Genomic DNA, 57,671 nt, shown 5'->3' with positions numbered 1-57,671 from the left:
TTTGGAGGATGCCGACACTTTTTCCGGCTGCCGATGTTCCCGATATCGTAAAGAGCATTCGCAAAGAGGCGGTGTTTGTTGGTCTCAATCTCCGGAGCCCAGGGCAATAATCTGCTCGCCGAGATCTTTGATGCACCTATGTCGCCCCCGCCGATCACCATCTTCTTGTGATGGATGGCATATTCGCCGATTACCATCAAAACCGCGGTGGACGGTGAGGAACTGAAACCCGGACATGCCGTCGTAAGGCTGGGACGTGGTCCTCGGGAGAACATGGCGCGCCCCGCTTTGGATCCCCTTTTCCGCTCCGTGGGGATTTCCTTCGGATCACGCACCATAGCGGTCGTTTTGACAGGAATGCTCAACGACGGAGCTGCCGGTCTTGCCGACGTCAAACGGTGCGGTGGCATAACGGTCTTTCAAAACCCTGCTGATGCGGTTGCCGCCGACATGCCTTTGGGTGCGCTGCAAACCAGCGACGTCGACTATAGATCTCCGCTGTCGGGCATGGCGGAGCTTTTGGTCAGGCTATCTCGCGAGGAGGCAGGGCCCGTCATTGGGATTCCAGAAGACATCAGAAGTGAAGTTGCTATTGCACTTGGCAGGCGGTCTGATCCCGAAATTATCTCGCACTTTTCGGACCCGGTTGCTCTATCGTGTCCGGCGTGCGGTGGTGTTCTCAACGAGATCAGGCGGACGCCGCCTTTGCGGTTCCGATGTCAGGTCGGGCATGCATATACCGCAGAGGCCCTTGCCAGCAGGCAGGAAGGCGCGGCCGACGAAGCCGTTCGGGTTGCCCTACGGATCATGGAGGAACGAGCAACATTAACCGAGAAGATGGCGGCTGAGGCTCGCAATTCAGGCCATGACGCTGCGGCCGCCTCCTATGAACGACGGGCAATTGAAAGTCGCGCTTATGCCGACGTTCTGCGTGATGCAATTAAGGATTTGTGATTCAGACCTGCTTGGCTAAAGGACGGCGGCCGCGATGACATCAGTGGCATGTCTCGATACTAACAGGGGTAGGAGATCGACTGAAGTCGCTCCAGCGTCGTGAAAATCGAGTTCTGAATTGTGCACGCTAGGTGGGCCGCATGCATGCAGCCCTAATAATATCCTCCCGCCGGAAAGACGGTTAATAGCCATCCTGTTGCGCTGGTTGAGATTCCTCTCCGGACAGGGAGTCGTCTGTGAATTCCTTTCTCGGTTTGGTCCTTGCGTTCAACGCACCCGGTACGTGAGTGTCGGTGATACCGAGCTCAAGCCGGCCTACCAGCGTGACTTCCTGCACTTCGTTGAGACAAACCAGGTGCCTTTATCGAATTTGAAAAATAGGTCGGGCGTGTTGGGCAAGTCGATTCCCTGCGCTTACTGCAGCATTGCGCGAATTGGGAAACACCGGCTGCCTCCCCGTTATATCCCCAAAGGAACCGCATCGATCCGCACGAGTTATCGTCACATGTTATTTGAGGAGAGGATGTCGGATGGAAAACGCTTCCAAAGAAATTGCGGATGAATATCGACGTCTGGGCGGCCAGCGAGTGGCAGTAATGGACGATAACCTCGGCTCGACACGGAAGTGGGATGTTGACCCGCCTGAAGCCGCCAAGTTTTGGCGAGAACGCGTTGAGACCTTATCGGATCGAGAAAGGCGTGACGTTGAATCCTTTCTGCCCTCGCTCAACGATGAGAGCGACGAACCAGGTCCGAACTAGCGGTTCGCGCGAATCGCGCGCATTTGGCTCGCCCCGCCCAGTGCGCGGGGTGCTGCTTTGCCTGGCTCACCCCGGTCGTGTACTCTGCCGCGAAACATGTCTCTCCAAAAAGTCGGAAGGTATCGAGCAACGGTCGAGTCCGCATCACCCTATCCTTCCCATCAATAGGGTTCTCGATCCTAGGAGGCAATTGCGCGCCAGGTGACGAGGGTGTCCGATAAAAGACTTGTCAATTGTAACCACCGACGCGAGATCTCCAAAATCAACTTTTCTCCCCCGGGGGCGTGAGGTGACTTGCTCCCCATCGTAGCTCCACATCGGCCAAAAACATCGAGCCCCTTTTCACGGCTTCCGAATAGAAACGATGACCGTGCTGGCAAGAGGATTTCAGCGCGGAACGGTCTTCAGCAGTCTCTCGAACTTGCCCATGGCGATATCGCCTGTCTGCTGATCTTTAAGCTGCCGCTTTTACCTCGCGCCATGCGGGCGGCAAATTGGGCGCAGGATTTGCCACCTCCATCAACCTGCTGCAATACGTATCCCCGACGGAACATGTACCGCTTGCTTAGGCTACACCGCAAAGCAGTGAGGCGCTAACCCCTCGCCGAGGAGTGGCACCCCGAGCTCCAATTCTCCCATGCTCCATGCCGCGCTCGTTGCCCACGTCTGCGATACTCTTCGTCATCCATGTTAACGTGCACGTTGTCTTATCACTTGATAAAGACCTGAACCACGCAGGCACGCAGGGTTACGTCCATGACGGTGTCCGCAGAGTGGAGGATGTCGCCGCGACCAGTGGGAAGGTTCACGTCGGTCTGGGACAGATTTGCTCTAAGTTGTAGGGTCCGTCCGCCAAGGTTCCAGTCAACGAACAGGCATTGATCCGGCGCTTCGATGACACGCCCCGCGTATCCTTGGGCGTCAGAAAGCAACGGGACGATCCTGTCCTTTCGTAGCCGAAGAAGATAACGGATGAACTCCGCCCAAGCGATCCCGCCTTCCGAAGCAGCCTGGTTCCAGTCGACCTTGCTGCTCAGGTAGGTCAATATGTTGTTGGGGTCAGGAATGTCAGAAATAGATTTGCCGTCGGGGATACCACCGAAGTTTGCCGCCTCCTTCGGTCGGTTTTGGCGTATGGCGTTCGCGATTTCGCCTTTATAGTCCGAAAAGAAGTGGAAGGGCCTCAATGACAGGTGGTCGTCGCCCATGAACAGCATTGGTATTTGGGGCGAGAGCAAAAGGATCTCGATTAAAGCGCGATAAAGCTGCCGATTAATGCCGAGGTGCAAGCGATCCCCCAGCGCTCGGTTGCCCACCTGATCGTGGTTTTGAAGGAAGTGAATGAAGGCGGTGGGCGGGAGCGCCTCCGTGGGCGGAGGATCATTGCTGAGGATCGCTTTGCCAGAGCGCAGATAGCCGGACGACATCACTCTCCTGATCTTATTCCAAGTGTCTTCCTTGAATGGCTCGTAGTAGCCGGTGGCTTCTCCGGTTACCGCTAGATGCACTGAGTGATGGAAGTCATCGTTCCAATCAGCTTTGTAGTAGCGTCCGCCCGGTTTCTCCTCCATGAGATCGGTGCTGTTGGCCGGGTTCTCGGTAATGAGATGGACATGCCGATCAGAGATTTGGTCTCTGACCTCGGTGGCAATCTGCGTGAGGATGTGGACATCACCTCCGTCTTCGATTTGATCGATGGCGTCAAACCTCAAACCGTCCAAACGGAACTCCTGGAGCCAGTAGAGCACGTTCTCGATGAAATAGCTGCGAACCTCCGGTTTCTCGTATGCGATCGCCGCGCCCCACGGTGTCGAAGCGTCCTCCCGGAAGAACCCGGGTGCGTACTGACCGAGATAATTTCCTTCTGTTCCCAGGTGGTTGTAGACGACATCCAAGAAGACCATAAGCCCGTGACCGTGTGCAGTATCGATGTACGCTTTTAGGTCGTCAGGTGTCCCATATTCATTGTGAGGAGCAAATTGCAGAACACCATCGTATCCCCAGCCGCGGGTACCGGGGAAGTGGGCCAGCGGCATGATCTCGACAGCTGTAATTCCCAGGTCCGCTAGGTGCGGAAGCATTGCCATCGCGGACCGAAAGGTGCCTTCCGTCGTAAATGCCCCGACGTGAATTTCGTAAACCACGGTCTCTTCCCACGGTCGACCGATCCAGTCCGGATATTGCCAGCGGTAGCTGTCCGGGGATGTAATTACCGAGGGACCATCCAAATTATCGAGTTGCAGACGCGACGCCGGATCGCCAACCGCCTTTTCGTCGGCCAGAACAAACTGGTAAGCCGAACCCACCTTTGCATTGACTTCGGCAACATGCCATCCATCTTCAGACCGCTGCATCGGCAACTCAGCGTTCTCCAATTTAAGGGCAACGGTGCATTCAGCCGGAGCCCAAAGTTGGAAGCGGGTTTTGCCATTTGGTATGGCTAGGGGACCCCATCGCCGGTACGTTTTGCTCGTCGGATGCATTCTCGCGTTTACATTCATCGTAAGAGCCCCTGCCCGCCGTCCACCCATATTGGCGATCCGGTGATGTGTCTTGATTTTTCCGAAGCTAGAAACGCGATGACGTCAGCGACGTCTTCACCAGTTCCTGGTTTACCACCAGTGATTGGAACTTGACCCGCGGGCCAAATCACCGGGATAGCTGTTTCACTTTCAGCCCTGAGACTAGTGTTGGCATCAATGTTGGTTTCGATCTCGCCTGGGCACACAGCATTGATCCGAATGTGATGGCGCGCCAACTCGAGCGCCAACTGTTGGACCATGGCAACTTGAGCGGCCTTTGTAGCGGTGTAGGCGGTCGCCCCAGGCGTTGTGAAAGTTCTCGTGCCGTTGATGGAGGAGACAACAACAATTGAACCTCCGCCGGACCGCTTGAGGTGCGGTATCGTGGCCCGGATCGTCAAAAAAGTTCCGGTCAGATTGACGGAGATCGTCCGGTTCCATTCCTCGAGTGTCAGATCGTCGATCGGGGCCCATACTCCATTGATTCCCGCATTGGCAACAACGACGTCGAGCCGACCAAAGCGGCCCGCAAGGGTCGCCACCGCCTGATCCATCTGTTCGGCCGAAGAGATGTCAGCCTCAAGGACCAAGGCCTCTCCACCGCGTGTTTCAATTTCCCGGACAGTTTCGCACAGTTCTGTACGACTGCGGCCTAGTACGCCGACGGCATAGCCCTCCCGGGCTAGCGTCAGGGCCGAAGCCCGCCCAATTCCTGAGCCACCGCCTGTCACCAATGCAATTCGTTCATTCATCGAGCCCGAACCCCAAGGATTGTTATAGTCTCTGTCGAGGTGGACCAAAACCTGAAAAGGACGCGAAAGTTCCCGTCGCAAAGACGCGTCGGCATCGACGGCCTACTACTCAATGATTCGATACGCTGGCTATCAAACAGAGCGGAGGGTCCAATCGGCGACGAGCTGTCGTTTGCCCTTGGAAACGACCGACGTATACCAACAGAGAATATTTTTCATGGTCGATGATCGAGTCGAGAAACAGCCTCAGCCACTGGTCCTCTTTACTGACGACCAACAAGTCCGTTTTACCCAACAAGGCGTCCACTGGCGACGGCGGTCACCGCTGGCAAATCCTCTACGGCACTCGGCCGTCGATAAAGCGCCACAGACAGTCGTGCCTGCCTTGGCCATCCGAGGGCTGACTTCGCCTGAGCATGGCGGAAAGCGTTCATCGAACCGGGGCCGTCGCGCCACCTGACTGTGAGTTCCGGACGACGAAAATTGGCTCGTTATCCATGCAGACGGATGCATTTTGTGGCACGAAGTGCCGTTAGTACCCGATAGCGTCGCCGCTTCACGTGCCAGCGGACAAGCCCGACAAGTTACCGGTCGTAAGCCGCAACATTTCAACGGGGTTCTATGACCAAGCTAAGGTAGGTCTCGTCGAATCCGGCAATCTCGCAGAGACGCGGCCAGTCCGTGATCGTCAAAACGCGCGCCTCCCATACGAACGTTTCTTGACGGCGTAGTGCCTGGAGCGTCTTGTTGGCATGGACGAGGGAAATCCCTACAACGTCGGCGAGTTCGGCTTGCGTTAAAGGAAGTTGAAACGACCAGCCGTCCACTCTATCAACCGTCCGGAGGCGAACGTACAGTTCGCAAATGAGGTGGGCGATATGAGCCGTCTTTGATCTCCGACCCATCGATGCGATCCACTCCCGATTAATTGCGGCATCAACAATGGTGTTGAGCCAGAGTAGCCTCGTCAGATGAGGCATCGTTTCGGTGAGCTTTTTAAGATCGGCATGATCAGCGAAGCCAACACGACAGGGCGAAAGCGCCACGATGCCATGATCGAGCTTTCGAAGTAGCAAAGCGTGTAAATCGACGAAGTCTCCTGGCACCTGCAGAGCGGTGAACTGTCGTGATCCATCAGCCATTTGCTTGTAGCGAGCCGAGAGGCCGTCCACCATCAATGTGCTGTAGCTTGGCCGCATCCCCTCCTCAACCAGATCTTCACCAGGAGCGAACGTTCGGCCAACCCTGATGATGTCCCGCAACCGCTGCTTTTCGCTTTGCGAGACCAAATCACGGCTTTCAAGGTTGAGCAGCAGGGCTTCGATCATGATCGTCTCGCGTTATGACCTTTGTGGGCAGAGCAAATAAATCACAATAAAGGCCTGGTTCGCTAGGGTATGCTCCGACCATTTACCAAGCGATGTATTCGCCGCTCGTAAGGTCAAGGATTTTCGAATATTTCGTAGGTGAAAGTCAGGGAACCCACCGATATCGTCCTCCCGTCATGGTCGCGGACTTTTACGGTGATCACGCCACCCCGCTCATTCACGGTGAACTCGTCGCGAGCGATATCGGTAAGGATGCGGGCGACTTCATGCGAGATTTCCGCCGCGGATGCCAAAGTGATCCCGACGTCGTCCGACAGGTCACCATCACCATTGTATAGGTCGAAGTAGAATCGCTCGCCCATTCGATTTCCCGATTGTCTTTATCCTCCACGCAACGTGTAAAACGTTTCGGCGTTCCAATCGAAATTCAACGTTTTCGGCCTGATGTGTAGAATTTAAATGCGCCCCGAAGCGATCGTCATATCTTTGTAAGGATGATGGAGGATCGCAAAATGGACGACAAACGGAGAACCAGCTTCTCGCAAGAGCAACGCCGTCAGGCTTGGGAGACTACAACCGAAGTGGCCAAACGACAGCTCGAAGCCGAGCGGCGTCTTAGAGATGAAAAGACCCGAAAGTTGCGAGCCGCGAGGCTTGAACTTCAACAAACGGCCGAACGCGAGTTTTAAATACAGACTTTTCAAAAGCCGGACGGGTGTCCTTCATCTTATTGATCAACAGTGTGCATAGGTGAGAGTCTCCTGACCTATTCACGACGAAAGATGCCTATCGTCGCGTGGTGCGCACTTCGCGCGACTCCTTGACGAACGAATGCCTCCCGAAAGAGCACGAGCCGGATTCACCTGGAAGGTTCATACGCGGCTCGAACAAGTCGGCGTCCTGACCGTCTATGTCGAACGTTTCGAAGACGGGCACCGATGACTTCAATAACGCTACCACCCCAAACACCTTCGGCGCGTCGCTGGAAAGCTTGGCGCAGATAAGGGATGCAGCACGCAGGGGCGCGGATCTTGGAAGTGAGAAGCTTACAATCTACCGGCTCGAGCCGATCGCAGCGCCCAGCGATCCGCGTTGGGCGAATTCACGGTGGTGATTGTTGCCGCCCGAACGGCTGGCGAGGCGCGCATTGTTGCCGCAAGCCGCGAACTCGACTTCACGGAAGTTGATGCCGCCCCGGCCGAAGACGTGACCACAGCAAATGCGAGCGCCTTCCGCGACGACAAGCTTTACACCGTAATCGAGATCGACCGGGGAAGAACCGACGTCGCCCGCGGCGTACTCGAGGGGAGCATTTCGGCGGATAACTGAGGCCTGTGCTTCGGGCTGGGTCGCGAGCTGCTCCAACAATAAACCCTTGACCACAGTCTCCGTCCCAAATCTTCTCGGCAGGTTCCAACCGATCAAGCAGTGATCGCGGATACCTTCCAATTCGGATGTCGGTGTTACATCCTTAGCTTGGCCGAACCGCCCACCGGGCACTCTGGCGTAATCCAACAAGTTATGCCCCCTGTTGGAATCATGCTTGCCAACGGAACTTCGAGTTTCTCCGTGCGGACGTGTCCATCGGAGGATGCTCTGGAAGCTGCAGCGCCAACTTGGTCGGTCCGGAACTTCCGCACGACCTCGGAGTTTTGTTCGAAATCACAGGAGCTATTGCCATGACATACGTCGCCTCCCCAAGCCATTCGATCGGCGACCCCGCACGTTTGGACGACCTCAAGCAGTGTCTGGACACTGCACGCAAGCACCTGAACGAAACGTCGAGAGATTCCGATGAAGAGAGACGGACCGAACTTATCGCGTCGGCAATCGACGCGGGATGGGAAGAGGATGAAGTTAGATCTTCGGCTACCGACGAAGCTGACGATCACACCATTGATGACGCCTCTCGCAGACCCACGCTTGGGGTCGTCCCCTCGTCCTCGATGTGAGGGAGCCGGATCACATTCAGCCTCGACGCTAGTCTATTGCTGCACGGTGAGGATGCGGCATAAGCCGGTTATTCAATTCGTCGCAAGGACCCTGCCCGGGTGTTGCGAGCCGCACTCAGCCGCGGACCCGCCGATTCTGGTACGTTGCTATAACTATTAAGGCCGCAGTTTCGGTCAATGCCGCCGCCCAGTTTTGGCACAGAGCGCAGCTAGCCGAAACGCAGGCCAATGCAGCCCGCGAAAGCAAGGTTGCTGGAGATCGCCAGCCATAAAACCGAAGGCCGTCCGCATGGCGGCCTTTTCGTAGTTGTGTGAATAACATCAATGAATCAAGACGGCCAAGCGCCCACCGAAATCACCAGTCTGACGATGTAATCGGGCAGCTACACCAGTTCGTGAAGACGCTCACGAATCCTCACCACGTCGCAGGACGCGCCTGTCGCCGACGATCAGAATTCCCTGCGCGGTCCGCGAAGCAATTTGGGCGCGGAGGGATCCGCGCCCTTTCAATCCTCCGACCGAAGTGCTCCAAATCACGTCTGGTCTTTGGCTCTGCTCGCCAGCCTTGACGTGCTGCTCATGCGAACCGCCCTGCTTGCCGGACGAGCTGGTGTCCTTCGTCCGTGAGGCGGCTTTAGTCTATGTAGGCGTCGAGCCGCCTTTAAAAGAGGTGCCTGTGTTCGTGGATACCAACTCAATTTCCTCCATTAGAAATCTGATCATCGGGGAAAGTGAACCTCCACTAAGCAATCGTGTTCCCGAGGATTTTTGAAATGCACGATTTCCCGGAGATCAGCCAGTCCGTTCGAGATTGAGATGCGCTGATTCTGTTTTCTCAGTCTACTCCGTTTTCTCGGTTCCCGCAGGTGTCGGGACCTGTGTCGGGCCGCTGGCGCGGGGGGTAGGCGATCGGTCGATCGCTTCAGGCGGGCGACTGCTGCCGTCGGCAGCGTTGTTGTCGAACGTGTCGGGCCCGGATGGCTGGGCGTTGACCGGATCGGTCTTCGTCGATGCCGTGGGGGTTGCATCCCTATCAATGCTCTCGCCCCACATCTCGACACCGCCCCACGCGAGTAGCGCGAGTAGCATAGCACAGCCGAGAACGATCAAGGTTGGCTTGCCGTAGCTGCCCTGACGGGCCTCCGTGGCCGTTTCCGTGACCTTCGGCGGCCCGGCGTCGTTGTTTTTGATAACCATATTCGCTCTCCTGTTTTGGGGCTGGCCCTGCAGCGCGCTGTTTCGCAGCGGTTGGTTTCGATGACGTTTCGGTCTCCTCTTCATCGTGCGAAGACAACGCCGACAAAGGCAAAAGGTCCCGGTCACCAGGATCAAAAAAGCCCCGCAACGACTGCGAGGCTCCCAATGGATGCGCGGTACCGTGTAACAGCTAAAGCCGGGTGACGCGATATCGGTCGCGCTCGGCTGTGATCTGTTCGTCCGTGTAGGGATCAGCGGTTTCGTCGAAACGGGTCCACCCCTGCTCGGAATAGCGCGCGCGACGATCTGCGACGTTCACCCGCGGGGAGCTGTTCAGGATCGCTTCAGCAGATGCGCGGTGGTCGTCTTCCACTCGGGCGGTCACCACGGAGCCGCCGCGACGAATGCTTTCGGCGTAGAAGTTCGCGTCCTCTTCCGGCACTCCGGATTCGACCATTGCGCCGACGATGCCGCCCACGGCACCGCCCGCAACCGCGCCTGCGACCGCACCGGCCGCCGTGGCGGCAAGCCAGCCAGCAGCGACCACCGGCCCGACGCCGGGGATTGCCAGCATGCCAAGGCCGGTCAGGAGACCGCCCGCGCCGCCAGCGATTGCACCGATGCCTGCGCCCGTGCCAGCACCCTCGCCTGCCCGGTTGCCCTGCCCTTCGATATCAGCGTCACCGTTGGCCTTGTTGGTGACGATGCTGATGTCGTCGGACGATACGCCGGCATTTTCGAGGGCCTTCACGGCCGCCTTGGCATCATTGTAGCTGTCGTAAAGCCCTGTGATCGTGGTCTTCATGGAATTACTCCGTTTTAGTTGTTACTTGGCAAGCGTGACGTTGCCCTGAAAGTCGAGCGAGACGCTGCCGGGCTTGCCGTCTTTGGAAGCGGTCGCGCGCCAGACGCCCTGATCGTCGAGCTTCAACCCAGCTACGTCGCTGTAACCTGCCTCTTCGATACGGGACTTTGCCTGGTCTTCGGTGAAGCTGTTCTTGCCAGCGATGGGCGCACCAGGATTCTGTTCGGTATTGACCGCAGGCGTTGTTTGTGAGCTGCTTGGCGTTTCGCTCTGGGCGAAAGCCGCAGATGCCGTGAGGATCAGGCTGGCGGAGAGGATGGCGATTTTCTGCATTGATGTTATCTCCTGTCTGGATGAGCGGGAAACACGCAGAAAAGCCAGAGGTTCCAATGATTTATTTATGACGACGTGTGTTGCCACTCGTCCTTGGCGCGCTATCGCGCTATAGACGAGTGGCCTCAGAGGCCACGCTTCACAGCTACTGCAGGACGGCTTTCATCTTGTTAACTGGAGTTAGGAACCAAGGGGCGGGCTTGACTGTTACAGCCTTCAATATCTCGGAGGGAGACCTAGTGACCGAACATCGTGCAAACTGGAAGGGTCACCTCAAGATCGGCGAGCTTAGCTGCGCCGTCGGGCTATATACGGCTGCATCGACCTCTGATCGCATCAGTTTTCACATGCTTAACGAGACGACCGGCAACCGGCTGAAACGCGAGTTTATCGACAGCGAAACCGAGAAAGTTGTCGAACGCGATCAGCAAGTGAAAGGCTTTGAGACCGGTAACGGTGATTACATCATGATCGACCCGGAAGAGGTGGCGGCTGTCGTCCCGGAGTCTGACAAAATGTTGGAAGCAGAAGCATTCATTCCTTGCGGCGATGTCGATGACGTCTACTTCGACAAACCGTATTATTTGGTTCCCGTAGACGATGAGGCAACAGAGGCGTTCGCCAGTATCCGGGACGCTTTGGCGAACACGGGTTCAGCGGCGATTGCCCGAACGGTTCTATTCAGGCGGATACGGACAGTCCTGATCAGGCCCCACGGGAAGGGATTGATCGCCACTACCCTCAATTTTGACTATGAAGTCCGGCCCGCCAACGAAGCATTCAAGGAGGTGAAGAAGGTCAAGGTCGAGGGTGAGATGCTTGATCTTGCCAAGCACATAATCGACACCAAGGTGGGCGAGTTCGAGCCAGGTAAAACTGATGATCGCTATGAAACCGCCCTCGCCGCTCTGGTAAAGGCCAAGGCCGAAGGCAGGAATCTGCCGAAGCCAAAATCAGTAAAGGTCTCGGAGCCGAACGACCTCCTCAATGCACTCAGGGAGAGCGCGGGGGTCGACAACAGCTCAACCAAAAAACCAAAGGGCGTAAACGCCATTGTTGGAAAGAAGGCGGCCTCGGCTGCAACACCGTCGAAGGCGATTTCCAAAACCGCTCATAAGAAAGCGAGCTGAAGCCATGGCCCTTCGTCGTCCCTATTGGAGAGGCTATCTCAAGCTCTCGCTCGTCACCTGCCCGGTGGCTATGGTGCCCGCGACGTCGGAGAGCGAGAAAGTTCGATTTCACACGTTGAACAAAGAGACAGGCAACCGGGTCATTTCGCAGTACATCGACAGCGTTACCGGAAAGCCGGTCACCGCCGAGAATGAGGCCAACGGCTACGAACGCGGAGAAGACGATTACGTGATTTTGACGGACGAAGAACTCGAATCCGTTGAGCTAGAAACCGTCCGGACAATGGACATCGAGCAGTTCGTTGCTCGTGACAAGATCGAATGGATTTACCTCGATACGCCCTACTATTTAACCGCAAACGAAAAGATTGGCGACGAGGCATTCGCCGTCATCCGGGAAGCGATGAAGGCGCAAGATGTCATCGGTGTATCGCGTGTAGTCCTTGGCCGTCGTGAGCGGGCTGTCGTCCTTGAGCCTCGCGGCGACGGTATCGTGGTCTGGACGCTGCGCTTTGGGGACGAAGTACGGCCGGAAAGCAAATATTTCGCTGGCATTGACAAGAAGTCGGACGCGAAGGGCGTGGCCGCGCTCGAAAACATTATTAAAAGGCGGATGAAGGAATGGTCGCCAGAAATGGTTTCCGACCCGATTCAGGAGAGCTTAATCAGGCTGATCGCTGACAAGAGGAAGGGCAAACCGGCAAGAAACGGGGCGTCAAAATCTAAAAAGGACGAAGACAACAGGTCCAGCAATGTCATCAACATCATGGATGCGCTCAAGAAATCGGTACAGAGGGAGCTGAAGTCGAGAAAATCGGGCTGATACTGTGTTATCCAAGCACGAAGCATGTCGGAGCGCCCTGCTCCGTCTTGGGAGGTAACACGATCTCGGAGACTTGAGCCGCCAATGCGTGGTGTTGCAGCTCTTTTTCGCGATCATTGTAGCGACGGCAGAAGACGTCGCTCGGCTCGGCCAGACCCCTATGATGCAGGAAAACCATAGCGCCATCGACCGTGTGAACCGCGCTCGAACGTGTGCCCACCAGACACCGTTGTCGTCCGCGGCCATCCTGGTCTTTATCGGAGAAGAAGTGGGACTCGTTGGTCCGGCGCTACCTTCCGCGACCTGCCAGTATTGTCGGACCAGGCGGCGACCAGAGAGAGAAGGACCGATCGGTGGCCGTCTTCACCGTGTAGGTCATCTTAATCGCTGAGGCTAGTCTCGTGTGGCCATCTACGCCGCCCGCTTTTTACCCTTGTTGAGCCTCTTGATCGCTTGTTCTAGCGAACGCTGACCGTCGCAATAGTCTTGCCATGCCGTGCTATTTTTCAGCAAACCCGGAACTGTGCGAATTGTGAACCGCTTCGGATCGAGACCTGCTTTGACTTGCGTCCAGTTCAAGGGCATCGAAACAGTGGCTCCTGGCCGCGCACGCGGCGACAGAGGGGCTACGGCCGTCGATGTCCTGTCGTTCCGCAAGTAGTCCAGGAAGATGCGGCCGTTCCGTTGGGCCTTCGACATCTTGATGAGATAGCGGTCGGGGTTGTCCCGTGCCATCTCCTCACAGACATCGTGGGCGAACGCCTTCCCTTCATCCCAGCTTAGCTTTTTGCCCTTGGGCACCAACAACGGTGTCACCACATGGAGGCCCTTGCCCCCGGTTGTTTTGCAGAAACTGATGAGGCCCAGATCCTCCAATCGATCCCGAACTTCCCGTGCACCCTCGATCACCGTTGCGAAGTCAACATCGGGACCCGGGTCGAGATCGAAGACCAAGCGTCCAGGGACTTCCGGCTGGTTCGGTTCGCAGTTCCATGGATGAAGTTCGGTTCCCCCAATTTGCGCGATAGCTGCAAGTCCCTCGACGCGGTCGACCTGCAGGTAAGGCAGCTTGTCGCCAGATACCTTCACCTGCTCAATGAGGTTCGATGTACCCTGCATAGCGTGTCGCTGGAAGAACTGCTCACCGCCAATGCCGTCCGGGGTGCGGATGATCGAGCATGGCCGCCCCCTGATGTGATCGATGAGCCATGGACCCACGGCTTCGTAATATTGCCCTAGATCGACCTTTGTCACCGGTTCATCGTCGAGCGCATCCGGCCACAGTGGCTTGTCCGGGCTGGAGATCAAGACACCCATCACCGCGACCTTCGCGCCCTTACGAAACGTCGAAGGCTTTGGTTTAACGGCCTCGTCGGTTTCGGGGTCCGGCACATCCGTCGTGGCTGGCTTGGCAGGCTTCTCAGCTTCTACCTCGTTGGCTGGCTTGTCTTCTCGCAAGCCCTTGAAAGCTGCTTGCCGGACTTGGCCGTCGGCAGTCCAACCGGCGAATTCGATTTCCGCCACCAGCTTGGGCTTCAACCAGGCAATGTCGGAGCTACCCTTCGGCGCACCGAGCCCCGTGAAGGGAGACTTCGCAGCCCGCATCTTCTCCAGGCGCGGCAGCAGCTTGTCGACAACGCTGCCTCGATAGCCTGTTCCAACCCGACCCACGTAAACGAAATGATCGCCGCGATTGACGCCAACCAGCAGAGACCGGAATCTGCCGTTGGTTGTCGCATAAGCGCCAATGACGACCTCATGGCCCGCCCTGCATTTCGACTTCGCCCAGGTCTTGGTTCTCCCGGACTGGTATGTGGCATCGGCCTTCTTGGAGACGATTCCCTCAAGAGAGAGCTTACATGCCGATCTCAGGACCGCATCGCCGCCGGTCTCGAAATGCTCGACAAAACGTAGACGCGGATCGTCACCGGCATCGGACAACAGTGCTGACAACCGATCCTTTCGTTCCGTCAGAGGCAGATCGCGGAGGTCTTCGCTACCATCGAATATCAGATCGAAGGCGAAGTAGACCAGATCATCGGTTTTCCCTTCCGATAAAGCAGCCTGCAGTGCTGCGAAATCAGGAGCACCATGCTCATCAAGAGCGCATATCTCACCATCGATAATGGCGGCCGGGAGATCTGATCCAGATTTCGCAATCGCAGGATACTTGGCCGTCCAGTCCAATCCCTTTCGGGTCTTGAGGGTAACTTCGCCGTCTTGGATGCGCATCTGGATCCGGTATCCGTCGAACTTGATCTCGTGAATCCACCCGGAGGCCGAAGGCGGCCGCTCTAAGGTTTCGCAGAGTTGCGGTTCCACGAACGCAGGCATTGCAGGAGCGGCAGCTTTCTTTGCCGCCTTGGGCTTCGATTTTCCTCCTGCCCTCCGCTCTTCGGCTGCGAGGCCCTCGCTGCTGTCCCAGACGGCATCAGCCTCAACCGCACCACCCTGCGTCATGAATGGCTTTGGCCTCCGACCTTTTCCTGACGCGATGGCATCCATTGTTCTACCAGACGCGACAGATGTGTCGTTTTCTTCGAGCACCGCCGCGCCGTCTCCGTCGACGGAATGGCTATCGTGGTGCTTGATCAAAAGCCAATTTGTGCGCTTTTCGCCTTCCCTGCTACGCATGCGGACCAGGACAAAGCTTCCGTGGAGCCGATCACCTTCAAGGGTAAACTTGAAGTCGCCCTTCGCCAGGGCGTCTTCGACTGTTTTATTTCCCTCCGGCTCCCAATAACCCCTGTCCCAGAGCATAACGGTGCCCCCACCGTATTCACCCTTCGGGATGGTACCTTCGAAGTCACCATAGTCTAAGGGGTGATCTTCCACCTCAACGGCGAGACGCTTATCGTGGGGGTCGAGTGATGGTCCCTTGGTCACGGCCCACGATTTGAATACTCCATCCAACTCAAGTCGCAGGTCGTAGTGAAGACGGGTTGCATCGTGCTTCTGTATGACGAAGCGTCGTCGATTGGACGGCTTCACTGATACGTCGCCGCTCGGCTCGGCAGTCTTCTTGAAGTCACGCTTTTCGCGGTACTTTGAAAGGTTGTCTGCCATGGGAACACCTCGAACCTGATCTACAGTTCCAATGCTACGAGGCGGCCATAAGTTCCCGCCTTTACGTTCGTTCAGATACTGATTGTCATGCCAAACCGCACTACGATTGTCTGCGCCGAAGAGTAAAGCTTCCGCACAGCCTCGTTCATTTCCGAAAATGCCTGCACGGTGCGCGAGGAAATGTAGTCACCATTTGCTTCAGCGTTGAGCCTCAACGCTCTCTCACAATCGGCGGCAAGTTTGTCCAGTTCTGGCGAAACATCATACAGCCTTCTCAAAATGGCTTCGATCTCGCCCTTGGCGCGTTCGGACATACGTTCTGACATCACTCCCACCGCTACTTCGGCTGTTCAAGACGTGGCATTAAAGCAGGGTTCGCTGCTGGGTTCGTCAGCCACTTTGTCGCCCTGTCGCCGCCGCTCGCAATCAACATGCTTAGCTGTTTCGGCACGCTGACGTCAGAAGTCCAGATCGCTGAAGGGGCATTGATGACGATATGAGTGGCTGAACTGGCATTTTCGGCTACATTGTCGCCAGTCACCGGGCAGAATTCAGGAAGTGCCGATGAAGCGCTGCAACCATCAAACTTCGATCAAGTCTGTCGTGCCTCAGACACTGGGCTGTGAGGAGTGCCTGGAGGTTGGTGAAACCTGGGTTCACCTACGTCTATGCCGAGAGTGCGGCCACGTCGGGTGCTGCGACGATTCAACTGSCAAACATGCTACCGGGCATTTCCGGAGCACCGGYCACCCAATAATCGAAGGCTACGATCCCCCGGAGGGCTGGGGCTGGTGTTTTGTCGACCAGACCATAGTTGAACTGCCTAATCAGACTCCCGAGGTAGGANCACCCAATAATCGAAGGCTACGATCCCCCGGAGGGCTGGGGCTGGTGTTTTGTCGACCAGACCATAGTTGAACTGCCTAATCAGACTCCCGAGGTAGGACCCATCCCAAAATACTTCTGAAGCCGAAGGTCGAATCCATGGACATCCAGTCGCGACAAGCACAGCTGTTTCCAGTTCTGACACCGCTGCAGATCGAAATCGCAAAACGGTTTGCTAGTGGTSAGGCCAGGAGTTTCGCTTCTGGCGAGACTGTGTCTGCGATCGGTGAACGACATGTCCCCGCTTGGCTGGTTCTTTCTGGTCGACTGGATGTATTCGGGAAAATCGGCTCGCACGCCGAGTCTGCGATCGTATCCCACGGTGCCGGGCACTTCTCTGGTGAGCTAAACCAGCTATCGGGGCGGCCTGCTATGGCGGGCTCACGGGCTGGACAAAACGGGTGCGTCGCAATTCCGTTTGACGCCACCCATGTCAAGGCACTGATCATCGGCTCAGCCGAAGTCGGCGAAATTATTATGCGGGCCTACATCCTGCGGCGCGTTGCGCTCATAGACACCGGGAATTCAGGCACGGCTCGTCGAGCGTCTAGGGATTCAGGAAGGCGATTTGCCAGTCATGGTTTGCCCGAACGGCACCGTTCTGAAGAGGCCGACCGACGCGGAAGTGGCATGCTGCCTTGGCATTACGCCAGAACTGGATCCAGAGTTAGTATACGACACCGCAATCGTCGGMGCAGGTCCGTCTGGTCTGGCTGCTGCTGTCTATGCGGCTTCGGAAGGCTTGAGCGTGATCGTGCTCGATGAGCGCTCCGCCGGGGGACAGGCAGGCAGCTCGTCCCGCATCGAAAACTATCTTGGTTTCCCTACCGGAATATCGGGCCAAGCSCTGGCTGGTCGCGCACTCAACCAGGCCCTTAAGTTTGGCGCGGAAGTCGCCCTGCCCCTGAAAATCTCGGAAATGTCACCACCGGAATCCGGCAGTCGCCGTGGTGGACTGATCAATCTTCGGACCGTCGACGGACGCTCACTATTGGCTCGAACGGTCGTCGTGGCTTCAGGAGCGCGATATCGACGGCCAGGCATTTCGAATGTTTTGGAATTCGAGGGCGCCGGAGTTTCCTATTGGGCGTCGCCGATCGAAGCCAAATGGTGCGAAAAYCGAGAGATTGTCGTCGTCGGTGGCGGCAACTCCGCTGGTCAGGCAATTGCCTACCTGGCGCCGAAGGTCAGCCGCCTRCACCTCGTGATCCGCAGAAACCTCACTGAAACGATGTCGACATACCTGATCGARCGGATTGCAGCGCTCCCGAACGTCACCATGCACGTTGGATGCGAAGTGGGCTCGGTAACGGGTGACGCGTCGCTGCTTGCCGTCACGGTCAAAGACCTGAAATCTRSCAGCGAGGCTGAACTCAAAGTCAGGCAGGTRTTCATGTTCATTGGTGCAGACCCCAACACCGGCTGGCTSTGTCCGCATATCACCACTGACCGCAGCGGRTTCATCKTAACCGGGTCCGCGTTCGCCCCCTCCATTGAACAGGAGCTTGGACGCGCCTCTCTMCCGCTGGAAACCAGCATACCGAATATCTTCGCTATCGGAGACGTGAGAGCCGGTTCTACCAAGCGCGTGGCGGCCGCAGTAGGCGAAGGCGCGGCGGTCGTCAGTCAGATCCACACTGCGCTGGGACTACGAGACGGCGGCGNCCCCTCCATTGAACAGGAGCTTGGACGCGCCTCTCTCCCGCTGGAAACCAGCATACCGAATATCTTCGCTATCGGAGACGTGAGAGCCGGTTCTACCAAGCGCGTGGCGGCCGCAGTAGGCGAAGGCGCGGCGGTCGTCAGTCAGATCCACACTGCGCTGGGACTACGAGACGGCGGCGGCACAACAGCATCGCCTTCTCCTTCCTTGGGTTCGTCTGTGAGCCGAGCCCCCGTGTGAGGTCATGCCTCACGCGGTCGATCTTATGAATGGCCGTGACCTGAAGGCCCGAGGTCTCATTGAGGATTACTGTAATTCCGCGGTCCCACTTCAATCACTACCTCGTAAACGACTGCAAGGACCGACCACCGCTTTGGCCGCTTCCCGCCAGGAGCAAGCGCGACACGACATTGACCGCTGGAACCCGGACACCGAATCTGCGGTTTCGTCGTTGAGGGCCACGTTGGGCCGCGACTCGTCAGATCTCACGATGCCACCAGTGGCATTCAGCAGCATGGCACATGAACCTCGCTCGAATCGAGGTTGCCAAATAAGATCGCTCTGGAACCGTCCTTGCCCGCAGCTGACGCCTGCTTTAGCTCATCAATAGAATGGGTTCGCAGGGCATGTAAGACTGCCGTTTTGGAGTCTTCGAAGCCGCNAGTGGCATTCAGCAGCATGGCACATGAACCTCGCTCGAATCGAGGTTGCCAAATAAGATCGCTCTGGAACCGTCCTTGCCCGCAGCTGACGCCTGCTTTAGCTCATCAATAGAATGGAGCAGGCCCCGATGATTTTTCTGATACTCGCGATTCTGGCAATTTTGGTGTGTTTCTTCCAGTTTCCACGTCCGACATTGATTGCATCGGCAGTAGCCGTTTTGTTCGGATGTGGCGTTGCCGCCTATGTGTATTTCCAGCAGTCCGACCGCAACAGCTCCGCGACGCTCGTCGTTGGCACGAGTACCGGCGGCCAGGGATGCGCCGACCCCGCCAAGGCAGTTTTCGTTCAACTTTCCAACGGCTCCGATCGGCAGGTAAATGTGGTGCGCTTCCGATTGATCGCGAAGCGCCCCGGCTTCAGTATCGAGGAGTACTCCGACTATTTCAGTAGCTACAAGATCATTGAACCGCACGGGATATATGGCACATGTTGGACGCTCAATGCATATAGAGGCCTGGAAACCTTGCCGGGCAAGCCTTCTCCCAAGGACTTTGAGTGGTCGGTTAACATCTCATCGGTCGTGTTCGCTAGCGAGAGGTAATCACCCTTGTCATCTTGGAATTCTTGAGGCGATCCTATGACCGATGGCATTGGCTTCCAAAGGCGCGCTCACATTCAATCAGACTCGAATAGAAGCGTTACGCGCAGGCCTGCTGCACACGCAAACCGCGCGGAAGATTGGGAGATCAGGTTTCCCGTCACTCTCGTGGAAGGTATTTTTGAACGCCTCGTCGGCGCGACAACCTGTACCGTAGTGATCAACTCACCCATAGCGCTTCCTTCCGTAAAAATTGACATCTCGGGTCGTTGGCGCGACCCTTTAATCATAGCGATTCGGATCGCGCACTCTCCGTCCTGCGATCCCCCTGTGCTGCGAAACCTCCCATGTGTTGAGTCCAAAGCCATCAGGAGAAAAGCCATGATGCCTTCTAGTCTCTTCTTCGACCTCGTTGATTCCCAAATTGCGTTCAAAATCGTGCAAAGGAATTTCAACAGTCCAAATTTTATCTTCAGTGTACCTCGTGCCAAANAGTCTCTTCTTCGACCTCGTTGATTCCCAAATTGCGTTCAAAATCGTGCAAAGGAATTTCAACAGTCCAAATTTTATCTTCAGTGTACCTCGTGCCAAAGACGGGCAGCTCCGTTTGACTGTGCTTGGAAGCCAGGCACTGGTCAGCTCTGCCGAAGCTGTGCTTGCTCGCCTCAATGCACTACTCTGCGAGCACCCGGTGCGCCAACCGCAGCATTCGTTCAAACAGGCTTCCTTTACCGGAAAGCTGATAAGCTATTCCCTCTTTCCCCARGCCGACAAAGGCATGCATCATGGTATGCCCGACGAACTGTCAGTCGAATGCCGTATTTTGCCGTCCGACCATCCGCGCGCCGAGCGAGAGACGGTGATTGTRAGTGTGATTGTCGARGGAAGACACAGCCTGCATCTCATGGAACAGGTCGGCACGGATAACTTCCAGGAGATCGGTCGACTATCGCCGAATGCCCTTCCCAGAGAAACCCATGAGAAATTGGCGAGCCTGCATCTCATGGAACAGGTCGGCACGGATAACTTCCAGGAGATCGGTCGACTATCGCCGAATGCCCTTCCCAGAGAAACCCATGAGAAATTGGCAGCGAATGGCTTTTATGAGCAGAGCTTCCTGTGCCTGTACGGCGACGAGGCCCTCGAAGGGGCGAAGGCAAAGCTGAAGGACGCCTTCAATCGATGGGTCGCCCCCGATATGGATGTACACGCACGTCATTGAGCACGACTGCCACCTGCCGTGTGCGGCTTTAGGGCGCGATTTGCGCGACAACCCGAACAGAGCGACACGCGTGTTCATCGTCTGCTCGGGAGCAGAGACGCGGATCCTACGGAACGCTCCGACGGAAACTCGAGTTTGAGCTTCAACGACAGGACGTTGCTGGGCTGTCCAAGGCTCCCTGACGAATATTCCGTCACTGCAGAACAGCTGAGCAGCGGGAGCCAACTACCTCTACCGATGTCCCTAAAAGGCAGGCTTCTGTCCCCAACCAGTTCGGTTTGCGCACTGTTTTCCTGCGGGCGAGGGCTTGGCCATTGATCGCGCAGCGTACTGAGCTCCAATGCTGTTGGCCTAGTCTCACGAGACCTCGCCACGTGCATGTTCCGTCATCGGCGAAGGCGCCTTCGCAGCGCTAGTGCGTGGTCCATCGCAGCAGCCTTACGTCATAACCGAGGGACTGAGCGCGCCGGGTTAGCAGGCGACCGGTCGAGTCGGAAGGCTTGGCTGGCGCGTCAGGATCCAAAGATAGCGGCCGGATGGTTCTCCGACGATCGACCAGGTATAGTCCACGGCATGATCGAGGACCCAATAGTCCCCATAAAACGGGCGCGATCTGGCGTTTGCATCAGGCCTTGAACCGATCGAAGGCGGTCAGTCGCTTGACGGGTGGATCGGCGTCAGGCCAACGATAGACTTCCGTCCTCAAATAATGCAATTCGTCATCGAGCGAGGCGTCATCGACTTCGATCCACCAGCATTTCGGGCGACCATCGCTACCATCCGACCACCGATAACCGCGGGATTTAAGATGGTCTTTCATGTCAAAGGGGCTGTTCTCGGCAAAGACGCGAACCCGGGCGCGCTGGCTGGCCTCATAGATTTCCGCGAACGCAGTGCGTGGTACATTGGCGGTTTCACGGGCCAAGACCTCCAGTAGTGCATAGCAATCGTCGATCGCACGGTGGCCATCGTGGAAGTAACCCGCCTGTCCGGTCAGATATCCGAGCTTCGTACCCTCGTACCCACGCGCCGACCAATCGACCTCCGCATTCGAGCACGCCCACGCCTTACCGAGAAAGATTGGCGAGAACGCCTCGCAGAAGGGTCGATCGAACCCGGCATTGTGGGCGATGATAAGGTCCGCGGGATCAACCAGTGCTTTGAGTGCCGCCATATCGATCGTCTTTCCATCCACCATCGCGTCGGTGATGCCAGTGAGTTTGGTGATTTCAGCCGGGATGTATACGGTCGGCTGCTGGAGGCCACCATAGACCCCGATAAGGTCGCCAATGGTTCCGGCCGCGTCGAAGGTAAATGCGATGGCGCCGATTTCGATGATCTCGTCCTTGCGATGATTGAGGCCGGTGGTTTCCGTGTCCAGGATGACGCCCCTCAAAGGAAACTCGGAGCGGATTGTCGAGGCGACACCACGTGGTTCCAGCTTCCTGAGGATCCGGTAGCGGCCTGTGTTGATCAGCTGCTCGACCATGCCGTCCTCGGTCATTCCGCCCGGCTGCAACCTCTTCGCTGGTGGCTCGCGGCGGGCTCTTGGCGCCACCGCGCCTTCCTCAGCAGAAAACATTTCGAACTGTCGTGTCATGCCCTGACCTCTGCACTGCAATTGGAAGCACCTCGCTTAGAGTCGCTGACCATATGTAGCATGCGTTCAAATCAGGAGTAACGCGGCATGTTCCGATGGCTGGTCACCGTCCGAACTGTGGTTCCGTCGCAGTGGACGAAAGGCAAAGTCAAAGCGGCCCGCAGAGCAGGCAAATCAGCCCTTAGTTGCGCCGCGAAAGACTTCCCTAAACCTAACAAGCTCGCCAGGCGCGACGTCCGAGATCGCCCAGAAGTCCAGCCCGCTATCGGACCACTGCTCCATATTGTAACCTTCATGCACTGCCGCTGTCTGCTCCTGCGAGTTTCCAGGCCAGATAAAGAGGTTGATGACATGACCGTTGCGGCGATAGACGAGCGCTGCGACGGCGCGCCCGCCGAGATAGTCGACTCGCCCACCAACCAACGGGAAACCATCCTTCACGAGGTCCGCCACCGGCGGCGAGAAATCGATCTTGCCGTTGAACCATGGCTTGACCGTATGCTGGTCGGAGGTGAGCACGTCGGTAAGGTGATTGGCCATCATCGAGCGGATATGGCTCCCCAAGATCTCATCCTGCAGAACGAACGTCTGGGAGGGGGTGGTTACAAAGAGGAAGAGGCTGGCGGCAAGCGCTGCGACAGATGGCACGAAACTCCACAGCTTGAGAAAGTCGAGCGCTCGCCGCCAGGCGTGTTTCTGCGGCTGCGGGCGCTGTGGCGGCAATGTTGCGGCCACCCTTTCCTCGAAGGCCAGCATCGACAGGATCTCGGATCGCAATGCAACGGGCGCGCGCCATTTCACACCCTCCTGATTCATGATCTTCCTCGCGGCCCGCACCTCCTCCATCTGCGCCCGGCAGCCTGGGCATGCGGTAATATGGTCCTGAAACTGCGATGCATGCGCCGGGTCGAGCTCGCCGTCGACAAAACCATGCAGCATCACGCGGTATTCCGGGCATACTTTCCATTGCGCCTCGCTCATCGTGCCGCCTCGCTTCCGAGGCATGCGCCCCAAGCTTCGCTGAATTCGCGCCGAGCGCGCGCAAGACGCGACATGACTGTGCCGATCGGCGCATCGATGATATCGGCGATCTCCCGGTAGGAGAGATCCGCGAGTTCGCGCAGAACAAGAATTTCGCGCATCGCCTCCGGAAGTCGGCTGATGACGTCACGCACGCGCTGTTGCTCGCTCCGGCGGATCGTCGCAGTCTCGGGCGTATCCTCCTCCGAGGCAAATTCGCGCTCGCCGGCTTCATCGGTGTCAGCACCGCCCTCATCGTTCATGGGCTGTTCGAACCTCGACTTGCGGCGATCCTGCTGGCGCCAGGCATGGCAGCAGTTCCGCACGATGGCAAAGAGCCAAGCGCGCGGATCGCCGCCATGATAGCTCCCGAAACTGCGATAGGCCCGTAGGAACGCTTCCTGGACAATATCCTGCGCGGCGTCAGCGTCTCGGCTGAGGAACCGGGCAAAATTATAGGCGGCGTCCAGATGCGGCACGATCATGTCCTGAAAGCGCTGCATGAACGGGCGCTGCACCGCCGCATCGCCCGTCGGATCAGCAAAAGCTGGCTGCGCCTTTGCAGGAGCCATCAGCTGAAAGAGCCGCCCCGTAGCGCCAAGAAGCGCCGCTACCGGCGATGGTCGCGCGTATTGCCGCGGCCAGTGCAGTCGCAGCAATGCCTCAATTGATCCAGGAAAATAGGTGATCTGAGCGTCTGTCATCATCTTCCCTGCCTCAGCAGCAGCCGAATTTGCGCGTGAGAGCCACATGCAAGCAATACGGCCCCTTCCAACTAGACCACGGGGCGCACGATTTTATTCCCGCTCCCCGCCGATTTATTTGCGCACGCTGCCAATTCGAAGACAAACATAGAAATTCACCTTCTTTTTCAATGCCCTGATGAAATACAGCGACATTTTTGGAATAAGCGCCGCCTGACTTCGATCTGGTTCATCAGCGGGGACAACTCAATAGCAGCGGTTTTCGCCACCGGAAATGCCAACAACAAGAGGAGGCATATTGATGTTTACCATGTCACGTCGCGCAGTGCTCGGATCGGCTGCCGCCACTGCGGCTTTCGGCCTGTCGTCGAAGCTCGAATTCGTCACGTCGGCACTTGCTGCAACGCCGTTGGAGCCGACTGTCGGCTTCTACAAATACAAGGTCGGCGATGTCGAGGTCACGGCGATTTATGACGGCATCTGGCGGAAACCTCACGACCCGACCTTGATCAAGAACGCTTCGATCGAGGACACCAAAGAAGCGCTTTCGAAGGCCGGCCTCACCGCCGAATTCATGCCGATCCCCCTGACGGTCGTCGTCCTGAAGCTCGGCAACCGCCTGATCATGATGGATGCCGGCTCCGGCGTCGGTCAATGGCAGGCAAACGCCACCCACCTTCCGGCCAACATGGCCGCCGCCGGTATCGACTACAAGAAGATCGATACGATCATGCTCTCACATTTCCACCCGGACCACGTATGGGGTCTGATGGAAAGGGGGACCAACGATCAGGTCTTCCCCAAAGCCGAAATCATCGTCAATGCCAAGGAATACCATTGGTGGACGGAGCCCGGCCGCGTTGAGAAGCTTGCCGAAGGCCGCAAGCAGGCTGGCAAGCGCATCGCCGACGTCTTCCCGAAATGGACGAACTGGAAGCTCGTCGAGGATGGCGCCGAAGTTGCGCCCGGGATGCACCTGCTCGAAGCCCCGGGCCACACGCCCGGCCATTCGACCTATCTCGTTGCCTCCGGCAGCAAGCAGTTGCTTGTTTCCGCCGACATCATGTATGTGCCGGCGCTGCTCGCCCCTCATCCCGAATGGGAAGGCAGCTACGATCAGGATGGACCGATGGCCGTCGATACGCGCCGGCGCCTGATTGACCGGGTTATCGCCGACGATATTGCGATCTGCGGATCGCACTTCCCTTTCCCCGGGTCCGGCACCTTCGTCAAAGACGGAAATTCCTATGCCTTCGCTCCCACAACCCAGGCCTGAGGGCCCAAGGAGACGATCATGATCAAGATCAGCAAATACATGGTTTCAAGCTTCATCGGCTTCTGCGCCGTTTATGCCGGCGCCTCCGCCGTCACGGCCTACCCAGCCCATGCCGTCGACAATATGGAATCCACCGACGCGCCCGACCTCACCTCGGTGCGCTCCAAGATCGCAGCCAAGGACTATACAAGTGCACTTGCAGAGCTTCGCGGCCTGGCCGAAGACAACCAGCAGGCCGGCGTCTACAATCTGCTCGGCTTTACGCTGCGCAAGACCGGCGACTACAAGACGTCACTGACCTACTATACCAAGGCGCTGGAACTTCAGCCGGACCACAAGGCGGCGCGTGAGTATCTCGGCGAACTCTATGTCGAGACCGGCGAGATGGCCAAGGCCGAGGCACAGGTCGCCTCGCTGAAGCAGCTTTGCCCCGCAGGCTGCGAAGAACTCGAAGACCTGCAAAAGGCGATTGCCGCAAAGGGCAGCAATTGACCTCGGTATCAGCGAGGGAGCGGGCGGGAAAACCGCCGGCTCCTGGCTCAGGGAGAGTATGATGGATACCGTCGCAACAAGGGCGACCCCAGCCGATGTCCTTCTCGTCATGGGTAGGCTGCTCCTGTCCCTGATCTTCCTGCATGCTTTTCCCTTGCGTCAGATCTGACCGGAACGATGACGAGTTTCGCCAGGCTCGGCATCCCGGCGCCGGTCGCGGTCGCCACCATAGCCCTTCAGATCGGCGCCGGGCTATGTCTCGCGACTGGGCTGCTCACCCGCCTCGGCGCAGTGGCACTTGCGCTCTTCTGTGTTGCGACCGCTTTCCTTTTTCACACAAGCTTAACCAGCCAGAACGAGTTGCTGCACTTCGAGAAAGATCTGGCAATTGCCGGCGGGATGTTCGTTCTTGCACGCTCAGGCGCCGGATCGATTTCGATCGACCGCCTAATCTCCCGCCGGTCGAATGCCCTTCCAGCTTGGCTCACCGCGCTGCTCTAACCCATCGCCAAGCTTAGTCGTGATCCGGAGTTTTGATGGGGTATCGTGGGACGAAGCAACCTACACTTTGATATAGCTGCATGCCTGGCCTTGGAGGGGTAAGTCAGGCTCGTTGCCCTACCGCTACGATAGATCGGCCGTGATCTCGAAGTTGCGTTTGGTAGTCACAACAGCCTCGCTGGCCCAAGGGAAATTCGCTATGCAAAAACAAGCTATTGTCTTTAATGGTCAAGAGGTTGGAATAGCTGTACCAACGGGCGATCGGCTCCGATTTATCGCTGTACGCTTCAATATAATTGACCTCGACGGCCGCATATTCGACTCGGTAAATGACATTCGGACGGCCATAGTTAGTCACCTTTCGGCGAGCAGCGTGAGCAGCCGCCTGCTGTCAGTTGAATCTACGCAAACGCAGGGCCACTAATGGTCTCCGGTCCGCCAAGGCCGTCCCTCCTTCGCGTGGAGGCGGCCTTTCTGTTGACCATCATTCGAAGTTTTTCGACTATAGCAACCGCGCGAAAAAGGCAGCTTGAAGCTGAACGTAGCTGCGTCCTCCCGCCCCTCGCGGGCAACCCCGCGACCATTGCGGCTCCCTTGCGAGTGACCCATTGGTATCATTCGCAAGTCGCACTTCATGCTTGAACCACCCCGGCGTAAGGGCGAACTGGCGCAATCGCTTTTATGGAACTTGATTGTTGCTCCTCGCGAAAGCGCGCGGGCATTCGGATTACAGGTTCCCTCAGAGCTGGCGGGAGCTTCCATAGTTTCGTTGGAGGAGGGGTCAGCGCAGCCGTTGTACCGCCGCTATCGGATCACCACATAATCAAGACGGTTCAGGCTCGCCTTCGCGACGCCGACTTCATTGCCGCTATTCCATGGAGCAAATCATGACACGACCACAAGACGCTTTTGCGTCCGCCCCCTACGATGCCAAGACACTCGCGAATAAGCACCGCATCTCAATCGAGGAAGCCCAAAAGATCATTGCCGAGCATGGCGCTGATCGCAAGGCATCCGATAAGGCTGCACGTCGCATCGCGGCATAGGAAAGCAATAGCGGCAGGGAGTGCAATAGCACTCAACCTGCCGCCGATCACTTCGCGGAGACGCGCTGCGGTAATTGCAAAGCGAAAAAAGTTCAGGCCACGCGTCTTATTTATTTGGCGGTTGGCTCCCGTCGTATAAATGATCGGACAATCGCGCTGAAAATTGCCACCGCCGTTTTCGAAAAAAAGGAGAGGGCGACAGGGACACCCCTCGCCCCTCACCCCTCGCGTCGCGCTGCAGCGCTTTGGCTCCGTTCATCACGCAAATCCGCAACGGCGCTTCGTTCCAGCCTGCCGACGCCGGCGCGCCCCGGTCAAACGCGTCAGTGATAGCCGAAGGAAACAAGTTGAAAACCACAGCTCCGATCAGTACCCCTGTCAGGGCTCCACAGGCCTTCAGCACGGCATCGTTAGTTCTAGCGCCGCGTTTTGAATAGATGAGGGGCAACGCCACCTCTGGGATCCTAAGCCTCCGCGGTAGTTCTTGCCGGGATGGCGCCCTTGGTCCATATGGACGTCATGACGCATGATTCAAAAATATTCGTCGGCCTTAGATCCGCTCGCAAAAATCCATTGGCCTCCAGCGAGCCAACAGCACCCAAGTGCCAATGGGACGGTTGTGAGAAAACGGGCACGCACCGCGCTCCTGTCGGGAGCTATGCTCAAGGGCTGTATCTATTGTTCTGTCTTGAGCATGTGAAGGAATACAACAAAGGGTACAGTTTCACGACAACGCCATCGAACGCCGACGTCGCGCGTTACCAAAGGGAAGCGGCGACGGGTGACCGTCCGACCGTGGGGACACGCGTCACCGAACCAACCGAAATCCCGATGCCATTCACGGTCCGCTCTGGCACCGCGAAGGCATTAAATGCGCGGAAAACCGCGGCGCAACGACAGGCACAGAAGGCCAATCTCCAAATGAGAAGGCTCAAAGTGCTGGAAGCCAGGGCTTTCGAGACACTCGGTCTTTCGCAGGAAGCAACACCAGAAGAAATCAAAGCCCGCTACAAGGAAAAACTCAAGATGCATCATCCTGACGCTAACGAGGGAAACCGAACCTCCGAAGACGAGCTTCGCGCATCGATCGAGGCGCATAAGATCCTTAAACTGAACGGATTCTGCTGAGGTGTTTCTTCCACGAGGTCCGCGAGGCCTTATAATCGGTTAGCCACCAGCTGTAGTCTGTCGGGTTCGACACTGGCCGGTGCTGCGTGTCCTCTTGTTGGAGCCAATCTCCTTGTCGTCATCCAGCACAAGCGCTTCGATTGCCGAGATCTCAACTGCGTCCGTGTCGGACAAGCCATATATTTTTCAGAATTCCGGCGTCGGGGTCAGGACATTGGTCTCGATATCGAGCGAGAAGACCCCAACCCTTCCGGCTTCCTGCGCCCGTCGGAGCGTTGCCTCGGCATCGTGCAAAGCCTGCTGGGCAAGATATTGCTCGGTCTGATCGCGCAGAACTTTCACCAGCCCGGCCAGGCTACCATCCTCGTTCCGGATCGGACTTTCGCCGCTCGCCCAGAACCGCTCGCCGGACTTTCGAATGTGCCAGCGATCATGATGCGCGGTTCCCAATCGCAATGCCGCATCCATCGCCTCACGCGGCTTGTTTGCAGCCCGGTCCTCGGACGTGAACAGCATCTCCCAATGGATGCCAACCGCTTCTTCTTCGGTCCAGCCGAAGATTCGGCGAGCGCCCTCGTTCCAGCGAAGGATATGACCGTCTAAATCCCATGAAAGGATTGCGTAATCGATCGCACCATCGGTGACCTGGCGGCTTTGCCGCTCGCTTTTTCTGAGCGCCTCTTCGGCGCCCACCCGGTCGGTCACGTCGGTACCCTGGGGAAAGATGCCGACGACATTGCCATCGGGGTCGAGGACAGGCTGGTAGTTCAGATCGATATACTTGCGCTCGACCGGAGCGGTGATTTCAGATTGCAGATCGACCGGGAGCGCCCGGCCTTCGTAGGGGGCGCCTGTGGCATAGACCCTGTCGAGGATCTCGAAATATCCCTGACCTTGCAGGTCCGGAAGGGCTTCGCGCACAGACATTCCCACGACGTCGCGGTGGCCGACAAGCTGTCGATAGGCAGCATTGGTCAGTTCAAAGACGTGCTTGGGTCCCGCATCATCGCAACGAAGCCGGGGGCCCGCTCGAACATTCGACGCAGACGTTCCTGCTCGTCTTGCCGCCACCGCTCAGCCTCGACCTTCGCCGTCGTTTCGACGACAATGGCGATGACCCCGCAAGGTGTCCCGTGTTCATCCATGACAGGGGAATAATCGAGGTTCATGAAAACCTGCTCGGGCTTTCCATTCCGATTCAAGGTCAGTTCCTGATCCTCGTAAGCCAGGGTCTTCCCGGCAAGGCATACTTTCATGACATTGTCGTTGAACTCGGCGACCTCCGGCCACCCCTCGCGAACCTTTGACCCAAGCAGTCAGGATGACGGCCACCGGCAAAAACGGAGTACGCGTCATTATAGATCATGATCCCGTCTTCGCCCCACAGGGTAACGATTGGAACCGGTGACTGGAGGATGGTCGTCGTCGTCACCCTGACGGCTTGCGGCCAGTTGGAGGGCGGTCCGAGCGAGGTCTTGGCCCAATCGAAGTTGCGGATCAGGGTAGCGAGGTCACCCTCATGGGCAAGGAAATCGAAGTCGTCGGGCATCGCGGGACCAAAATCTGTTATTTTTCGCTAATCTAGTCAAAACACCGCGGCAGGAAAGGTTGTTTCACCGCCAGATGAAAAATTCAGGATATATTTATGACCCCAGCCCTCTTGTGATGACGGCGGATCGACGCATGCCTGGGCGAAGGTCTTTCTTCCCGGAGCATCCTGGATCGCGTTTGCTCCCACCCACCGACGGGTGGGTGAAGCCTGTCTTATTGCCGTGGCGTTTGCTCGCAACAGTGGCCAGATCATGCCTGTGACCGGCGAGCAGTAGATAGCGCTCGGCTGGACTATTCCGTCACGTCATAAGTCCAGACGCGAAATGACGTCAGCAGATGTGGACCGAAGGATACGATTAGCGGTACGTCAGCAGCATCCCGACCACGAGCCACAACAATCCGGCCGATGCGGGGAATGTTGTTGCGGGGGTCGAACGTCGTCCACTGGCCGCTGAGATAGACTTCAATCCAGGCGCTGAAATCCATCGGATCAAGGATCGGGACGCCGATGTCACCGAGATGGCCGTTGACATAGCGAGCAGGAATATTCATGCAGCGGCAAAGCGCGATGGCTAGATGCGCGTAGTCGCGGCAGACGCCAATGCGTTCCTCGTAAGCTTCCAGCGCAGTGCGCGTCGATCGGGCATCCTGGTAACCGAAGGTGATATGCTGATGCACGAAATCGCAAATTGCCTGTACCCTGCCCCATCCCGGCGTCAGATGGCCGAACCTGTCCCACGCGATCTGGCTCAGTCGATCGGTTTCGCAGTATCGACTACCGATGAGATAAATCAGGCAGTCGTCCGGCAAAAGAGCGACAGGAATTTCCTGGGCTTCCCAAAATGCCGGATCATGGGCGCCGCTGTCTTCGAGCGTTCCGTCACCCCAGATCTGCAAGTCACCGGCGGGCGCGATGAACCGTCGGCAGATGTTGCCAAACATGTCGGAGTAGGTGGTGGTTGCCGTCTGGGGGCTGGTGACAACGACATCCGGAGACCGCACGTCATCGGCACGTTCGGCCCGCGGCGCCAGCATTGTCAGCATCGGCGTGTCTTGGGCGCAGGTGACGGTGATATCATAGCCATAACGGATCAGCATGAGGCATTTTCCTCGACGCGTAGGACGGCAGGCCAACGGCGCGCCGCCGTCGACCGATGCGGACAATCCGCTCATGCGAAACGAAACAACAGGTGTTGAGCATCATAGCACGCCCGCCCATCGTATCGTCGACAAACTTCCAGCTGACGAAGCAGTGTTCGACGTCAGGCCCGCTTGCGATGCAAGATCACGCAGCCCGCGAGCGTGCGACTCCATTGCTTTGCCGTCCTAAAAGGCGCAGGGTCTGAACTTCAGCAAGCCATGTTCAGGGCGCTGCTGCTTTAGGGTCACGGTCACCATGCCCTAGCCCCCGACTGAAAGGAGGGAGATATGTCTTCCAACATTTCTCTTCGGATCCTCACAGCCGCGGATCTCAACATTCTTCGAAAAGTGCTTGTCGATGCGGGTTATTCCAGCGATGTCCTGACGGGCTCCTCCGTGGGAACTGCTGCGAAGCTGTTAATCAACCTCTTTCAGCAGGGAATGACGGATCCGGTTGAGCTCGGCAGCGAGCTCGAGAACCGCTTTGGCGCTTCGGAAAAAAAGGTAACTGCCGTGCGCAACTCGCTGCATCAATTCGCCATCCGCGGTTTGCCACGTGGCATTCTTCCGACCGCACACTAACCCCTGAGCGAGGCCATCTCTCAGGAAGAACGTGTGGAATTGTGTATGCAGATGCGCTTCGACGTGCGCGCTTGCATGATTGCCGTCGCTGCAGATGAGCGATGCGGCGGGCCCTTCTGCCGGTAGGGCCAAGAGCCATGCATAACTACTACTACCGTTGACACGCAGCCGTTGCACTCGGTCGTCCTGCCTATATGAAAATCCCTGCCAAAAGCGCGATTGGTAGTCCCCTCTCAAGGAGTTTAGCCATGATCGAATTCAAGCCGTCCGACGGAAACGCCGTGAGATCAGAAGAAATCGACCTGCACTTCAAGAAGCTGGATGCCGAAATGGCATCGCCGAATATCAAGGAGGCGAAGCATGCTGAACTCAACGCGCTTTATCGCAAGCTAAGCGCCGAACGAGATCTGCTTGCCTGCGCAAAGGGCTCGAAGCACTAACTATTGGAAGGCCAGCCTGGGTTCCTTAGGCCGGGGTGGCCAAATTTTTCACCTGGGCGGTCTCCTTCGAGGCCACAAGAAACGTGGACGAAATGAATTCCACCACTCCGCGAGACATCACCAGCGAACGCGGGACCGACTGTGCCCGGCGGTGCGTTCCGCTTCAGGACCCTGCCTGATCGTCGGGGGCGCCGTCCATCAAGCCATCGAAGACCTCCATCATCGCGTTGGTGATGGCCTGGCCCAGCGCATTGCCGGCCACACGGACATCGTCCTCCGTGCCGTCGCGCGCCGCGCTGGCAAGCTCGAAACCCTGGTCGGCTACTATCCGCTTGGCCACCTCTATGGCCCAAACCCCGAAGTCGCCTCGATTATCGATTAGGATTGGCTCTTCCATCATCCGCTCCTCTGTCTGAATGGGCTCCTCTTTCATAGGCCCAGGACAATGGCAAGGCCGCCGGCCACCCGCGGCAGGATCGTCCCCACCTGGGCAGGCCGGGACCGGACTTTCGTTCACTGCGACCTGAGGCTCGTCTGCCCCAATTGCCACCCGAGTACACTGCCGCGAACCTATGCTATCGATAGATGAGGTTTGGACAATCGTGAGGCAATTTGTGCCCTGACGTAGGCAAGGAGCGAACCGCCGCCCCGAAGTCCGCGGCTACCGGCTCTTGCGTTCACCAAGCCGCCGCCTTTTACCGGAACTGGATGAGAGTCTTTTCGGCGTCCCGTCATCAACCGCACCATGGTCTAGGAGTCGGGGGGCAACCAGTCGGACCACATATGAAGTGAACGGCGAGCCCTTCTGAAATTAGTGTTTGACCCACATCCCGACCATCAACCTTAAGAATCCCGCAGCTCCGGCCGTAGTTGCACATGTTAGTCCCTGCGGTTCCGGGTTTGCATGAGCAAGCGACCCTGGTGACTGTCGACTTTCCCGACGACACACGATCTCGACAAGCCGTTTGCTTGCACTGATGCCGAGCTTGCGCTCATGCTCGCAGCGAGGTTCGAACTTCTCAGGTGTATTAAAGCCGACGAGCCTGATGCGCGTGCCATCATCATCTTGATCGTATCGCCATCGGTAACCGAAAAGTCCAGGGATTCCGACGCCTCGGAGGTGCGGGTCGAAAGCGGGAAACTGAAGCTATCGGCAATCTGGCGGCTGATCGACGCTATTGCGACCACGACTAGCACTGCGGCCATGATGAGGAGCTTCTGCTCCTGATAGCTCAGGCCCCAATATCGAGAGCGGCGGGTGTTCGAGTCACACGATTGCTCACGACCAGCCGCAAGTCCGCGTCCCCTTTTATCGCCGCAAGACGCTTTACCGTTGCAAGCTGCTTTTCGCTGAAGCGCGTTCTCGTCCCATAACGCTCGATCTTCTGGCGCATATCCAAAAGAAAACCGCGCTGCCATGCTGATACCCGCCCTTCCCCAAGGACGTCGTCAATACGGCTCCGAAAGTAAATAACTTCGATTTCTGACAGCACACCCCACCTCGCAAATCGAGGGGATCATACTTCGGGCGAACTAAATTGCGGTTTTCGGCGCCACTACAATTTTAGCGAGCCCGCATTTAGGTGTAAGCGATCGGCTGCCGTCAGCGGCAATAGAACCTGAAGAGTCAAGCAACCCCAGGGTTGGGAATATTTAAGAGTTGCGCGAATTGGTATCGCAATCAGGCAGGGTACGCTCGGTGAGAATTTTTTCCACTCCCGGCGGTCGGGATCACTCCGCTTGGATACCAGGGATAAAGCTGAGATCGTCACAGTATTTTTGAGGAAGTTTCGCGTTAGAATGGACCATTTCAAACCGGCCTTCCTGCTTCTCCTGTGGACACCTTGCTCGCTCGTCACGAGACACTATTTTGCACGGGCGGGTCGAGTCAGCATAGTGCTTCCTGGTCGCGGCGGCCCGGGGGTATCATGTGATTTGGTTCGGCATCTCCATCATCGCGATTGTGGCGCTGGCAGCCCTATGGGCTCTGGCAACTTCAAGCTATGCCGGGTTTCTGAAGCGAGTCCAGAAAAACGATTCCCACATCCTCAAGGTTGCCGCTGCGGACACCGAGCTTGACCGATACGGCGCCAGGCTTTGCCACCAGCGGGAAACGGCAACCGGTCTGGCTCTGGTCACCTCCAATATGGAAGCGTTCGCAGCCCGCCTGCTAGCGGCACGTTCGGCCGGGCGCAGCCTCGACCTCATGTATTATATGTGGAATGCGGACCTGACCGGAATGCTGATCATGCGGGAAGTCGTCACTGCCGCTGACCGTGGCATACGTGTGAGGATCCTTCTCGACGATCTCGGCGTCTCCATGTCCGACAAGATCTTCTATGCGATCGACTGCCATCCGAATATCGAGCTCCGGCTCTTCAATCCCACGAGGGCGCGGGAGAATATCGTGCGCCGCGGCCTGGAGATGGCCTTGCGATTTCGAAGCGTCAACCGTCGCATGCACAACAAAGCGTGGATTGCCGACGGCCGGATCGCGATCGTCGGGGGACGCAATATCGGCGATCCGTATTTCGATGCTGGTGCAGACGCGAACTTCCGGGACTTCGATCTCGTGATGGTCGGTCACGCCGTTGCGAAGACGGAACGTCTGTTCGACGACTACTGGAATAGTTCGGTTGCCGTGCCTGTGCGCTCGCTACTTTCGCGACGGCCCAACAAGCTGAGGAAGCTTCGATGCAACATGGACCGCCTTGATTACGAGCAGCGTGCCCAGCCATATCTCAATCGAGTCCGCGATCAGACATCCTTGAAGGTTGCTGTCCCCGAAGACGGATACATTTGGGTCGACAAAGTCGACGTTCTGGCCGATCCGCCCGAAAAAGCCGGCGGAAAGATGCGCAGTGGGCAGAACATGTTGATGGAAACGCTGCTCCCGATCATCACCGGCACAGCCAAGTTCATTCATATCACTTCGCCTTACTTCATTCCCGGCCAACGCGGCGTCGAGGCTTTGACGAAGCTCGCTGGCAAAGGGGTGAAGGTTTCCGTCCTGACTAACTCGCTTGCAGCCACTGACGTCGCTGCAGTTCACGCGGGATATTCGCGCTATCGACCGGCATTGTTAAAAGGCGGCGTTGCACTCTTCGAGCTGAAATCGATCGCTGAGATGGGCTCCTTCTCCCTGCGAGGTTCAAAGAAGGCGAGCCTCCACACGAAGGCCTTTGCCAGGGATGGGAAGTTTGGCTTCATCGGATCTCTCAATCTCGATCCGCGGTCCGTTTCCTTGAACACTGAAATGGGCGTCCTGTTCGAGTCGTGGCATCTCGTCGATCAAATGGACGCGATCTTTGCCAAGGAAACCGAGACAGACCTGAGCTATCCCGTACGGCTCGAACAGGGATTCCTGCGGTGGCTGAAAGTCATTGACGGGAAACCTACCCTGGTCCGGGCCGAGCCGGATGCCGGGATCGCCCGGCGCGCGACAGCCTGGCTGATCAAGTGGCTGCCGCTCGAATCTCAGCTTTAACCCCTAACAAACGCCCTGCTACTTTGCGCGTCATTGCGTTAGCGATTGGATCCGGTCATAGCGGACGATGAACTCGTCGGCGGTGCCTTTCGCCATAGACCTTGGCCAGCGTGGCTTGGAGGTCCGGCGAGTACAGCACGCTGAGAGCGTCGATCTGTTCGTCGCCTTTCTTGGTCACCTGCTTGATCCGGAGCACCTTGTATTTGCATTCCCCGAGGCTGAAGCTCTCCTGTCGAGCCACTGTCAGTTCCAGGCTCCATCGCGTATCTGCCGACCGGGCCAAGCGGCAGATAAGCGATGCTGGCGCGGCCACTGTCCGTGCTGAAACGGGCGAGGTCAAACAGACCAGCGTACGAGAACACCGTCTGCCGGGCTGAATCGCGAAAGTGATGGACGGCTTTGACAATTGGATCTGCCTGCTTCCGGAATCCGCTCCGAGCGTCGGCATTCTCCAGCACAAAACCATTCTTCGCGGTGTTTGCCGACGGACAATCGGCGCCATGCGCGGCGCCCGGGAGAAAGGCTGCGACAAGAAGCAAGGTGAAACGGCTTTTCAACATAATCTGCGGTGTCCAATAATAGGGGTTGGTTGATTGTTCATGCGATCGAGTTTCCTAGCCGCCGCTGACGAGTGTTCAGCAATGATCTTCGCATTCGAGTTCTGGCTGCGTCTTCGGACGGGATGTCTGCGCGTTCGGCTGCTGCGCGGTTTGGCATCGGGATTTCGACGGCCATTGCCTGGATCGCCAATTCAGGCAAACACGGTCGGCGCTCAGGCTCCAGACTGGATGAGGACGAGGCCTTTATCATCTGCCTTATCGATGATGAGAAAGACATCAAGCTTAACGAAATGGTCCTGCGTTTGAGTGAGGAACGGTCTGTCGTGATCGGCCGTAGTACTCTTGACGTGTGGCTTCGCAGCCGGGGCTGGACCTTTAAAAAAGACCGCACATGCATTGGAGCAGGAGCGAGACGACCTTTGAAACGGCGGCAGGCCTGTTCGATGGCCTGCTCGATCTCGACCCCGCCAAGCCTATTTTTCTCGATGAGATCGCTCTCTCCACGAAGATGTCTCGACCACGCGGGCGATCCCAATGCGGCGAACGCTGCCGGTCGGCGGTTGCCCATGGCCACTGGAAAACCACGACCTTTACAGGGGCGCTCAGGCTTTCCGGAATGACCGCACCGATGGTACTCGACGGCCCGATGACCGGCGTGGCATTCTTGGCCTATGCAGTCGGGATACTACATCGTATCCAGGCGCTAGCCTGGACATAAAGTAACGCATCATGTCTATGTTGGTCGACGTCAGGCGCATGAACTGCGCGGTGAGATCTCCATTCTCGAGCGCGGCGTATTAAGGCCGACCTGATTAAAGTAGTTCGCAACACTTTCAGCCGAAATGTCGCCACCAGACATTCTGGCCGCCGCCTCCAGTAGGTGGCGCGCGATCGGTCAACGAGGGCGCGCTGGCTCTTCCGTAGCAGATTGGATTGGCGCGACTGTCGGACGATGCCGATAAAGTAGTGCCCCCAACAAGCTTAGGATGGCGCAGCGCGAATTGCAATGCGACGAAGCCACCGGCAGCATGGCCGAATACATGCGGCTTTCGGATCCTTTGCGTGTTTATCAACTCCCTCACATCGTCAGCCATTTGCTCCAACGTCGTGGACTGTGTGTCGCTCTCCAAGGCCATTTCTCGCCGCCTACAGGCGGGCACTCGGCTTGTAAATACCGAGCCGCGCCGCGATTTTCTAAGGCACCGGCAATGACTGTAGGGGAACTGCGGAGAGGACGGACCTCAACAGGTCATTCGCGCCCGACCAGAGGATTTGCAGACCTAGGCAGAAGAGAATGAATGCCGATAGCCGGACGGCGATGTCGGTTCCGCCTCCGCCGAGAAGCCTTTGAACGCGGTCCGCATAGGTAAAGCAGACCAAGATTGTCAGTGCAAGGACAGCAATGGCGAGTAGGCTCGCCAAGACGAAGATGATCCTGTCGGCGGGCCCAGTGACGGTCGCCTCAGAAAGTCCAATGCTGATGACAATTGCGATCGACCCAGGCCCCGTCGTCAATGGCAGCGTCAGGGGATAGAAGGCTTGATTTAACAAGTTGCCCCGAGAAACATCGCCTGCCGATGCATCGAGTTCCTTGTGACTTCCCCCGTTGAGAAGTTGCCACCCTGACACAGCGACAATGATCCCACCTGCGACGCGAAGGATCGGCACGGAAATCCCGTAGAATTGCAGAATAAGCGCGCCCAGCAGAAAAGAACACACGAGCAGAACGAACGAGTTGAGTGCGATCCGGCGTGCGAGGACGGCCCGGACATCGGGAGGGGCGCTGCTGGTTAATCCCAGAAAAACAAGCGCAGATCCAGGCGGATTGACAACTGGAAAGACCGACGCGAGCACGAGCACGAAGGTATTCACTGCAGCATACATTCAGTTGCCCCAACACCGGACGGACGCGCGCTTTTCATGTATCGGAAAGTGTACGAAGCGGTGGGAAGGCCAGTCTCCATCGGTCATTTTCGTGCCTTTCACGTTATGAACGCTCTCGCCTAGAATGAAACATAATCGATCGGGCGCATGTTTCCACTGCAACGCCTGTAAAAGCGACCAAAATAACCGCAGCCGCGGAATAGGACCACCGAGCGTGCCCCGTGGTGGCGCGTCCTTTGGATTGTCTGCGACCCTGCCTCCTACTCGCGCGAGGATCCACAGCCGGTGGCAGACTTTCGCCAGAATTGCGAGGAGCGGCGTTTCGCGCCCGCGCGTGGTAAGGCGCTCCTAGGCAGGGCAGTGAATCGGTGCAGCACTATAGTGGCTACCGTAACATACTTCGCGCGCGCTCGGCTTCCTGACATCCTCAGGCAAATGGAGGAAGCGCATGATGGGGCGCCATACGAGGAGAACCGAAGAAAACCGAAGAGCGGCGCGGCTTGGTCGAACCAGGCTGATGCTGAGACTTCCCGCTGTGCGATCGCAAATACAGCAGATGTCGGGTGGAACGTTTTTTGACGAAGTCTTCGTAGCCTATGGCATCGCATGTTCCGCCTTGGACAGGTTCCGCCACAGCGCGCATCGACGCGATGCTATTCAGATCGAGGAGTACGAAAAGATATGTGGTGAGATCGAGACCGACGTTCTGCAAGAGATTTTACGCCCGCGCGCAGCGCGAGACGTAGGTCGAACCTGGGATCGATCCTACGAGACCTGGAGAGATGGAGGGCGGACGATGATAAGTGTTGACACCGTGAGGGATAAAAAAATCATCCTTATTGCGCCTCAGGGTCCGCTCGAGCGGGGAGATTTTCAGACAATCGCAAATGAGTTTGAACGCGCGGTGGCCTCCATGGGCAAGTTGACGGGATTGTTGATCAAGACGCGATCGTTCCCCGGTTGGGAGACGTTCGAGGCAATCACAGCCCACCTGAAATTCATCGCAAGTTACCATCGATCGATTGAACGCGTTGCCGTGGTGACAGAGAGCAGGTTTCTGAGGATCGTTCCACCGCTCGCCGGCTATTTTTTGCATCCGACCATCCGCGTCTTCGCGTTCGAGGAAACGGAAGAAGCGCTCGGATGGCTTGGGAAAGGAGTTGATGACGCTCCAGTGCCAAATAGCTGTTGAAAATTCTCTGAGGTCTCTTTCGGCACCGCAAGTTGGGTGCCTAGTCTGTTCAGGAGCGTCGAGGAATCGAAGCTCGTGACAGGACGCCAGCCGGAACCGAACAGGCAACCGGCGACGGTTGGCGTCGATTCATTCGTTCGTCCGCTAGCACGGTGGGGGAAACTGCATCCCAAGGCGCGAGGCACGTAATCCGGAGAGGGATGCGGTCGTCAAGGTCGCAGCGCAGAAGAAGCTCTGCTTTCACGCCCGTCCGATGGTGCACGGATCAGCTTCGAGCGCTATGGTGGCGGGCTCCCGGGGTGAACGCAGCACACTATTCTTTTGCTAAAGAGGAGTGTGGTCATGAAGCGTCGAGTCGCCTGTATTTTTCTGCTGCCCAGCGGTCGGAGATTTGGGACCGATGGCAAGCCGGCGAGTCCATGAAGTCGATCGGACGCCTTTTGGATCGGGGATCTTCATCGGTATTCTCAGTGATCTTGCCAGCCGGTGGCATACGTCCAGCCGAGCGGCGGCGAGCGCCGAATGCACTCAGTCTGAATGAGCGCGAAGAGATATCGCGAGGGCTCAACGTGCAGCGTTCCCTGCGGTCGATTGCGTGCACTCTAGAACGATCTCCCTCCACAATCAGTCGTTAAGTCTGCCGCAATGGCAGGGCGCATTGCTATCGGGCCGCACGCTCAGATCAGGCTGCCTGGGATCGATCCTTGCGCCCCCAAGCTATGCAAGTTGGCTTGCCATGCGTCCTTGGCCCGCACAGTATCTATCAAGCTAAAGCGGAAATGGTCGCCAGAGCACAGATTGTTGGCTTGCTCAAGCGTACTTACCCCGGAGAGCCGCTCAAATCGAACGAAACGATCTATCGCAGCCTTACATCCAAGGCCCGCGGGGCGCTGAAAAAGAAATTGCTCGAACACCTTAGGGCAAAACGTGGACGCCAGGTCGATTATTCCGCGGCTCCCGCTCCAAAAAACGGGAGGGCGAAGTTCAAACATGATCCATTCTCGTCCGAAATATACGCCGGTTGTGCATGGTTGGCGTTACAACAAAAAGGGGCTATACCGAATATTAAATTAGGAATGTGTAATTCTATGTCGAGGGAGCCATGGAACTTGCAAACCTGAACTGGAATGGCGCCGGGCAACCTACCGAGGCGGAAATCCGTCAACAGTTGGACCGAATATTCGTAAGCAGGGAGTTTCACTCTCCGCAGCGCGGCAGAGCTTTCTTGCAATTCATCGTTGATGAGACACTGGCAGGACACGCGGCATTTTTGAAAGCATTCACGATTGCAAATGTCGTGTTCTGCCGAAATGTCTCGTTCGATGCGCAGAACGACCCTGTTGTGCGCATCGAGGCAGGCAGGATGCGCAGGGCACTGGAGCGCTACTATCTGATCGGTGGTCGCGCGGACCGCGTGATCATCACCATACCGAAAGGCGGCTACGTGCCGTCGTTCAACTACGCAGACAGCATTACGGAATCAGGTGCACCACCGACATCCGAATCAGATTCCGCGGAAAAACGTGAACCAGTGGCTCATCATCGGTCAACTGCGTGGGGTGCCAACGATTCCCGTCGCTTGTGGATCTGGTATGCGCTGCCGGCAGGCGCGGCATTGCTCGCGGTCGCGGCCTTCGTACAGGTCCCCCTCAAGTCCTTCCTGGCATCGCCTCAGACAGCGATGGCTGACGCGACCCCACCCAAGGTTCTTGTCGAACGGTTCCGGAATGCTAGTGGAGCTGATGATGTATCAGACATCGCGGAGGGCCTGCGTGATGAGATAATCGGGCAACTCGTGAAGTTCAAAGATATCGTTGTCATTGCGAATCTGCCCGCAACGAACAGCGAAGTCCAGGAACCGCGCTACGCCCTGCAGGGGAGCGTTCGGATCGAGGATAACAGGTTTCGCTCGCTTGTTCGTCTCGTCCGTAGGGCCGACGGAGCCGTTGTCTGGGCGAACAACTACGACGGTGATGTACGGCACGGCGTGTTTCATATACAAGAAGACACAGCACAGCGGATCGCAAGCACTGTCGCCCAGCCATACGGCACCATCTTTCAAATGGACGCAGGTGCCCTTGCCAAGGAGCCTCTCGAAGGCAGCTTCGATAGCTACGCGTGCACGCTCGCCTACTACAGTTATCGAATGACCATGGATTCACACAGCCATGGCGCAGCAAGGGACTGCCTGCAGCGAGCCACCCTGGGTTATCCAAACGACGCAACCGAATGGGCGTTGCTTTCGCTAACCTATCTCGACGAGTTCAGATTTCGCTTCAAGCTTGGTGCTCCCCTCTCGCCTGCCCCCCTTCAACTCGCAGCCGATGCTGCAAGGCGGGCGGTCAGTATCGATCCACAAAACGCCCGTGCGCTGCAGGCTTTTATGCTGGTTAGCTTCTTTGAGAATGACATCGATACGGCGCTGCGGGCCGGCGCCGCGGCTTATGCCGCCAACCCGAACGACGCGGAGGTTGCCGGCGAATATGGCCTGCGGCTGTCTATGTCCGGAAAATGGCAGTCCGGATGCGAGCTGGTGTCAAGCGCCGTGAACAAAGGCGCAGGCCCAAAGGGGTATTACGAAGTCGGCATGGCCTTATGTGCCTTCATGCGGGGAGACCTTCAAGCGGCGGAACTGTGGTCCCGCATGTCCGATCTGGAATATAACCCGATGCATCGTTTGGTCCTGCTGGCGATTGTCGGCGCCGCCGGTAAAGTCGATGAAGGCAGGAAGGAACAAGACTGGCTTCAGTCCAACGCGCCCGTGCTCATGAAAAATGTCCGCAAAGAGGTATCGATGCGGTTGCAGCGCTCGGAAGATCAGGAGCGCTTCTTTGCCGGGTTGAAGGCATCGGGGACCTTCGTTTCCTCATCGGATACCCCTGCTTCAAACCAGTAACACACATCGACGGCTCCGATTGCTTGCGGCAAGGATGCCAGCTCGCCGTCAGCCTATTGCAAGGTATTTTACCGTATCATACCGCGAGGGACGTGTATTTTACTGCCCTTGCCCGTCCGTTTGGACTTATAGTCCGGTGTAAGCTGATGAGGGTAGTGGCAGATGATCCAGTTGCGGATCTTGGGCATGTGGTCCAGGATCTCGACTATGTCCAAGCGGAACTTTGCGTCGACGCGCTCCTACTCGTATGACCGGGAAGTCGCAAGCGTTCAGGACAGCTACGCCGTGCTAGCAGGCGTCAGGGCCAAATTCGAGCAATAGCGCGCGCACGCCCTCTTCGGAGCGCTGCGGATTCGTCGACTGGGAATTGGGAGCTTTCAGGCGGCTAAGGCCGTGTTTGCACTTAGTCACAGGAGGATTAAGATGACCGAGATTGATTATCGCGAATACGAGCATATGAGCCCGTTCGAAATAAAAGACGGACTCATGAAGCTTGCCAAGCGCAGCTCTCAAAAATCCACCCATGCCCTGCTTAACGCCGGACGCGGGAATCCGAACTGGATTGCCACAACGCCACGCGAAGGATTTTTCCTGTTTGGTCAGTTTGCATTGTCCGAGTGCCGACGCTCGATGGACAATCCAGTCGCGGGTCTTGCCGGCATGCCACAGATGAACGGCATTGCCGCAAGGTTCGAGGCATGGCTCGCCGAGCATGAGAAGAATCCGGGCGCAGCGTTTCTTTCGAACATGATCGATCACGGTATCAAGGCATTTGGCTTCGACGCCGATGCCTTCGTATTCGAGCTCACGGATTCGATCATCGGCGACAACTACCCTGTTCCCGATCGGATGCTGGTGCACGCCGAACAGGTCGCGCATCGCTATCTCATGTGGGCGATGGGGGCAACTTCATCCGCTGGCAAATTTGACCTCTATGCTGTCGAAGGCGGCACTGCGGCGATGTGCTATATCTTCAAATCGCTGATGGCCAATCGGATCCTCAAAAAAGGCGACACGATCGCCATGGGAACGCCGATCTTCACGCCCTATATCGAGATTGCCGAGCTCGAGGACTATGCCTTCAATGCTGTCCACATTCGTGCGACGCAGGAGCATCGCTTTCAATATTCCGACGAAGAGCTCAAGAAGCTCGAGGATCCGAAGATCAAGGCATTCTTCATCGTCAATCCCGGCAACCCGACCTCGATGGCGATCGACACATCGACGCTAAAGAAACTCGTCAGCCTGGTCAAAACCAAGCGGCGGGATCTTATTCTACTGACAGACGACGTGTACGGCACGTTCGTTCCGAACTTTCGCTCGCTGCTGGCGGAGCTGCCTTACAACACCATCGGCGTCTATTCCTACTCGAAGTATTTCGGGTGCACTGGCTGGCGGCTCGGTGTGATCGCCATCAACGAGAAGAATATTCTCGATGACCGTATCAAGGAGCTTCCAGCTAAGGAACTGGAAGCGCTCGACAAGCGATATATCTCGATCTCGCTCGAACCACGCAAGCTGAAGATGATAGACCGGCTTGTTGCCGATAGCCGGGATGTGGCACTGAACCACACCGCTGGGCTGTCTTTGCCCCAGCAGGTGATGATGACCATGTTTTCCATGAGCGAGTTGATGGACACCGACAAGGTGTATCAGCAGGCTTGCATGGCGATTTGCAATACGCGCGTAAACACCTTGCTCGAGGGACTTCCGCTCGATCTGCAGCCCAACGCGAACTTTGCTGCCTACTACGGGACGATCGATTTCGAGTTCTGGCTTCGCAGATATGTCGGCGAGGAAATGGTCGCCTGGCTCAAGGAGCACGTTCACCCACTTGATCTCGTCTACAGGCTGGCCGAGGACCACTCGATCGTGCTGCTCAACGGCGGCGGGTTCGATGCCCCCAACTGGAGCGTACGCGTCTCCTTCGCCAACCTGGGCGACGACGTCTACGACGACATCGGGCGCGCCGTTCGTGCTGTTGGTCGCGGCTACGTTGATAGGTTCAACGCATCTACCGTGAAGTAGCTCCGATACCGACAAGAAAGCTGCGACCCCATCGGTCGCAGTGTTGTCGCTGCCTCAGATCCCCTCAGGGCGGAGCCCGGGTGGCTTGCTCGACGAGGTCGATCCGGCGCTGCTTTGGAAGTGGTCAATCCCCGCGCGAGCATTGGCAAACATCCGGCCCTCCCCGAGCCGCTCGGCAAAACCCGATGCCCGGACATAGTCGAGGACATCGGGGTTGAGACCGGCGAGCCAGAGCGTCACACCCTGCTCTGCAAGGCCCTTCTCGCTTTCCATCAGCATCTGCAGCGCAGAGTACTCGATGTCGAAGACCCTGCTCAGATCCAGCAAGAGAACGCCGGGTCTTGCCCCAACGACCAATTCGCGGACGCGGTCGGCGACCTGCTGTACGTTGACGAAGAAAAGCCGGCCTTCCGGCCGCACGATCAACAGCCCATCGAAGGTTTCGTCATCCGGATGCTCCGCCGAGAGTGGGCGCAGGATATCCTCGCCGCGCTTTCGGCCGACCACGTAGATACGCGGGTTCGCTGCCTGGCTGGACAAACCGACCAGGGACAGCACAATGGCGACGACAATACCCTGAAGTGTGCCGAAGACAAGGACGCCCAGGAAGGCAGCGAGCGCCCACCGGAATTCCATCCTGCGAACCTTGCGGATCGATGCGAACTCTGCGGGTTTGATCAAACCGACGGAGTAGACGATCACAATTGCCGCAAATTCCATCCTGCGAACCTTGCGGATCGATGCGAACTCTGCGGGTTTGATCAAACCGACGGAGTAGACGATCACAATTGCCGCAAGCGCTGCTTGAGGCAGAAGACCAAGCAGCGGCGCAAGAACCAGCATCGTCGCGACGGAGACCGCCGCCGTGACCAGCGATGCCTTTTGTGTTCGGCCCCCGACGGCACGGACCACCGCGGTCTGCGATGTACCGCCGCCCGCGGGCATCGCCCCGAAAAAGGCACCGGACAGGTTCGCGACGCCGCTGGCCACCAGCTCACGGTTTGCCCGGATCGGTGGTTCGGACGGGGCGGCAAAGGCGCGGCCCGCGGCAATTGTCTCGGTGAAGCTCATAAGGGCAATGCCGATCGCCCCCGGAAGCAGTTGTGTAACCAGGTCGACGCTTGGCAGCGTCAGTGAGGGCAGCGCCTGGGGGATGTACCCGACGATCGCCACGCCATGCGTGCTCAAGCCGAACAGCCAGGAGACGGCAATAGCCGCTCCGACCACGGCAAGCGGCGCAGGCGAGTGTGGCCACAGCCGCTCCATGATGAGCAGCAGCGCAAGAGCGACTGCCCCGACCAAGGCCGTGGCTACCGAGGTCTCGGGAAAATGCTGCAGAAGGTTCAGTACGTCCCTGAAGAACCCTTCCTTGGCAATGTGAAGGCCGAACAGCTTCGGTATTTGATCCAGGACGATCACCAGTCCGATGCCAGCCTTGAAGCCCGTCAACACGGGCGACGAGATGAAATTTGCAACAAACCCCAACCGCAGGGCTGCCGCGATGATCAGCAACAGGCCCGTCAGCGCCGTGAGCGTGGCCGTCGCGGTGATGAGCCTACCGGGATCGCCGTCCGGCACGACAAGTGCCAGTTCTGCCGCCGTCAGGATCGCGAGGGTCGTGGTCGAGCTGACGCTGAGTACACGCGATGTCCCCAATAATGCATAGACGATCATAGGGACAAAGGCCGTGTAGAACCCGACGCTCACCGGCAGACCAGCAACGGTCGCGTAAGCCATGGCCTTCGGCAAGACAACCGCCGCCGCCGTCAGCCCCGCAATGAGATCCGGTCGAAGCGTCCCCGGTGCCGAGTTGATGTGTTGATCAGTGCTTGGACGCATGATTTCCTCTTTCCGTATCAACGAGTATTTCGGACTCGAAGATCGCGGCACCCGCGCTATCGCCAGACCCAATTGAAGACAGATGCCCTCTCTATGCGTTCATGATTTTAGTCCCCGAGGGCTTCGTGACCAACACAAATGTATGCAATCTTATCCATGGTATCACGCCACCACGCCGACGATCACGGTTCCCCAGGTCGTGAGCAGAATGTGCCCGACTGGAACCGCAGGCGTGTAGCCAAGAACAGCAACAGTACTGCCTGATCGGTCTTGAACGGCGGCCATACCGGCCGTCATCGTCTGCGCGCCGGCCAGCCCGCCAAGCAGCAAAATTGGATTCATGCGAAGCACATAGCGCCCGAAATACAGTCCAACAATCAGCGGCGCGAGGGTCACGACCATGCCCCCGAACAACAGACCGATCCCGGCTTCAGCGATAGCAGAGATGAAGACAGGACCCGCATGCAGACCGGTCATGGCAACGAAGGCTGCCAAACCGAGCGCGGTCATCAGGGACACCGCCTCATCTGGTATCCGGCCGAAAAGAGGAAACCGCGTGCGAAGGTGCCCGACCAGAAGCCCTGCCAATAGCGTACCCACGCTTGCGCTTAAGGAAATCCGCAAATCGCCGATAGGAAAAGTAACGATGACTCCTAGAAGTCCGCCAAGGAATATTGCGAGCCCGAGCACGAAGAAGTCAGTGGTCGTCGTCGGGGCGACGATCACGCCGATCTGCTTGGCAGCACGTGATACAACGGTTTCCGGTCCAACCACGCGCAAGATGTCACCTCGTTCGACCGTGGCGCCCGATGCGAGGGGGATGTCCTGTCCTCCACGCGTGATGCCGCGTAGATAGAGGCTCCGCGCCCAGCCTTCCTTGGCAACGCTCTCGATGCTCCGGCCTTGAAGACCGGAGGATGTCAAAAGCACGTCGGCGATCGATACCGGGATGTCGAGAAGTTCGCTGTCCTCGACCTCGTTTGCGCGGGTTCCCAGCACCTGCACCAATGTTTCCCGAGCACCCGACACCGCAATGACATCCCCGGCTTTGATAACGATCTCCGGCGCCGCCTCGAGGATTGAGTTCCCTCGTCGCAAGCGCTGGATGAAAAGTCTGTGCTCCGGCAAGGTGGCCTCGGCGGACATCATCGAGGAGCCGATGATGGGTGCACCGTCGGCAATGCGATACGCGCGCACTTCGAACCGGCGCCAGGCAGACGCAACGCCGGACGCAGTGCGGATAATGCCCAGTTCCCGTTCCAGCGCAAGCGCTTCAGCGGCCAAATCGATGCCGAGAAGTTTGGGGCCGACCACACTGCAGAACAAGATTACGCCAACGGCACCAAATACATAGCAGACAGCATCAGCCACAGCGATATGAGCGACATACCGGGCCCGGTCTGCATCCGGCAGAGGCAGCGCGTTGATCGCCTCCGTTGCCGTGCCCATCGCGGGACTTTCGGTGAGCGCGCCCGAAACCAAGCCCGCGGCAAAGCCTGGATCAAGACCGAGGATCCTGACAACGACGATGGCTGTGAGCAGCCCCGTCACACAGACCACTATGGCAAGCAATACGGGCTTTACCCCATCTCGTTTCAGGGCTTGCAGGAACTGTGGACCGACCGAGTAGCCAATGCCGAAAAGAAACAGAAGGAAGAGAAACGACTTCGCCATGGCGGAAATCGGGACCTCCGCGAACTGGCCTATCAGGATACCGGCAAACAGTGAGCCGGTGACGGGTCCCAGGCTAAATCCTGCGATTTTGATAGTCCCGATCAGGTATCCGATGCTAATCGCGAGAAATACGGTCAACTCGGGATATTTCACCAGGAATTGGCCAACCCACACCATAACTAACCAGCTCCTTTCGTCGTGCCGGCGCTGCAGCATCCATGCTCAGCAACAGCCAAATCTTTATAACGGGCTGGGTGCCCGATCGAATATTTGTTGAATTCCATTCTGTCGCCTGCGGGCAGGCCGTGCTTCGTCGACAGGCCCGGCCGCGCCTCCAAGCTCGGTCCCCAGAGGACAAGACGCAGGTTGCCGCCTCTGCCAAGACCCTCAGCATTTCGCCTTAGCGGCAACCGCGTCCGGTTTGACAAGTTTTAGCCCTCTGGCCCTCTCGTAGCCATGGATCTCCTTCACATCCAGCTTGCGCATGAAATCGATCGTCTCCTGGGTCAGAACCTGCCCGGGTACCATGATGGGAAACCCCGGTGGATAGGGAATGACGAAGTTAGCCGAAACCATTTCCGGCCCCTCCCGCAGCCGCCGATCGCACTCGGCCCCGATTAGCGGTACGTATTCACACACGGACGCATCATAAGCGTTGAAGAATGCGGTGCGGATGTCGCCTTCCGGCGTCGTTCGGCCCGCATCGCCACGGAATATCTCGTGAAAATGGCTGAAGTTCGGAAGATCCGGCACGTCGGTCATCAGCGACTTTACCCGCGCTTCAAACGTGGCACGCTCTCCTTCCCCTCCATCGGACAAGCGCTTTTCGATGCCGTGGCAAATCTCGACCAGAACGCGGACGAGGTGAGCAACATCGCTCCGTGTATTATTGATATTTGACTGGAGCAATACGCTGTTGCGCGAGGTCTTGTTGAGCTGGATGCCATACTCGTTTGCCAGCAGTCCCTTGAATTGCGTTCCGTCGAAACCGGCCGTGCCGCAGACCACCGTTATGCGTGTTGGATCGAGGTAGAACTCGTCTTCCTGCATCGCCTTGACCGCTGTCGCCCAGGTCGAACCTGGCGCGAGGTAGTCCGTGAAGCCAGACTGACGATATGTGTCGGGGATCATCTCTGCTGCCCCCAGAGCGCGGAAATACTTCGAGATCAGGGGGTGCTCGTTTATTGCTCGCCGGATTTTGAGCGCGATCTCAATTGCGTTCATCACCAGTCCATAGCCTTCGAGCTCCATCTGCCGGCGCGCGACGTCGAGGCTTGCGATCAACTGCTGGTTCGGGCTGGTCGAGGCATGGGTGAACACCGCTTCGTGGAACTGGGCCTCCACCGTATGGAAGTCCACGTCCTTGACCAGCAACATCGAACCCTGCCGAATGGCCGACATCGACTTGTGGGTGGAGTTGGTCTGGTATACGCGCAGGCGCACCAGACGCGGGTCGGGGATCAGCCGGGCGGCAAGCAGCGCTTCATCCGAAGGGTTTTCGCCAAGGTCCGTCTCCTGCCTCTCGTAGGCCTTGACGGATGCTGGATCCCGCAGCCATTCCTCGATGTCCGCAGCAGCACCCATAGCCGTACGCGGACGCAGGAAAGGCGAGAAACGGGCAAATCCGGACCAGGCCTCGTCCCACAGGAAAATCAGATCCGGCTTGATCGCGAGGCATTCCTCCATCACCCGCCTGACATTGTACATGTGTCCGTCGAAGGTGCAGTTAGTCAGGTCAAGAAGCTTCAGACGATCGAGACGGCCCTCGGCTCTCAACGCAAGCAGCGCGCTCTTTATGGTCGCGAGAGGCACGGCCCCATACATCGAGTAGGCCGTCATCGGAAAGGCTTCGACATAGTAGGGCTGCGCGCCGGTGAGGACCATGCCGTAGTGATGCGATTTGTGGCAGTTGCGATCGACAACCGCAATATCGCCAGGTGCCAACAATGCCTGCACGGCCATCTTGTTGGAGGTCGAAGTGCCGTTGGTAACGAAGAAAACATGATCGGCGCCAAACGCACGTGCAGCCATATCCTGTGAGCGTTTGATGTTGCCGGTCGGCTCGAGAAGACTGTCGAGGCCACCCGTAGTTGCGCTGCTCTCCGCCAGGAAGAGATTGAGGCCGTAGAACTCGCCCATATCGCGGATCCAGTCGGACTTGAAGACCGACTTGCCGCGCGCGATCGGCAGAGCGTGAAACGTCCCGATCGGCCGTCGGGCGTATTTCTTAAGATTGTCAAAGAAGGGCGTTTCGTAGCGCGCCTGCACGCCTTCAAGTATGGCAAGATGCATTTCAAGCGGTTCCTCGACCGCGTAGAAGACGCGCCGTATGGCATCCGCCTTTGGATCGCCGGCAATTTTCTCCACCTGACGGTCGGAGAGCAGGTAGACGTCGAGCTCCGGACGAACCCGCCGCAAGGTGCGCGCCAGCCGCAACGCTGACATATTGGCGCTCTCGGTCTCGCCCAGCGGATCGAGCACCGAGCGCAAAACCGGCGCGTCGTGGCGGGAGCGGTAGGGGAAGCCTTCGGCGAGGACGACCGAGATGATATCTGGGTTAAGAAGAACCGCACAGGCGGCATCCTCGAAGGAGCCGACAATGATCGGCTCGTAGATGAAAGGATCTTCCGGGCGACGCAACCGGCGGATCTCCCTGGCAAACGCAGGCCATCGCGCGGCTGGCTGGCTGTTGACAAAAAGAGCTTCGAAATAGGGGCGGCGACCGCCCGTTTCACCTCCAGCGGGCGGCATGACGTCGGCCACCTCCGTCGGCGACATTTCATCGTGAACATCCCATTCGGCCGGGCGCCCGCGATAGGCGCGCGTCAGGAGACTGTTGGAGATGCGTCGCGCCAGTTTTGCGGCTCCGCCTGCATCATTGCTGGCAATACGCTCTCGCAGCGCAGAGAGCAACTGTGTCCCCGGATAAGCATGATATTCTTCGACGGCCTCCAGCCCAGCCAGCGCAGCCTCCATCGCCGCCCTGTCGCCACGGCCGTTTGCCCAGGCATCGGCAAGCGTCGTGACCTCTCGCCAGTTATCGGCGCGCGCTGAATGTATGAGCAAAAACTGATCGATATGTGCGGCCTTGCTTGACATCTCATGCTCCCAACGTCGTTTCCTAATTGAACACGCCCGCGGCCGACCAGGCATCATCGCGCGTTCTATGGTGGTCACGTTAAAGAGAGAGGCGCACCCACTCCTGCGCGCCCATCCAAATTATCTCGCGCTCGTCTTCAGGCGAGCAGCAGCACCAACACCATACCCCAAATGGTTAGCAGGGTGTTGCCGACGGCATAGGTGACAGTATAACCAAGGCCCGGGATCTGGCTTTTTGCCCGATCATTGATCATTCCAAGGGAAGCGGTCGTCGTGCGCGCGCCGGAGCAGCAACCAAGTAGTATGGCTGGATGAAAACGGAAGACGTACTTTCCCACGTACATGGCCAGGACTAGCGGTATCGTTGTTACCGCGATGCCCCACAGGAACAGGCTGAAGCCGAGCTGCTGCAAACCCGCGACAAAACCCGGTCCCGACGATATCCCGACAACCGCGATGAACACGTTCAGACCGACGGAGTTCATGAACCACACAGTCGGCGACGGAATGCGCCCGAATGTTGGGCGAACAGAGCGAAGCCACCCAAAGAAAAGGCCTGAAATCAATGCCCCCCCGGAAGTCGACAGGGTCAGCGGGACGCTGCCGATCTTGAAAGTGAGGGCACCGACCAGCGCGCCAATCGCGATCGCCGCGCCGATGAACGCCACGTCCGCCACATCTGTCTGTGCATCCGGGCGCCCTAGGTCCTTGGTGGCTGCAGCCGTGTCCTGTGTGCGCCCGACGATCGTGAGTATGTCGCCGCGATGCACCTTCGTGTTTGGCAGGATGGGGATCTCGGTTGCCGTCGCTCCGCGCACGATCTTTCGCAGAAAGACCCCACGGGCTGTTGGTCGGGCGGCAAGCTCGGCAAGCGTCTTCCCGTCGACCTCTTTGTTCGTGACGAAGACATCGACACCGTCGGCAGGCACTGCAAGTAGCTCCCGATCGTCGACCTCGTCTGCCACGCTGCCGATCATGTCAACAAGAACTTCGCGACGTCCCGCAACCGCGACGACGTCGCCTACTGCAACCACCGTATCAACAGTGGCATCCTCTACCCTACCCACGCGGCGAATGCGTTCGATGAAGACCCGCTCGGTCGGCAGCAGACCTTCTGCCTCTCGCGCCGTCATGCCAACGATCCTGGCGCCATCCTTCACGCGATAGGCACGCAGTTCATAATTGTGCCATGCCGTTCCGGCGCCACCGAGAGCCTTCTTGCCTCCATACTCTTCCTCGTAGCGTTTGCATTCGGCTTCCAGATCGATGTTCAACAAGGCCGGCCCAAAGAGAGCAAGTACGATGGCCGAGCCGACCGTTCCGAAAATATACGTTACGGCGTAGGCAACCGGCATAGCATCCAGCATCGCCTTGCTCTGTTCCGGCGGCAGCCCCAGGCGATTGATAGCGTCGGTGGCAAGCCCCATCGATGCCGAGATGGTCTGTGAACCGGCATACAGCCCGACGGCTGAACCGATATCGTAGCCGGCAAGCAACGCACCGAAATACGCTGCCCCTAGGCAAAAGACACACACCACCACGGCAAACAGCGCCTGTGGAATTCCGTCCTTCGCTATTCCGCGCACGAACTGCGGACCGACGCCGTATCCGATTGCGAACAGGAACATCAGGAAAAAGGTCGGCTTGAGCGGCGGTGAAATTGTAATGCCCAATTGGCCGATCAGCACCGCTGCGATTAGCGTCGCCGTTACAGCGCCAAGGCCGAGCCCCTTGTAGGTGAATGAACCAAAATAATAGCCAAGCCCTAATGACAGAAAGATCGCAATTTCTGGATACGTACGAAGCGTGCTGACAAACCAGTCGACCATCGGCCCCTCCCTTGTTCAATCGCAGAATGCGTCACAGGAAGACACGATCCCGCTCTCGAAATAACGGACGCATTTGTTTTATCCCAACGCGATAGCACCGTCACGCAGTGCGCCCCTAGAGTCACTCAACAACCGTTACTTGCGAAGTAAGATACCGTATTATACCGTTGGCGGCCTGTATCTTACTGCCCTCTCGGATCCATAGGGCTTATTCTACTGACAGTGTTATGGAGGGCATTGTGTTATGGCAAAGCCGGAAGAAGGCGGTCCCCGCCCGCCGATTGAAAGCGCTGAAGAATTGCGCAAACGGGCCTTGGAGCTTCAGCTTGTGGAGTTGGAGCGCGCAGAGAAAATAAACGCCCGCCAGGCCGCGAAGCACGCGGAATTCGTCGAAGACTTCTTCAGGAAGCATATCGGTGACAACGAACGCGCCGTCATAAAGCGGCTGGTCATGAAGGCGGCTGCTGACGGAAAGTACGAAGCAATGGTCTACAGCTTTCCGTCGAGCTTTTGCACTGACAGCGGACGGGCTATCAACAACGGTGCCCAGGGCTGGCAAAACACATTGCAGGGCCGTGCCCGGGAAGTTTACGACCTGTTCGAAACCGTAGCGCGGCCGCAGGGCTATTCGCTGAAGGCAATGGTGATAAACTTTCCGGAAGGCATCCCCGGCGATATAGGCTTCTTCCTCGGCTGGGAACCGCCCGTGGAGTGATCCAGGCGAAGTCGCCTCCGAGGCGCGCAGTCATCTGGGACTTGCCGATGAAGACGATCGAAATCGAACGGAAGTCCTCGTACCCAATGAGGAATGGCGCGCTGGTGCTACTTCCGCTCGCATGTTTCGCCAAGGGTACGTTATTACCGGCGGCGACAATTTACTCCGGGTTCGCATCATCGACGAGAGGTGGGCTCGCTTGACGATCAAGTTCCGCAGGCGCGGTCTGAGTCGGGAAGAGTACGAATACGAAATCCCGCATGAAGAGGCCGCCGAACTGCTGTTCCACGCGAGCGGCGGCGTCATCGAGAAGACTCGCTATACCGTCTCACACGAGGGGTTCGTGTGGGAGGTAGACGTATTCGTCGGCCTGCATATTGGCCTCACCATTGCAGAAATTGAAATGGCCCGTGAAGACGATCGACTCCCCCTTCCGCCGTGGATCGGCAGAGAAGTCACCGGCGACAAGCGTTACTCCAATCGATCATTGGCACGAAAATCCACATCGAAATTGGTCAGCGGAAACGGGTTTGAATGAGCGTTTAATCTCCCATCGGCGAAACCGCTTTCAAACAAGATGACTTGCGCGCATCGAAGTGGCCTCTCGGTCGTTCGCATAAGGTGTTGAGCGCGTCCGTGGAAAGGAGCACTTTAAATTCGGAAGTGACGATGTCTGGCGCGATCGTGTGCGTTGGAACCCATGAGTTCGGGTGCCACGTGCCTTCAATCATGATCTTCGCAACCGTGTTCTTAGCTCCGGAAGCGAGGGGCAAGCCATTCCCCAAGAGGCCCTGACTGAAATGGACGCGATCTGTGCCGGTTGCCCGTCCCCCAATTCGAGAAGTGACTAGCGCGTCGGTCGCCCCTTATCTTGGCGCAGGTGGATGATCTTGGCCCTGGAAAGCGCCTCTTCAATCTCAGCTGCAAGGCCTTCGACCAACTCCTTGTATTCCAACCGCCGTGAATCGCGGATTTCATCGGGAAGCCGAGCGATTTGCCGCAAGGCCGTCTGCGCGTCAGCGAGATCCTCGCAGATACCTCTGAAGCCTTCATCGGATTCAAACAGATCCTCGATCTGCCGCGACTGTGCTGGAAAAATTGCGAGCGCAGAAGTGAGACCCGACGACGGCGCTGAATTATCCGAATTCGATCCCATCTCGCACCCCCATAAGCAAGTGATGATGACTCATGATATTTCACTGCGACTGTTTATGGATGTATAATACACGAAGATACGGCAGCCCTTGCTCGTCAGCCCCGGCTGAAAACTGGTGCTGCGGTAAGATTTAGTTCGATAGGCCAGCTTCCAAAAAAAGACACCGTCGCGGAAATTCGAAGCGTGCGCTCTCGCCCGGAGCAGGTTGGTGGAAAGCTCGCAGATCGAGTCCTGTCGACTCGAGCCGGCGCTCAAACGCTCAACCCATCGATACCGGCGACGTCTGCAATCGTCTAGCTGGTTGTTGCTCGCTAGATTGACTGCCACGACTTGACCTAGTTGGAACGGCGAGCCGTCGTACTCTTCAAAACGCCGGACAGCCTCAACATTTTCGCAGCGAGCACCATAGATACTACATGATGCTACGGGTCACTCAGGGACGTTGAAGCTATTATGAGCGGTATCGACTGCGACCAGCGGCAACGAGGTTGATGGATTCGGGTTGATGCGGGAGCCAGCAAGGCCGCCAACAATCCCACGGTTTCCCGTGCAACACAGCAACGGAGTGAAGCATGAGTAAGACCGACAAAGACCATGAGATGGTCGCCGACGTGGCGAAAAAAAGGACAAGTCGTGGAACTACGACAATGAAATGAAGAAGGTACAGGTTGAGCTTGCCTATCTTCAGGCGTGGGTCACGAAGTCGGGCTTGAGAGTGGTGATCATTTTTGAAGGCCGCGATGCCGCGGGCAAGGGCGGAATGATAAAGCGCATCCTTGAAAAGGTCAGCCCCCGGGTGTTTCGGGTCGTCGCGCTACCGGCCCCGAACGATCGTGAAAAATCTCAAATCTACATGCAGAGGTACATCGCGCATCTCCCGGCCGCTGGGGAAATCGTTATCTTCGATCGCAGTTGGTACAATCGACCCGGTGTCGACCGCATAATGGGCTTCTGCAGCGAGAAGAAAGCGCAACGCTTTCTCGAACTTGCTCCACGCTTTGAGGCGGCGATCGTGGAAAGCGGCATCCTCCTGTTGAAGTATTTCCTCACGGTCAGCGAGGAAGAGCAGGAACGCCGGTTCAAGAGACGAATTGAAGATCCCCTTCGGCAGTGGAAATTGAGCCCAATGGACGTTGAGTCCTACCGGCGGTGGTGGGACTACACACTCGCTTATGACGAAATGCTTCGAATGACCGACACTGGACACGCCCCGTGGTGGATTGTCCCGTCGGACGACAAGAAAAAAGCCCGCATAAATTGTATATCACACATCCTCAAGTCGATCCCCTATGAGCGCGTCAAATTCGAGGCGCCGGATCTGGGAAAGCGGCAGAAACGACCGAACGACTATGTCGAAGACAACGCTCCGCGGCGTACCGTTCCCGATATCACGAACTAGAATCTTCTGACCGCGGAGTAGACGATCATAGGGAGGGTTCGGACCCAATAAGACAGCGCGATGGGGCCGGTTTGCCATTGTTGCACGCGGCGCAGTCACGTGCGCAGTGTCCGTCCTTTTCTTCATGAAAATCTCCGCGTCCCCATTGTGACGCTGCGACGATTGGAGCCGATTCCTGTCATGGCCACCATCTTGGTCGTAGACAAATGCGACAAGGATCACGGCCGGCGACGGAAATTCTGATAGGGACGCAACGATTGCGCATGGGGTGACTGGACTGTTTCGCAGACAGATTGCGCTCGGTCATTTATGATGTGTTTCTCGTACCTACGATCAGCACGATAGCACACCCTTCGAAATCCAAAGGGAAAGGCAGGCCGGATGTCTCCCAGGAACCTCTTGAGCTTTTTGCTTCTGTTGCCGCAGCGGGGCCAGCGCAAAAGACGCACATATGGCCGTCGATTGAGTAGGATCCGGGAGGATGTGACCGACCCCGGTCGCTCCTTCGATATTGGCGCCCTGCTTGCGGAATTGGACGCAATCGAAAAGGTAATGTCGCCTGGAGATGTCAAGACGTGGGGCGAGATGAATTTCATTCGCGGCGTGATACATCTGCGCTTGGGGAAGCTGGACGAAGCACTCGCCTACAGCAAGATCGCCGCATCCATGAGTTTCGATCAGCCTTTTCTTTCCAGCGACGAACACTCGTTCTTGTTCAGCAATTTGGCGTCGAGGGCGGAAAGTGCCAAGCGTTGGCAACTTGCCGCCGAGGCCTACACATCGCTAATTGCTTTTTTCGACACGAATTCGCCGTGTCCGGAAGCTCGGAGATTGCAAGCAAGCGAGAGCTTGGCAATCTGTTTGAGAAATGCGGGCCAACGCGAAGAGGCGTTGCGGACCATGGATGAGACAGTGCGTCGAGCTGAACGTGCGCTTGCCCCCGATATTGCAGAGATGCTGCTTCTGCTCGCAAGAAGCGGACAATTTGCGTTCGACCTCGATGATTTTGAGGCCGTCCGTCGATATCAGGAGCGGCGGAGGGCTCTCGCAACACAGCACGACCAAGCTGCGCATCTTGATGACAGCCTCTACAGGCTGGCAGTTGTATCCATGTGCACAGGCATGCCTCAGGAAGCCGACGACCTTATGGTACTAAGGGTCTGTCTAGCCCAGGAGAGCCACGACGACAGTCGGATTGCCACCGCCAAACGGGATCTGTTGATGTCTCGTCACCTCGGCCTGTCATAACTGTCCAGGCGACCAGCGATCGCGTTTCGAACGTCGCCCTCGTGGCAATAGCTGGAAACCTCCAGCTCGATGTCACTGTAGATTTCTTGATTCTCGCGACTGAGTTTGACGTCACAGCACCTTTCGTCGGCCCTCGGAACGGGCGCATGTGACAATTGGCAGTCAAATTTTGCCCGATCGACAAGAGCATGCAAGTTGCAACGGGATTCCACGCGCCAACTCGCGAGATTTGGACATTGGCGTTCCCAACGGAGCTAGAGATGCAAGGCAATATTGTGGCGCACGCCCTCAAGTTCATCGATGCCGGCGACGCACTCGGTGAGGTTCTCTTTGGCCTGATCATGGCACTTACGTTCACCGTTGGCGCGCGGCTGGTGACAGGAGATGAGGGCTTGGATGCTCGTGATCTCGTCCTCGCAACACTGGGGTGCAACGTAACCGCCCGATTGCTACCGCGTAGATTTGGCTTTGATGCGAGCGACGAGCAGCTCGTTGTCAACAAAGCTGTCTAGGAAGTCGTTCCATTCTTGG

42 protein-coding genes and 9 pseudogenes are annotated in these 57,671 nt (G+C 57.5%); 28 read left to right on the top strand and 23 right to left on the bottom strand.

All coding sequences use genetic code 11. The features are described from left to right. The first annotated feature begins 75 nt into the window (after window positions 1-75). Window positions 76-954 (top strand): annotated as a pseudogene (locus ASC90_RS05140) (chemotaxis protein CheB). 530 nt (window positions 955-1,484) lie between these two features. Further along, window positions 1,485-1,715 (top strand): hypothetical protein, encoded by a 231-nt coding sequence (locus tag ASC90_RS05135; protein WP_056536307.1) that lies wholly within the window; start codon window positions 1,485-1,487, stop codon window positions 1,713-1,715. A 710-nt stretch (window positions 1,716-2,425) separates the two neighbouring features. Here the strand turns inward: ASC90_RS05135 and treZ are convergent. The 4 genes from treZ to ASC90_RS05115 form a co-directional block, all read right to left on the bottom strand. Continuing rightward, window positions 2,426-4,198, bottom strand: coding sequence for a malto-oligosyltrehalose trehalohydrolase (gene treZ / locus ASC90_RS05130; RefSeq protein ID WP_244480312.1), 1,773 nt, complete (start codon window positions 4,196-4,198; stop codon window positions 2,426-2,428). A gap of 14 nt (window positions 4,199-4,212) precedes the next feature. Continuing rightward, a complete protein-coding gene (locus ASC90_RS05125) occupies window positions 4,213-4,989 on the bottom strand; it encodes an SDR family NAD(P)-dependent oxidoreductase (RefSeq protein WP_056536604.1) in 777 nt (258 codons plus the stop codon). Between the two features lie 608 nt (window positions 4,990-5,597). Further along, window positions 5,598-6,317: a Crp/Fnr family transcriptional regulator gene (locus ASC90_RS05120; protein WP_056536304.1), complete on the bottom strand. Its 720-nt coding sequence runs from the start codon at window positions 6,315-6,317 to the stop codon at window positions 5,598-5,600. 113 nt (window positions 6,318-6,430) lie between these two features. After that, the gene (locus ASC90_RS05115) at window positions 6,431-6,679 is read right to left on the bottom strand and encodes a hypothetical protein (protein WP_056536301.1); all 249 of its coding nucleotides are present in this window, start codon (window positions 6,677-6,679) and stop codon (window positions 6,431-6,433) included. A gap of 548 nt (window positions 6,680-7,227) precedes the next feature. Here ASC90_RS05115 and ASC90_RS05105 point away from each other — a divergent pair. Together ASC90_RS05105 and ASC90_RS05100 are read left to right on the top strand one after the other, a co-directional pair. Continuing rightward, a pseudogene (locus tag ASC90_RS05105) lies at window positions 7,228-7,646 on the top strand (hypothetical protein). 350 nt (window positions 7,647-7,996) lie between these two features. After that, window positions 7,997-8,269, top strand: a complete 273-nt coding sequence (locus tag ASC90_RS05100; RefSeq protein WP_056536601.1) for a hypothetical protein — start codon at window positions 7,997-7,999, stop codon at window positions 8,267-8,269. Between the two features lie 840 nt (window positions 8,270-9,109). On the opposite strand, the gene ASC90_RS05095 is transcribed toward ASC90_RS05100, so the two are convergent. The 3 genes from ASC90_RS05095 to ASC90_RS05085 all read right to left on the bottom strand — a co-directional run bounded on the left by ASC90_RS05095 (window position 9,110) and on the right by ASC90_RS05085 (window position 10,604). Then, window positions 9,110-9,466, bottom strand: a complete 357-nt coding sequence (locus ASC90_RS05095) for a hypothetical protein (protein ID WP_056536295.1) — start codon at window positions 9,464-9,466, stop codon at window positions 9,110-9,112. A 190-nt stretch (window positions 9,467-9,656) separates the two neighbouring features. Further along, window positions 9,657-10,271, bottom strand: a complete 615-nt coding sequence (locus tag ASC90_RS05090) for a general stress protein (RefSeq protein ID WP_056536292.1) — start codon at window positions 10,269-10,271, stop codon at window positions 9,657-9,659. Between the two features lie 21 nt (window positions 10,272-10,292). Continuing rightward, window positions 10,293-10,604, bottom strand: coding sequence for a hypothetical protein (locus ASC90_RS05085; RefSeq protein ID WP_056536290.1), 312 nt, complete (start codon window positions 10,602-10,604; stop codon window positions 10,293-10,295). 239 nt (window positions 10,605-10,843) lie between these two features. Here ASC90_RS05085 and ASC90_RS05080 point away from each other — a divergent pair, with 239 nt between their 5' ends. Next, window positions 10,844-11,734 (top strand): Ku protein, encoded by an 891-nt coding sequence (locus ASC90_RS05080; protein WP_082519811.1) that lies wholly within the window; start codon window positions 10,844-10,846, stop codon window positions 11,732-11,734. A 4-nt stretch (window positions 11,735-11,738) separates the two neighbouring features. Then, window positions 11,739-12,557 (top strand): Ku protein, encoded by an 819-nt coding sequence (locus tag ASC90_RS05075; RefSeq protein ID WP_056536288.1) that lies wholly within the window; start codon window positions 11,739-11,741, stop codon window positions 12,555-12,557. A gap of 411 nt (window positions 12,558-12,968) precedes the next feature. On the opposite strand, the gene ligD is transcribed toward ASC90_RS05075, so the two are convergent. Together ligD and ASC90_RS05065 are read right to left on the bottom strand one after the other, a co-directional pair. Next, window positions 12,969-15,623, bottom strand: coding sequence for a DNA ligase D (gene ligD, locus ASC90_RS05070; protein ID WP_056536286.1), 2,655 nt, complete (start codon window positions 15,621-15,623; stop codon window positions 12,969-12,971). Between the two features lie 71 nt (window positions 15,624-15,694). Continuing rightward, on the bottom strand, window positions 15,695-15,937 hold the full coding sequence (locus ASC90_RS05065) for a hypothetical protein (RefSeq protein WP_244480305.1): 243 nt from the start codon (window positions 15,935-15,937) through the stop codon (window positions 15,695-15,697). Window positions 15,938-16,187: 250 nt separating this feature from the next. Here ASC90_RS05065 and ASC90_RS27705 point away from each other — a divergent pair. The 4 genes and pseudogenes from ASC90_RS27705 to ASC90_RS05050 form a co-directional block, all read left to right on the top strand. Beyond that, window positions 16,188-16,469: pseudogene (locus ASC90_RS27705) on the top strand (UBP-type zinc finger domain-containing protein); the annotation flags it as partial. A gap of 138 nt (window positions 16,470-16,607) precedes the next feature. Beyond that, window positions 16,608-18,172: pseudogene (locus tag ASC90_RS05060) on the top strand (NAD(P)/FAD-dependent oxidoreductase); the annotation flags it as partial. Window positions 18,173-18,946: 774 nt separating this feature from the next. Further along, window positions 18,947-19,435: a hypothetical protein gene (locus ASC90_RS05055; protein ID WP_244480304.1), complete on the top strand. Its 489-nt coding sequence runs from the start codon at window positions 18,947-18,949 to the stop codon at window positions 19,433-19,435. A gap of 490 nt (window positions 19,436-19,925) precedes the next feature. After that, on the top strand, window positions 19,926-20,654 hold a 729-nt coding region (locus ASC90_RS05050; RefSeq protein WP_244480303.1), incomplete at its 5' end, for a hypothetical protein. Between the two features lie 625 nt (window positions 20,655-21,279). Here the strand turns inward: ASC90_RS05050 and ASC90_RS05045 are convergent. The 3 genes from ASC90_RS05045 to ASC90_RS05035 form a co-directional block, all read right to left on the bottom strand. Beyond that, window positions 21,280-22,254 carry a 3'-5' exonuclease gene (locus tag ASC90_RS05045; protein WP_056536275.1) on the bottom strand — a complete coding sequence of 325 codons (975 nt, stop codon included), beginning with the start codon at window positions 22,252-22,254 and terminating at the stop codon, window positions 21,280-21,282. A gap of 174 nt (window positions 22,255-22,428) precedes the next feature. Continuing rightward, on the bottom strand, window positions 22,429-23,235 hold the full coding sequence (locus ASC90_RS05040; protein ID WP_056536273.1) for an anti-sigma factor: 807 nt from the start codon (window positions 23,233-23,235) through the stop codon (window positions 22,429-22,431). Further along, on the bottom strand, window positions 23,232-23,981 hold the full coding sequence (locus ASC90_RS05035) for a sigma-70 family RNA polymerase sigma factor (RefSeq protein WP_056536595.1): 750 nt from the start codon (window positions 23,979-23,981) through the stop codon (window positions 23,232-23,234). The genes ASC90_RS05040 and ASC90_RS05035 overlap by 4 nt, the downstream gene beginning before the upstream one ends. 298 nt (window positions 23,982-24,279) lie before the next feature. Between ASC90_RS05035 and ASC90_RS05030 the strand changes: the two genes are divergently transcribed. The 6 genes and pseudogenes from ASC90_RS05030 (at window position 24,280) to ASC90_RS05010 (ending at window position 28,421) form a co-directional block, all read left to right on the top strand. Continuing rightward, window positions 24,280-25,254 (top strand): MBL fold metallo-hydrolase, encoded by a 975-nt coding sequence (locus tag ASC90_RS05030; RefSeq protein ID WP_056536269.1) that lies wholly within the window; start codon window positions 24,280-24,282, stop codon window positions 25,252-25,254. Between the two features lie 18 nt (window positions 25,255-25,272). Continuing rightward, entirely contained in the window at window positions 25,273-25,746 is a 474-nt protein-coding gene (locus ASC90_RS05025) for a tetratricopeptide repeat protein (protein WP_244480302.1), read from the top strand. A gap of 58 nt (window positions 25,747-25,804) precedes the next feature. Continuing rightward, a pseudogene (locus tag ASC90_RS05020) lies at window positions 25,805-26,247 on the top strand (DoxX family protein). Window positions 26,248-26,446: 199 nt separating this feature from the next. Next, window positions 26,447-26,671, top strand: a complete 225-nt coding sequence (locus ASC90_RS29625; RefSeq protein ID WP_056536266.1) for a hypothetical protein — start codon at window positions 26,447-26,449, stop codon at window positions 26,669-26,671. Between the two features lie 463 nt (window positions 26,672-27,134). After that, window positions 27,135-27,293 carry a hypothetical protein gene (locus ASC90_RS29205; protein ID WP_200950842.1) on the top strand — a complete coding sequence of 53 codons (159 nt, stop codon included), beginning with the start codon at window positions 27,135-27,137 and terminating at the stop codon, window positions 27,291-27,293. A 519-nt stretch (window positions 27,294-27,812) separates the two neighbouring features. After that, window positions 27,813-28,421, top strand: coding sequence for a J domain-containing protein (locus ASC90_RS05010; RefSeq protein WP_056536589.1), 609 nt, complete (start codon window positions 27,813-27,815; stop codon window positions 28,419-28,421). A gap of 75 nt (window positions 28,422-28,496) precedes the next feature. Here the strand turns inward: ASC90_RS05010 and ASC90_RS29620 are convergent. Both ASC90_RS29620 and ASC90_RS05000 read right to left on the bottom strand, forming a co-directional pair. Beyond that, window positions 28,497-29,970: pseudogene (locus ASC90_RS29620) on the bottom strand (PAS domain S-box protein); the annotation flags it as partial. Between the two features lie 293 nt (window positions 29,971-30,263). After that, window positions 30,264-31,070: a transglutaminase family protein gene (locus tag ASC90_RS05000; protein ID WP_056536263.1), complete on the bottom strand. Its 807-nt coding sequence runs from the start codon at window positions 31,068-31,070 to the stop codon at window positions 30,264-30,266. A gap of 330 nt (window positions 31,071-31,400) precedes the next feature. Here ASC90_RS05000 and ASC90_RS04995 point away from each other — a divergent pair, with 330 nt between their 5' ends. Both ASC90_RS04995 and ASC90_RS04990 read left to right on the top strand, forming a co-directional pair. After that, on the top strand, window positions 31,401-31,694 hold the full coding sequence (locus ASC90_RS04995) for a hypothetical protein (protein ID WP_056536260.1): 294 nt from the start codon (window positions 31,401-31,403) through the stop codon (window positions 31,692-31,694). A 248-nt stretch (window positions 31,695-31,942) separates the two neighbouring features. Beyond that, window positions 31,943-32,134: a hypothetical protein gene (locus ASC90_RS04990; RefSeq protein WP_056536257.1), complete on the top strand. Its 192-nt coding sequence runs from the start codon at window positions 31,943-31,945 to the stop codon at window positions 32,132-32,134. A gap of 163 nt (window positions 32,135-32,297) precedes the next feature. Here the strand turns inward: ASC90_RS04990 and ASC90_RS04985 are convergent, their stop codons facing one another. Both ASC90_RS04985 and ASC90_RS04975 read right to left on the bottom strand, forming a co-directional pair. Then, window positions 32,298-32,531, bottom strand: a complete 234-nt coding sequence (locus ASC90_RS04985; RefSeq protein ID WP_056536586.1) for a hypothetical protein — start codon at window positions 32,529-32,531, stop codon at window positions 32,298-32,300. 835 nt (window positions 32,532-33,366) lie between these two features. Further along, a complete protein-coding gene (locus ASC90_RS04975; protein ID WP_056536251.1) occupies window positions 33,367-33,627 on the bottom strand; it encodes a hypothetical protein in 261 nt (86 codons plus the stop codon). 437 nt (window positions 33,628-34,064) lie between these two features. On the opposite strand from ASC90_RS04975, the gene ASC90_RS04970 reads away from it, so the two are divergent. Beyond that, on the top strand, window positions 34,065-35,621 hold the full coding sequence (locus ASC90_RS04970; RefSeq protein WP_056536248.1) for a phospholipase D family protein: 1,557 nt from the start codon (window positions 34,065-34,067) through the stop codon (window positions 35,619-35,621). Window positions 35,622-35,676: 55 nt separating this feature from the next. On the opposite strand, the gene ASC90_RS04965 is transcribed toward ASC90_RS04970, so the two are convergent. After that, entirely contained in the window at window positions 35,677-35,862 is a 186-nt protein-coding gene (locus tag ASC90_RS04965) for a hypothetical protein (RefSeq protein WP_056536245.1), read from the bottom strand. A gap of 441 nt (window positions 35,863-36,303) precedes the next feature. On the opposite strand from ASC90_RS04965, the pseudogene ASC90_RS28655 reads away from it, so the two are divergent. Beyond that, window positions 36,304-36,854, top strand: a pseudogene (locus ASC90_RS28655) (IS630 family transposase); the annotation flags it as partial. A 521-nt stretch (window positions 36,855-37,375) separates the two neighbouring features. Here the strand turns inward: ASC90_RS28655 and ASC90_RS04955 are convergent. Continuing rightward, window positions 37,376-38,065, bottom strand: coding sequence for a MarC family protein (locus ASC90_RS04955; protein WP_056536242.1), 690 nt, complete (start codon window positions 38,063-38,065; stop codon window positions 37,376-37,378). Between the two features lie 448 nt (window positions 38,066-38,513). Here ASC90_RS04955 and ASC90_RS30355 point away from each other — a divergent pair, with 448 nt between their 5' ends. The 3 genes from ASC90_RS30355 to ASC90_RS04935 all read left to right on the top strand — a co-directional run bounded on the left by ASC90_RS30355 (window position 38,514) and on the right by ASC90_RS04935 (window position 44,181). Further along, window positions 38,514-39,257 carry an STAS/SEC14 domain-containing protein gene (locus ASC90_RS30355; RefSeq protein ID WP_056536239.1) on the top strand — a complete coding sequence of 248 codons (744 nt, stop codon included), beginning with the start codon at window positions 38,514-38,516 and terminating at the stop codon, window positions 39,255-39,257. A gap of 1,414 nt (window positions 39,258-40,671) precedes the next feature. Beyond that, the gene (locus ASC90_RS04940; RefSeq protein ID WP_348270861.1) at window positions 40,672-42,153 is read left to right on the top strand and encodes a hypothetical protein; all 1,482 of its coding nucleotides are present in this window, start codon (window positions 40,672-40,674) and stop codon (window positions 42,151-42,153) included. 423 nt (window positions 42,154-42,576) lie between these two features. Beyond that, window positions 42,577-44,181 carry a bifunctional aspartate transaminase/aspartate 4-decarboxylase gene (locus ASC90_RS04935; protein WP_056536229.1) on the top strand — a complete coding sequence of 535 codons (1,605 nt, stop codon included), beginning with the start codon at window positions 42,577-42,579 and terminating at the stop codon, window positions 44,179-44,181. Window positions 44,182-44,235: 54 nt separating this feature from the next. On the opposite strand, the gene ASC90_RS04930 is transcribed toward ASC90_RS04935, so the two are convergent. From ASC90_RS04930 to aspT (ASC90_RS04915), 4 genes are all read right to left on the bottom strand, one after another. Beyond that, a complete protein-coding gene (locus tag ASC90_RS04930) occupies window positions 44,236-46,020 on the bottom strand; it encodes a SulP family inorganic anion transporter (RefSeq protein WP_056536226.1) in 1,785 nt (594 codons plus the stop codon). A 162-nt stretch (window positions 46,021-46,182) separates the two neighbouring features. Further along, entirely contained in the window at window positions 46,183-47,871 is a 1,689-nt protein-coding gene (aspT, locus tag ASC90_RS04925; RefSeq protein WP_056536223.1) for an aspartate-alanine antiporter, read from the bottom strand. Between the two features lie 210 nt (window positions 47,872-48,081). After that, window positions 48,082-50,793, bottom strand: coding sequence for a decarboxylase (locus tag ASC90_RS04920; protein ID WP_056536220.1), 2,712 nt, complete (start codon window positions 50,791-50,793; stop codon window positions 48,082-48,084). A 137-nt stretch (window positions 50,794-50,930) separates the two neighbouring features. Further along, window positions 50,931-52,622, bottom strand: a complete 1,692-nt coding sequence (gene aspT / locus ASC90_RS04915) for an aspartate-alanine antiporter (protein WP_056536216.1) — start codon at window positions 52,620-52,622, stop codon at window positions 50,931-50,933. 244 nt (window positions 52,623-52,866) lie between these two features. Here aspT (ASC90_RS04915) and ASC90_RS04910 point away from each other — a divergent pair, with 244 nt between their 5' ends. Beyond that, entirely contained in the window at window positions 52,867-53,337 is a 471-nt protein-coding gene (locus ASC90_RS04910) for a hypothetical protein (protein ID WP_056536213.1), read from the top strand. A 121-nt stretch (window positions 53,338-53,458) separates the two neighbouring features. After that, on the top strand, window positions 53,459-53,875 hold the full coding sequence (locus tag ASC90_RS04905; RefSeq protein ID WP_244480301.1) for a CYTH domain-containing protein: 417 nt from the start codon (window positions 53,459-53,461) through the stop codon (window positions 53,873-53,875). A 309-nt stretch (window positions 53,876-54,184) separates the two neighbouring features. Here the strand turns inward: ASC90_RS04905 and ASC90_RS04900 are convergent, their stop codons facing one another. Next, entirely contained in the window at window positions 54,185-54,493 is a 309-nt protein-coding gene (locus ASC90_RS04900) for a hypothetical protein (protein ID WP_056536207.1), read from the bottom strand. A gap of 616 nt (window positions 54,494-55,109) precedes the next feature. Here ASC90_RS04900 and ppk2 point away from each other — a divergent pair. The 3 genes and pseudogenes from ppk2 to ASC90_RS04885 all read left to right on the top strand — a co-directional run. Then, window positions 55,110-55,892: pseudogene (gene ppk2 / locus ASC90_RS04895) on the top strand (polyphosphate kinase 2); the annotation flags it as partial. A 483-nt stretch (window positions 55,893-56,375) separates the two neighbouring features. Further along, complete coding sequence (locus ASC90_RS04890) at window positions 56,376-57,140, top strand: hypothetical protein (RefSeq protein ID WP_156392840.1); 765 nt, start codon at window positions 56,376-56,378, stop codon at window positions 57,138-57,140. A gap of 260 nt (window positions 57,141-57,400) precedes the next feature. Continuing rightward, window positions 57,401-57,577, top strand: a pseudogene (locus ASC90_RS04885) (VIT family protein); the annotation flags it as partial. Between the last annotated feature and the right edge of the window lie 94 nt (window positions 57,578-57,671).

The sequence above is a fragment of the Rhizobium sp. Root1220 genome (assembly GCF_001426265.1).
Lineage (GTDB): Bacteria > Pseudomonadota > Alphaproteobacteria > Rhizobiales > Rhizobiaceae > Rhizobium.
This window is presented reverse-complemented; position numbering and strand designations above follow the sequence as displayed.

Excerpts from the sequence above, each read along its gene's own strand:
- ASC90_RS05135 (WP_056536307.1), top strand. The coding sequence starts at position 1,485 with ATGGAAAACGCTTCCAAAGAAATTGCGGATGAATATCGACGTCTGGGC.
- treZ (WP_244480312.1), bottom strand. The coding sequence starts at position 4,198 with ATGCATCCGACGAGCAAAACGTACCGGCGATGGGGTCCCCTAGCCATA.
- ASC90_RS05125 (WP_056536604.1), bottom strand. The coding sequence starts at position 4,989 with ATGAATGAACGAATTGCATTGGTGACAGGCGGTGGCTCAGGAATTGGG.
- ASC90_RS05120 (WP_056536304.1), bottom strand. The coding sequence starts at position 6,317 with ATGATCGAAGCCCTGCTGCTCAACCTTGAAAGCCGTGATTTGGTCTCG.
- ASC90_RS05115 (WP_056536301.1), bottom strand. The coding sequence starts at position 6,679 with ATGGGCGAGCGATTCTACTTCGACCTATACAATGGTGATGGTGACCTG.
- ASC90_RS05100 (WP_056536601.1), top strand. The coding sequence starts at position 7,997 with ATGACATACGTCGCCTCCCCAAGCCATTCGATCGGCGACCCCGCACGT.
- ASC90_RS05095 (WP_056536295.1), bottom strand. The coding sequence starts at position 9,466 with ATGGTTATCAAAAACAACGACGCCGGGCCGCCGAAGGTCACGGAAACG.
- ASC90_RS05090 (WP_056536292.1), bottom strand. The coding sequence starts at position 10,271 with ATGAAGACCACGATCACAGGGCTTTACGACAGCTACAATGATGCCAAG.
- ASC90_RS05085 (WP_056536290.1), bottom strand. The coding sequence starts at position 10,604 with ATGCAGAAAATCGCCATCCTCTCCGCCAGCCTGATCCTCACGGCATCT.
- ASC90_RS05075 (WP_056536288.1), top strand. The coding sequence starts at position 11,739 with ATGGCCCTTCGTCGTCCCTATTGGAGAGGCTATCTCAAGCTCTCGCTC.
- ligD (WP_056536286.1), bottom strand. The coding sequence starts at position 15,623 with ATGGCAGACAACCTTTCAAAGTACCGCGAAAAGCGTGACTTCAAGAAG.
- ASC90_RS05065 (WP_244480305.1), bottom strand. The coding sequence starts at position 15,937 with ATGTCCGAACGCGCCAAGGGCGAGATCGAAGCCATTTTGAGAAGGCTG.
- ASC90_RS05055 (WP_244480304.1), top strand. The coding sequence starts at position 18,947 with ATGGAGCAGGCCCCGATGATTTTTCTGATACTCGCGATTCTGGCAATT.
- ASC90_RS05045 (WP_056536275.1), bottom strand. The coding sequence starts at position 22,254 with ATGACACGACAGTTCGAAATGTTTTCTGCTGAGGAAGGCGCGGTGGCG.
- ASC90_RS05040 (WP_056536273.1), bottom strand. The coding sequence starts at position 23,235 with ATGAGCGAGGCGCAATGGAAAGTATGCCCGGAATACCGCGTGATGCTG.
- ASC90_RS05035 (WP_056536595.1), bottom strand. The coding sequence starts at position 23,981 with ATGATGACAGACGCTCAGATCACCTATTTTCCTGGATCAATTGAGGCA.
- ASC90_RS05030 (WP_056536269.1), top strand. The coding sequence starts at position 24,280 with ATGTTTACCATGTCACGTCGCGCAGTGCTCGGATCGGCTGCCGCCACT.
- ASC90_RS05025 (WP_244480302.1), top strand. The coding sequence starts at position 25,273 with ATGATCAAGATCAGCAAATACATGGTTTCAAGCTTCATCGGCTTCTGC.
- ASC90_RS29625 (WP_056536266.1), top strand. The coding sequence starts at position 26,447 with ATGCAAAAACAAGCTATTGTCTTTAATGGTCAAGAGGTTGGAATAGCT.
- ASC90_RS29205 (WP_200950842.1), top strand. The coding sequence starts at position 27,135 with ATGACACGACCACAAGACGCTTTTGCGTCCGCCCCCTACGATGCCAAG.
- ASC90_RS05010 (WP_056536589.1), top strand. The coding sequence starts at position 27,813 with ATGACGCATGATTCAAAAATATTCGTCGGCCTTAGATCCGCTCGCAAA.
- ASC90_RS05000 (WP_056536263.1), bottom strand. The coding sequence starts at position 31,070 with ATGCTGATCCGTTATGGCTATGATATCACCGTCACCTGCGCCCAAGAC.
- ASC90_RS04995 (WP_056536260.1), top strand. The coding sequence starts at position 31,401 with ATGTCTTCCAACATTTCTCTTCGGATCCTCACAGCCGCGGATCTCAAC.
- ASC90_RS04990 (WP_056536257.1), top strand. The coding sequence starts at position 31,943 with ATGATCGAATTCAAGCCGTCCGACGGAAACGCCGTGAGATCAGAAGAA.
- ASC90_RS04985 (WP_056536586.1), bottom strand. The coding sequence starts at position 32,531 with ATGGAAGAGCCAATCCTAATCGATAATCGAGGCGACTTCGGGGTTTGG.
- ASC90_RS04955 (WP_056536242.1), bottom strand. The coding sequence starts at position 38,065 with ATGTATGCTGCAGTGAATACCTTCGTGCTCGTGCTCGCGTCGGTCTTT.
- ASC90_RS30355 (WP_056536239.1), top strand. The coding sequence starts at position 38,514 with ATGATGGGGCGCCATACGAGGAGAACCGAAGAAAACCGAAGAGCGGCG.
- ASC90_RS04935 (WP_056536229.1), top strand. The coding sequence starts at position 42,577 with ATGACCGAGATTGATTATCGCGAATACGAGCATATGAGCCCGTTCGAA.
- ASC90_RS04930 (WP_056536226.1), bottom strand. The coding sequence starts at position 46,020 with ATGCGTCCAAGCACTGATCAACACATCAACTCGGCACCGGGGACGCTT.
- aspT (WP_056536223.1), bottom strand. The coding sequence starts at position 47,871 with ATGGTGTGGGTTGGCCAATTCCTGGTGAAATATCCCGAGTTGACCGTA.
- ASC90_RS04920 (WP_056536220.1), bottom strand. The coding sequence starts at position 50,793 with ATGTCAAGCAAGGCCGCACATATCGATCAGTTTTTGCTCATACATTCA.
- aspT (WP_056536216.1), bottom strand. The coding sequence starts at position 52,622 with ATGGTCGACTGGTTTGTCAGCACGCTTCGTACGTATCCAGAAATTGCG.
- ASC90_RS04910 (WP_056536213.1), top strand. The coding sequence starts at position 52,867 with ATGGCAAAGCCGGAAGAAGGCGGTCCCCGCCCGCCGATTGAAAGCGCT.
- ASC90_RS04905 (WP_244480301.1), top strand. The coding sequence starts at position 53,459 with ATGTTTCGCCAAGGGTACGTTATTACCGGCGGCGACAATTTACTCCGG.
- ASC90_RS04900 (WP_056536207.1), bottom strand. The coding sequence starts at position 54,493 with ATGGGATCGAATTCGGATAATTCAGCGCCGTCGTCGGGTCTCACTTCT.